Source organism: Leclercia sp. Colony189 (assembly GCF_009740165.1).
Taxonomy (GTDB): domain Bacteria; phylum Pseudomonadota; class Gammaproteobacteria; order Enterobacterales; family Enterobacteriaceae; genus Enterobacter.
Genome location: NZ_CP046557.1, coordinates 1263436 through 1321106, shown reverse-complemented (window position 1 = coordinate 1321106; position 57671 = coordinate 1263436). Strand labels below are relative to the sequence as shown.

Below are 57671 nucleotides of genomic sequence, written 5' to 3'. Positions count from 1 at the left end.
CCAATATGCCGGAGGCAAAAGCCAGCCGTAAATGCGACGCCGCCGAGACCGGCCTGTCGCTGACCGGTGCCGCGAAGCTAAATGAGGTGATGCCCGGCGCAGGCGGCAACTCCTGCCTCGAACGTTACGAATATGCCAAACACGGCGTCTGCTTTGGGTTCGATCCCGACGCCTATTTCGGCACCATGGTGCGCATGAACCAGGAAGTCAAAGCCAGCCCGCTGGGGCAGTTCCTCGCGGCCAACTACGGCAAAACCGTCACCCGCAGCGCCTTTGACGCCGCCGTCGCCAGAAGCTGGGGGCCGACAACGGTGAAAGCCGTCAAGCTCAGCTGCAGCGGTAATCCGGCCTATCTCACGGAAGTACAGCTTTCCCTCACCGCGGCCAGCATCAACGCCCCGCTGGCAACCTCCTCATTTGTGCCACAGCCGCATCCGGGCAACTGTGGCAAACAGTTTGTGATCGACAAAATCGGTTACTGAGATCTTACCCTTTTCGCGCGTCCGGGCGGACCAGGTCAAAGCGTTGATCCTCGCTAATGGCGAAGTACGCCGTCGGGCCACCGGCGCGCAGCACCGGCTGGGCTTTCGCCGTCTGATAGATTCCGTCCTGCAGCAGGTTTTCGTCAATGTGGACTCCCACCACTTCCCCCAGCACCAGCCAGGTATCGACCGGAGCGCCGCTGGCAGCGGTCAGCTGGATACACTGGGACAGGCGGCACTCGAAATTGACCGGGCTTTCGGCGACGCGCGGCACCTTCACCAGCTGGCTCTCCGCTTTAGTCAGCCCGGCACGTAAAAATTCATCCTCCCCGTGCGCGAGGCTGGCAGAGGTCTCATTCATGGCGCTGGCCAGCTCACGGGTGGTGAGATTCCAGACAAACTCCCCGGTCTCGACAATATTGCGAACGCTGTCCTTCCAGCCAGTGCTGGCAAAACCGATGATGGGCGGATGGTAATTAAAACAGTTGAAGAAGCTGTAGGGCGCCAGATTGGGGCGTCCTTCAGGATCGCACGAGGCAATCCAGCCAATCGGACGTGGGCCAACAATGGCGTTAAGTGGATCGTGCGGCAGGCCGTGTCCCTGGGAAGGTTGATAAAAGTACATAGCGCTCTCTGAACAGGTTTGGAATGTAAACCGGCAGGCACGGATTACGCTTCGCTCATCCCCCTGCCCCAAGAGGATCAGCGTAACGCAATCCGTATGAAATGAAGAATGAATATGTGTCGTTTATCGATGCTTATCAGCGGCGCTTACTTTGTAAGGGCGCATAAAAAGGATAATCCAAATCGACAAACGATCACGTTTTTCGTACAAAATTCATACTATCGAGGCAGATGACAGTCCGGAACTCAATCCACGCCATGAATGTGACAGCCATCACTTCAAACCCGGGCGCAGACTCAGTATTATCAGTCATCGTTAAACCCTCGCTACCGGATGGCGAGGGTTTTCTTTTGGCATCTTCTGCGGTTGTCGCAGCATTAACGACATGGAGTAAATAATGTCCAGACCCACCATTATCATTAACGAACTCGATGCTGAACGTATCGACCGCCTGCTGGAGCAACCGGCCTTTGCATCGCTACCCGTCGCAGATGCCCTGAACGCTGAACTGGATCGTGCCCAGATGTGTGCCCCGCAGGACATGCCGTCTGACGTGGTCACTATGAACAGCCAGGTGAAATTCCGCGATTTGACCACTGGCGAAGTGCGTACCCGCACGCTGGTCTACCCGGCGCAGATGACCGACAGCAGCACGCAACTGTCGGTCCTGGCACCGGTGGGGGCCGCGTTGATTGGCCTGCGTACCGGCGACACTATCCATTGGGAACTGCCAGGCGGTACCGCCACGCATCTGGAGGTGCTGGAACTGCTCTGGCAGCCTGAAGCAGCAGGCGAATACCTGCGCTAAGCCCATCTGAATAAGCGTTTACGCGCTTAACCCAGAGGATGCCCGGGCATCCTCTTTCCGGCCTTCCGCTATCAGATCACGCCGCCAGGCATAGGGTTGACCAGCCCCGTGACCCGCTCTTTTGCCACTTCCGCGCTTTGTGCACCAGGCACCAGAATAATTTTCCGGCACTCTTCCTGACGCTTATCAAAGATCTCATATCCGCGAGCCGCCTCTTCAAACGGCATATAATGGGTGACGATCTCTTCAGGCGTGAGCAGCCCCTGCTCGATCAGCGGCAACAGTTCACCCAGCCAGGCATGAACGTCAGTCTGCCCCATTTTAAAGGTGAGCCCTTTGTCAAAGGCATCGCCAAACAGGAAACCATGAATAAAGCCGGCATAGACGCCCGGCACGCTGACGATCCCACCGCGCCGTACAGCAGCAATACACTGCCGCAGGGCTTTACCGCTGCTGCCCTCGAGCTTGAGGTTGGTCAGCACCGTTTCCGTGGTGCTCCCTTTCGCCTCAAAACCTACCGCATCGATAACAGCATCCACCCCACGCTGACCCCGGGTCTGATCAATGATTTTTTCTGCGGCATCGTCGTCGCGATCAAAGTTAATCGGGATCGCGCCGTAACGATCCTGGGCGAAGCGCAGTCGGTAGTCGTGATGATCGACGATAAAAATCTGCTCGGCCCCGAGGTAACGTGCGCAGGCAACGGTCAGGAGGCCTACTGGCCCGGCGCCAAATACCGCGACGCTGCTGCCCTGAGTGATCTGGGCATTTTTGGCGGCCTGCCAGGCAGTGGGCAGGATGTCCGACATGAACAGGGCCTTATCATCTGACAGCAGCGGCGGCACCTTAAAGGGGCCGACGTTGCCTTTTGGCACGCGGACATATTCCGCCTGGCCGCCGGGCACACCACCGTAAAGATGGCTATAGCCAAAAAGCGCAGCCGGAGGTGGGATCTGTTTTTTATTCAGGGAGGCGCCGCGCCCGCTGTTGGTATTTTCACAGGCGGCATAATGTTGCAGGCGGCAGAAAAAGCAGTCGCCGCAGGCAATCACAAAGGGGATCACTACCCGATCGCCCTTAGCGAGATTTTTCACCTCTCGGCCGGTCTCCACCACTTCCCCCATAAACTCATGGCCGAAGATATCGCCATGTTCCACCTTCGGGATCTTCCCATGATAGAGATGCAGATCAGAACCGCAGATCGCGGTGGCGGTGATGCGCAGGATAATATCGTCAGCTTGCTCGATGGCCGGATCGGGTACCGTTTCAACCTTAACGTTATGTGGGCCATGATACGTCAATGCTTTCATTCGACCTCCGGATTCAGAGAAAAAATGCGGGTTTACCTTAAAAGGGTAGCCATCAGCGGGGATATACCGGGAAATTGCACGGCTTTGGGATTATTCCTGGCCTACAAGCGCGACGATATTAAAAAATGCCTGCCAGCTATCAGAATTTGCTTATATTTTGTGTTTGAATGGAATAAGCGTAAATAAACAGGGAGAAACGGGTATGTACCAGACGATTATTATGCCGGTGGATGTTTTTGAGATGGAATTGAGCGACAAGGCGATTCGCCACGCTGAATTCCTGGCGCAGCAGGATGGTATTATTCACTTACTGCATGTTTTACCGGGCTCGTCCACCTTCGGATTGCATCGCTTTGCCGCCGATATGCGCCGCTTTGAAGAGCATATCGAAAAAGAAGCACAAGCCCGGCTGCAGACCATGATCGGCCACTTCAGCATCGACTCCTCACGTCTCAGAACCCATGTCTGTTTTGGTCACGTGCGTGACGTCGTGAATGAGATGGCCAGCGAGCTGAAGGCCGATATTGTGGTGATCGGGTCGCGTAACCCGTCAATCTCCACCCATCTGCTGGGGTCGAACGCCTCCAGCGTCATCCGCCACGCCTTTGTGCCAGTGCTGGTCGTGAGATAAAAAAAGAGGCTACCCCAGGGTAGCCTCTTTACAGTGCAGGTGTTGTCTTACGTTCTTATGCTGTTTTGGTACGAATCAGATGATCAAAGGCGCTCAGTGACGCTTTCGCCCCTTCGCCGGTGGCGATGATGATCTGTTTGTACGGTACGGTGGTGCAGTCGCCCGCCGCAAATACGCCCTTCACGCTGGTCTCACACTTGGCGTCGATGATGATCTCGCCCATGCGGTTACGCTCAATGGCGCCTTCCAGCCAGGTGGTGTTCGGCAGCAGACCAATCTGCACAAAGATCCCCGAAAGCTGAACGCTGTGTACGTCGCCGCTCACGCGGTCGCGGTACTCAAGGCCGGTCACTTTACTGCCATCGCCTGTCACTTCGGTGGTCTGCGCGTTCAGGATGATGTCGACGTTGTTCAGGCTGCGCACTTTATCCTGCAGGACCTGATCGGCTTTCATCTCTGGCGCGAACTCCAGCAGCGTAACGTGCTCCACGATACCGGCGAGGTCGATGGCCGCTTCCACACCGGAGTTACCGCCACCAATTACCGCCACGCGTTTGCCTTTGAAGAGCGGGCCGTCGCAGTGCGGGCAGTAGGTTACCCCTTTGGTGCGATACTGTTCTTCGCCAGGCACGTTCATGTTGCGCCATTTGGCACCGGTAGCAATGATCACGCTGCGCGCTTTCAGCACGGCACCAGATGCCGTTTCAATCTGGTGGAAACCGCCTTCCTGCGCTGCCGGCACCAGTTTGCTGGCGCTCTGGCTGTCGATCACATCCACTTCATATTCGCTGACGTGCGCTTTCAGGGCGCCAGCCAGTTTCTGACCTTCGGTTTTAGGCACGGAGATATAGTTTTCAATATCCACCGTATCCAGTACCTGGCCGCCAAAGCGTTCGCCCATCAGACCGGTGCGAATACCTTTACGGGCAGAGTAAACCGCAGCCGCCGCACCCGCCGGGCCGGAACCGACAATCAGCACGTCATAGGCATCACGCTTGTTCAGCTCTTCTGCTGCACGTTTTTCCGCGCCGGTATCCACTTTAGCGACGATTTCAGCCAGCGTCATACGACCCTGACCGAACTCTTTACCGTTCACAAACACCGCCGGAACACCCATCACGTTACGATCGGTGATTTCGTTCTGGAACACCCCGCCGTCAATGGCGGTGTGTTTGATGCGCGGGTTCAGCACCGCCATCAGGTTCAGCGCCTGCACCACGTCCGGGCAGTTATGGCAGGAGAGCGAGTAGTAGGTTTCGAATTCAAAATCACCATCCAGGTCGCGGATCTGCTCAAGTAATGCCTGCGCTTCCTTCGACGGATGACCACCGGTCCACAGCAGGGCCAGTACCAGTGAGGTAAATTCATGTCCCAGCGGAGAACCGGCAAAGCGCGGCCCCTGGGTCGAACCTGGGTTGGTGATCAGGAAAGAGGGTTTACGCACCGCAAGGGTGTTGTCTTCCTTAAAAGTGACCTTTTCGGACAGGTCGGCGATCTCCGCCAGCAGTTCCTTGATTTCTGCCGATTTAGCGCTGTCATCCAGCGTGGCAATCAGCTCAACAGGTTTGGTCAGCTTCTCAAGGTAGGCTTTGAGCTGGGTTTTCATATTTGTGTCGAGCATTCTTTATCTCCTGCTTAAAAAACATCATCATGCAAGCGGCCTAATCCTGGCTGCCTGAGTGCAACTTGCATCATGGTGCTGGAATGAAATGGGCGCGGATGCGCCCATTGAATGCCGGGTGGCACTTCGTTTACCCGGCCTGCGTTTTGTAGGCCTGTGCAAGCGCAGCGCCGCCGGGCGTTGCAAACGAATCTCCAAAGTGGTTCGCGTCAGAGCAAGGCGGCTAGCCTGTGAGTCCCCGGGAGCTTACATAAGTAAGTGACCGGGGTGAGCAGGCGACGCCAACGCCGCTATGGCGCGAAATACGACGGAAATTTAGATTTTGCCAACCAGGTCCAGGGACGGAGCCAGAGTCGCGTCGCCTTCTTTCCATTTCGCCGGGCAAACTTCGCCTGGGTGAGAAGCAACGTACTGAGCCGCTTTCACTTTACGCAGCAGGTCAGATGCGTCACGGCCGATGCCTTCAGCTGTAACTTCTACCGCCTGGATGATGCCCTGCGGGTCAACGATGAAGGTACCACGGTCTGCCAGACCCTGATCTTCACGCATGTTGTCAAAGTTACGGGTCAGGGCGCCAGTTGGGTCGCCGATCATCGCATATTTGATTTTCGCGATGGTTTCAGAGCTGCTGTGCCATGCTTTGTGCGTGAAGTGGGTGTCAGTAGAGACAGAGTAGATATCTACGCCCAGCTTCTGGAACTCGCTGTAGTGGTCAGCAACGTCACCCAGTTCAGTCGGGCAGACGAAGGTGAAGTCAGCTGGATAGAAGAAGAAGACGCTCCAGCGACCTTCGGTATCTTTCTCGGTAACTTCGATGAATTCACCGTTTTTGAACGCCTGGTTTTTGAAAGGTTTGATTTTGGTATTAATTAAAGACATCTGTACTTCCTCCGTGTTTTCGTTGAGGTGTAAGGTACCGAACTTTGCCGATCCGGGCTAATGCGTTTGCATTATCAAATCAATCAGCGATACCTAACAACCTTTCACAAGAAACTGCGTGAACTAAAAAAGTAAAAAGGCCGCCTTGACGGCGGCCCTGATACCTGAGCTACCCGGGGGTAACATCAGTGCCAGCCGAAGCTGGCGATGTGTTGCGCTCTACATGACCTTTAGTCAGGCCGTGACAGCAAAGGGGATTACACCACCCCCTCAACGAAAGGGCAATTCGCTGACAGGGTAATAATACCTATGGCTGTGATAGGTTTTACCGAACCCGCGCTTTGCGAGTGATTTTATAGGGGATCATGGATAAGCCAGGCGCAGCGGCCACGCTGGCGCGCTGTTATACGAATAGCCAGAATGAATTACAGCAGGTGGCCAGCCTGGCGAATAAGGAACAGCTTAATAGGATGATGAGTAAGCCTTAATACCTGACTGGCAGCGTAATAGCAACGCTTTTGCCCGCCTTTTTATGGTGAAAATTACTATAATAATTGTTCGGCCTTTATTTAATTAATTTGCAGCCATGATATATTAAGTTGAAATTTAAATTATCTTAAGTTATCCGATCAAATGGATGATGAATGGCAAACTTACTTCTATAGTTATTATTTATATGATAATGCCATTCAGAGAGCTTACTCAGGACGAATCATGGCTAACCTTTACGATTTGAAAAAATTTGACCTTAATCTGTTGGTGATTTTTGAGTGCATTTACCAGCATCTCAGTATCAGCAAAGCAGCAGAAACGCTATTTATTACCCCCTCTGCGGTGAGCCAGTCACTGCAACGATTACGTAATCAGCTGAACGATCCGCTGTTTATCCGCTCCGGTAAAGGCATCTCCCCGACGACGGTGGGGGTCAATTTACATATGCATCTCGAACAAAATCTGAATAGTATCGAGCAGACGATCAATATCATGCATGGCTCGGCGCTGAAGAAGAACTTTGTTATCTACTGCCCGCAGGTCATGACGAGAGGCCCATTGATCGCGTCGATGAAACTGTTGATGCGTGAGCATAATTATGAAATTGAATACCACGACATGCTGCTGGCGGCCGACTCGGCGGAAGACCTGTTAGCCTACCGTAAAGCTGACCTGGTCTTCTCTTTCGCCCCGATAGCCAACCGGTCGATTGTCTGCACTCGCTACCTCGATTTACCCGTGGTGACGGTGTGTCGTCAGGATCACCCGCGCATCGGCTCGGTTGCCACTCAGGAAGAACTGAGTAAGAAAAAATACACTTTCTTTATGAGTGATGAACCGGGCGTTAAAGTCTTTCAGATGCAGGCAGAAAACTCGTTTCCGGACAGGAAAATCGCTTTCCGCTGTGACTCCTTTTTTTCACTGATTATGATGGTAGGTTCATCAAACTTACTCGGCTTTATGCCTGAGGCGGTATATGAACAGTATCGTGAGGCATTTAATCTGAAAAAAATTGAGGTCCCTTTTACCTTACCCACCCTGAATGTTTATATGCTGTATAACCGCACGGCATTAAATAGCAGCGTATTCTCTACTTTTGTCGAGCAAGTGAGTGCCGAGGGTTTTCAGTATGAGTAACAAGGTCTGATGGGAATTGAATCACACTGTTAATACTATTACAAAATAAATACGCAGAAATTATTTTATAATTCTGCGTATTAGAACCCACTGATTTATATTTATTTTATTATAATTTGTTCAGCTGTTCTGCCGCCGCCAGTAATGTCGTCTCCTGCTTGGCAAAACAGAGGCAAATAAGTTTATGCGGGAACGGGTCAGCACAGAATACCGACAGCGGGATCGCCGCCACCCCTACCTCTTTGGTTAACCATTGGCAAAAACTGACGTCATCCAGATCGGAGATTGCACTGTAGTCCGCCAGCAGGAAATAGGTCCCTTCGCAGGGCAGAATTTCCAGACGACTTTCACTCAACGCCCCGATAAAGCGATCCCGGCGGGCGCGATAAAAGTCCGGCAGCTCACGGTAGTGTTCCGGCTGGTGGCGCAGCATATCAGCAATTGCCAGCTGTGCCGGGGTATTGACCGCAAACGTCAGGAACTGATGCACCTTACGCAGTTCGGCGCTGATCGCCGCAGGCGCCACGCAGTACCCCACTTTCCAGCCGGTCATATGGAACGTTTTGCCAAAAGAGGAGACGGCAACGGCCCGCTCGCGCAGCTGCGGATGCGCAAGCACGCTGGCATGCCCCGCCTCTGCAAAGCAGATATGCTCGTACACTTCATCGCTCAGCACATAGATTTCGCGTTCCGCAATGGCCTGCCAGAGCACGGCAAAATCCGCCTGCCGCCATACCGTCGCAGAGGGATTGTGCGGCGTGTTCAAAATAACCAGCCGGGTTTTCTCACTGAGCAGCGCCGCGAAGGCCTGCCAGTCCGGGCGAAAGTGCGGCGGCTGGAGCGCCACGCGCTTTACCACCCCACCCGATAACGCAATCGCCGGGGCATAGCTGTCGTAGCTTGGGTCAAAGCAGATGACCTCGTCGCCGGTACGCACCAGGGCGGTGATTGCGGCGTAGAGGGCCTCAGTCGCCCCGGCGGTGACGGTGATGTCGCTATTAGCATCCGGTTGATAGCCATACAGTTCCGCGGTTTTATCGGCAATCGCTTCGCGCAGCGGTTGCGCCCCCGTCATCGGCGCATACTGGTTCGCACCGTTCGCCACATGCCAGGCCAGACGTTGCTGAAGGTAGTCCGGGCCATCGAAATCGGGAAAACCCTGCGACAGATTTATGGCGTTGTATTGCTGCGCCAGAGCGCTCATTTGCGTGAAGATCGTGGTGCCGAGAGCCGGAAGTTTGCTGTCTGGAATCAAGGGGTTATTACGCATGTCGACGGACCTGTATGTAATACATATGTTGCTGCCACTATAACACGATGTTAGTATTTGGCAATCAAGACGCTTAGACGTCTAAACCATAATGATATTCCTGCCGAAGAGGTAAGAAGGAAGATGACAGACGACCTGCGACTCACAGCCCTGGTGGATGCCTGCCACTGGATCGGCGCAAAGGGATGGGCACCCGCCACCGGGGGCAATATGTCCGTGCGGCAGGATGAGACCTGGTGCTGGCTCAGCGAATCCGGTAAAGACAAAGGCAGCCTGACGCCCGCGGATTTCCTGCAGGTTGAGATTGCCACCAACCGCGCCCCCTCCGGGCGTAAGCCTTCCGCAGAAACTGGCCTGCATACTCTGATTTATCGCCTCTTCCCGGAGGCCAACGCGGTGCTGCATGTGCATACGGTCAACGCCACGGTGCTCTCCCGACTGGTGAAAACGCCGGAGCTACGCCTCAGCGGCTTTGAGATGCAGAAATCACTCCGCGGCCAGACCAGCCACCTCGATACGGTGCCCATCGCCGTGTTTGATAACGACCAGGATATCGACGCCCTGGCCTCGCGAATCGCCCATTACGCCCGGGAGCGCCCGCTGAATTATGGTTTTCTTCTGCGCGGTCATGGCTTAACCTGCTGGGGACGCGACGTGGCCGAAGCCCGGCGTCACCTTGAAGGCCTCGAATTCCTGTTCGAGTGCGAGATGCGTTTACGACAACTGGAGAGAGTATGATTCGCGCGATTGTGACGGATATTGAAGGCACCACCAGCGATATTCGTTTTGTCCATAATGTCCTGTTCCCTTATGCGCGTGAGCGGCTGGCTGCGTTTGTTAATGCGCAGCAGTATGCGGAACCGGTCAACACCATTCTGGACAATCTGCGCGAAGAGATTGACCAGCCGCAGGCCAGCACCCGGGATCTGATTGACACCCTGTTCACCTTTATGGATGACGATCGCAAATCGACAGCGCTCAAAGCGTTGCAGGGGATCATCTGGCGGGAGGGTTACGTCAACGGCGACTTCACCGGCCATCTCTATCCGGACGTTCTGCCCTCTCTCGAAAAATGGAAAGCGCAGGGCATTGATCTCTATGTTTATTCCTCCGGCTCCGTGGCGGCGCAGAAACTGTTATTTGGCTACAGCGACGAAGGTGATATTACTCATCTGTTCAGCGGCTATTTTGATACCCACATAGGTGCCAAGCGCGAGGTAGCGTCTTATCAGAATATTGCGGCCCAGATTGGCGCAGCCCCCTCGCAGATCCTCTTCCTGTCGGATATTCATCAGGAGCTGGATGCCGCGGAACAGGCCGGTTTTCGCACCCTGCAACTGATTCGCGGCGATGAGGACGGGGCCAGCCATCACCATCAGGTGCATCAGTTTGACGACATCAATCCGGAGCAGATCCCTTCATGAGCGCATTGACCATTTATTCAGATAAAGAAGCCAGCCAGCCGGAGTGGCACAGCACCGACGCTGAGGCGATCCAGCAGCAGCTGAACGCCCGCGGCGTCCGCTTTGAGCGCTGGGAAGCCGACCGCGATCTGGGCCGCGATCCGTCGCCGGAGACGGTGATTAATGCCTACCAGCACGCCATCGATAAGCTGGTGGCGGAGAAGGGCTACCAGAGCTGGGATGTCATCAGCCTGCGCGCGGATAACCCGCAAAAAGAGGCCCTGCGGGCGAAGTTTCTCAATGAACACACCCACGGCGAAGATGAAGTGCGTTTCTTTGTTGAAGGCGCCGGGCTGTTCTGCCTGCACATTGGCGACCAGGTCTGTCAGGTGTTATGCGAGAAGAACGACCTGATCTCCGTTCCCGCCGGTACGCCGCACTGGTTTGATATGGGCTCTGAGCCGAACTTTACCGCGATCCGGATTTTCGATAACCCGGAAGGCTGGGTGGCGCAGTTTACCGGGGATGCGATTGCAGATAGCTATCCGAGATTGCCGTAGCACCATGCCCTGCCCGGCGGCGCTGCGCTTGCACGGACCTACAAATGGTTTGTAGGCCGGGTAAGCGTTAGCGCCACCCGGCATTATTCAGACCGCACCCTTGCCAAAAAATCCCTTCGCCACCTCTTCCGGCCGCACCACGCCCGTATCCAGCACCCACCCACTTATCAGTGACGCTGGCGTGACGTCGAACGCCGGGTTATAGACCTGTGCGTCAGTGGGCGCCCACTGCACCGCACCGAAGCTCCCCGCCACGCCGGTCACTTCCCGGGCATCGCGCTGTTCAATAGGGATCGCCTCACCGTTCGGGCAGTTCGGATCGAGCGTGGTTTGCGGGGCGGCCACATAGAAGGGAATACCGTGGAATTTCGCCAGTACCGCCAGGGAGTAGGTGCCGATTTTATTCGCCACATCGCCGTTAGCGGCAATGCGATCCGCCCCCACCCACACCGCGTCCACCTGGCCTTTGGCCATCAGGCTGGCGGCCATTGAATCGGTGATCAGACTATACGGCACGCCCAGCTCACCCAGCTCCCAGGCCGTCAGCCTGCCGCCCTGCAACAGCGGACGGGTCTCATCCACCCAGACGTTGCTGACCTTGCCCTGCTGATGGGCAAGGGCAATCACCCCCAGCGCGGTGCCCACACCGGCGGTCGCCAGGCCACCGGTATTGCAATGGGTGAGCAGGCGGCTGCCGGGCTTCACCAGCGCGCTGCCTGCATGGGCAATCGCGTCGCAGAGCTGCTTATCTTCGTCGATCAGGCGCAGCGCCTCTGCCACCAGCGCCGGGACAAAATCCTCCTGCCACAGCGCCTGTTTCATACGGTCGAGATTGTTCATCAGGTTGACCGCGGTCGGACGCGAGGCGCGCAGCGTCTCCAGCGCCACCGCCAGTTCATCCCGGCTATGGCCGTTTTCCGCCAGCAGCGCCAACAGCAGGCTGGCAGAAAGCCCAATCAGCGGCGCGCCCCGCACGCGCAGGGCGTGAATATGTCCCACCAGCGCCTCTACCGTTGTCGCATCCAGCCAGCGTTTCTCCTGCGGAAGCGCCTGTTGGTCGAGAATAAATAGCTGATTTTCCGTCACCCGCAGGCTGGTCGTCTGTAATCTCTGCATGTCGTTAATTCTCTGTTGCGTTGTTGTAGCACATTGTGTCAGGATAAAATTCAGATGTATAGACGTCTAAATGTCTTTATTACCGGAACAGATGAGGAACAGGCAATGTCGCAATACCATACCTTTACCGCTCAGGACGCCGTAGCGTATGCCCAACAGTTTGGCGGCCTCGACGATCCCGCCTCGCTGGTAGAGGCGCAGGAGGTAGGCGACGGTAACCTCAATCTGGTGTTTAAAATTTTCGATAACGCAGGCGTCAGCCGCATCATCGTAAAGCAGGCCCTGCCCTACGTGCGCTGCGTGGGGGAATCCTGGCCGCTGACGCTGGATCGCGCCCGCCTCGAAGCGCAAACTCTGGTGGAGCACTATCAGCACAGCCCGCAGCATACGGTCAAAATCCACCACTTCGACCCGGATCTGGCGGTGATGGTGATGGAAGATCTCTCCAGCCATAAGATCTGGCGCGGGGAGCTGATTAACAATGTGTTTTACCCCCAGGCAGCACGTCAGCTGGGGGAGTACCTCGCTCACGCCCTGTTCCACACCAGCGATTTTTACCTGCACCCGCATACCAAAAAAGCGCAGGTGGCGAAGTTCCTCAACCCGGCGATGTGCGAGATCACCGAAGATCTCTTTTTCAACGATCCGTACCAGATCCACGCGCGTAACAACTACCCGGCGGCGCTGGAAAGCGACGTGGCCGCCCTGCGCGACGACGCCCAGCTGAAAATTGCCGTCGCCGCCCTGAAACACCGCTTCTTCTCCCAGGCCGAAGCGCTGCTGCACGGCGACATTCACAGCGGCTCGATTTTTGTCGCCGAGGGCAGCCTGAAAGCCATTGACGCCGAGTTCGGTTATTTCGGCCCGATTGGGTTTGATATCGGCACCGCCATCGGCAACCTGCTGCTGAACTTCTGCGGCCTGCCGGGCCACCTTGGCATCCGGGATGCAGCGGCCGGGCGTGAACAGCGCCTGATCGATATCCAGGAACTCTGGAATACCTTCGCGGAACGTTTCCAGGCGCTGGCAACGGAGAAATCCCGCGATGCGGCGCTCAGCGTGCCGGGTTATGCCAGCGCGTTTCTGAAAAAGGTCTGGCACGACGCGATTGGCTTCTGCGGCACCGAGCTGATCCGCCGCAGCGTGGGCCTGTCACACGTGGCGGATATCGACACCATCCGTGATGACGAGATGCGCCACGAATGCCTGCGCCACGCCATTACGCTCGGTAAAGCGTTAATCGTCATTGCCGACCGTATCGACAGCGTGGATGAGCTGGTGGCGCGGGTGCGTCAGTACAGTTAGGTGCGGTCTGTTTGCCCGGTGGCGCTAACGCTTACCGGGCCTACGATTCGAATGTAGGCCCGGTAAGGCGATGCCGCCACCCGGCAAAAACTCAACCTAAATACTCAATTACCGACAGCCCGCCGTTGTAGTCGGTGCTGTAGATAATCCCCTGGGCATCGACAAACAGATCGCAGGACTGGATCACCTGCGGGCGGTTGGGTCGCGTATCCATCATTTTCTCCGGTGCGGCAGGCACCAGCGCGCCGGTTTCCACCGGACGGTAGGGATCGGAGATATCATAGGCGCGCACCCCGGCGTTCTGGTAGGTGGCAAAAATCAGCGTTGAGCTGACAAAGCTCCCGGGGCGGTTCTCATGTAAATTGTGCGGCCCGAAATGCGCCCCTTTCGCCACATAATCCCGCTCGTTTGGCTGCGGGAAGGTCGCGATGCTGACCGGGTTCGATGGCTCGCGAATATCAAACAGCCAGATCAGCTTCTCCCCATCCTCCTGATTGTCGAGCACCGCTTCATCCAGCACCACCAGCAGATCCCGGTCCGGCAGCGGCAGCGCGGTGTGGGTGCCGCCACCAAACGGCGGGCTCCAGTTGCGATGGCTGATCAATTTCGGCTGGCTGCGATCCTTTACATCCAGCAGGGTCAGGCCGCCGTCGCGCCAGCTGCCGTAGGCGGTATCCCCGGCGATGATGGCGTGATGCAGGGCGTAGCGTTTGCCTTCCGGCCAGTTGGGGGTCTCCCCTGCCGCCTGGTTCATCCCCGGCAGCCACCAGCGCCCCGCCACTTCGGGTTTGCGCGGGTCCGCCAGATCGATGGTCAGGAAAATGTAATCGGTAAAGCCGTCGATCAGCGCCGAGACGTAGGCCCAGCGCCCGCCCACGTACCAGATGCGGTGAATGCCGATGCCGCTTAGCGACAGGAAGCTGATTTCCCGCGGCTTATCCGGAGTGGAGATATCAAAGATGCGCAGCCCGGCGCTCCAGCCTTTGTCCTGCACGTCGCTGACCGTCTCCCCCACCTGGCGGGTGTAGTAGACCTTTTCGTCAGCAAAGCGGGCATCGGCAAACAGATCCCGGGCGTTGATCACCAGCAGCAGATCGTCATGGGCCTGCAGATGCACGTTCCAGGTGCCCGGCGGCGCAGGCACATAGCCCGCCGCCTTCGGGTTCTTTGGATCGCGCACGTCGACGATGGAAAAGCCCTGCGACACCATATGCCCAATATAGGCGAAGCCGCGATGCACCATCAGCTGCACGCCGTCCGGGCGTCCGCCCTGGTCGCTGTGGCCGATTAAGCGCATATTGCGGCTGTATTCGGGGGTGGGTAATGCGGTCACACAACCTCCTGTTGCCCGGTGGCGCTGCGCTTACCGGGCCTACTGTCCGTAGGCCGGGTAAGGCGCAGCCGCCACCCGGCAAAGTTTATTTAGCCTTCGCTTCCAGCGTCGCGAACCACGGGGCGATAAAATCGTCGGTCTGGCCCCAGCCTGGAATGATTTTGCCTAAAGAGGCCACGTTCACCGCACCCGGCTGGGCCGACAGCAGCGCCTGCGGAATAGCCGCGGCTTTAAAGTCATAGGTCGCAGGCGTCGCTTCTCCGGCAATTTTATTGGCGATCAGACGCACGTTCGTCGCGCCAATCAGCTTCGGATCGACCGCCACGCTCACCACCCACGGGCTGCCCGCTTCGCGCATCAGCTGCAGATCCTGGTTGGAGATATCGATGCTGTAGAGTTTGATCTCGGTGCGGCCATTCTCTTTCAGCGCTTTATAAGCGCCCTGGCTGAAGGCATCCCAGGTGCCCCAGATGGCGTCGATCTTGCCTTTCGGGTATTTCGCCAGCACCGCGCCCACCTTGTTGGCGGTGTCGCCCTGCACATCGGACGATACCGCCCCGATGGACTCCAGCTCTTTAATGCCCGGGTTCGCCTTCAGCAACGCCTGGTAAGCGGTCTGACGGCGCTCCATCGGCGGGAAGCCCGCCACCCATAGCTTGATGATGTTAGCCTTGCCGTTGAAATCCTTCACCAGTTGGCCGAACGAGAGGTTGGTCAGGGAGGCGTCATCCTGCTGGGTCACCGTCACGCCCGGGATCTCGCCGTTCACCGCAGTATCAAACACCGCCACCTTGATCCCGGCATCCACCGCCTTTTTCACCAGCGCGGTGGAGTACGGGTCACGCCCCTGAGAGAGAATAATCCCGTCATACTTCTGGCTGATGGCCTGGTTAACGAAGTCCTGGAATTTGGCATCGTCGCCGTTGCTTAAAAAGGTGCTGACCTTAAAGCCGAGCTTTTTCCCTTCCTGAATCGCCCCGGCCACAAACTGGGTGGTGTTGTCGTCGGAGCCGAGGTTGCGGATCACCGCGATGCGGATCTGCCCGTCATGGTTGGCAATCGCCGCCGGCACCGGCGCAGGGGTCGCCGCATAGCCCGGCAGTGAACTCAGTAATCCCAGCGTCAGCAAAGAGAGTGCAACTTTTTTCATTCTGTTATCCCGTTGTGTTGTTAGCGTTTTTGTACGTACGTCATCGCCAGTGCCACCGCAAGCACCAGCCCTTTTATAATGTCCATGGCGTAATAGGGTACCGAGAGCATCACCAGCCCGTTGGAGAGCACCCCGAGGATCACCGCCCCCACCAGGGTGCCCAGCGCGTTCGGTTTACCGGAGCCCGCCAGCGAAAAGCCGATCCACGCCGCCGCCACCGCATCCATCAGATAGCCGCCGCCGGCATTCACCTGCGAGGAGCCAATGCGCGAGGCGAGCAGAATCCCGCCCAGCCCCGCCAGCAGCGAGGCGATCACATAGGCCGCCACCTTGTAGCGGGTGGTGCGGATCCCGGATAAGCGCGCCGCCTCCGGGTTACCGCCAATGGCGTACATCCGGCGACCGTGGGTGGTGAGCGACAGCCCCAGCTGCGCCAGCAGCGTCACCGCCAGCATGATAATGACGATGGTTGGCACCTGCCCCAGCGCGCCAAACGTCGCCGGAATAGTCCCCTCCGCCATGTCGCCGCTCGGCAGGACCATGTTCTCGGTGATCGACCCGCCGTAGCTGTAGGTCATCGCCACCCCCTGGATCACAAACAGGCTGGCAAGAGTAGCGAGCATGTCGGGAATGCGCAGAATGACGATTAAAAAGGCGTTAAACAGCCCCACCAGGGTGCAGAGCGCCAGAGTGATGAGAATCGATTCGGTGGTGCCGAAGCCGTGCCAGACGAAGAGCGAGATCACCAGCGCATTCGCCAGTGACGCCGTCGAGCCCACCGAGAGGTCAAACCCGCCGATGGTCAGCGAGATGGAGACCCCGACGGCAATCACCGTCACGATGGCAATGGAGCGCAGAATGTTGATGATGTTGTTGGGGTCGAGGAAGTTCTCCGACGCCAGGCCGAAAATGGCCACCAGCGCGACCACCGTCAGCAACATGCCCCATTTATAGAGAAAATCGAAAATGTGCTGACGGCCAGACACCGCCTCGTTGACTGAAAGGGCCTTGCTCACGACGCCGTTCCTCCGGTTGAATAATAAAGTAATGTCTCTTCCCGGGCGCTTGCCCCGTCCACTTCCGCCACAATGCGCCCGTCCCACAGCACGCAGATGCGGTCACACAGCCCCACCAGTTCGGCGAACTCGCCCGAGGCGTAAATCACCCCTTTACCTTCCCGCGCCAGGCCGTCAATAAGCTGGAACAGATCGGTTTTGGCCTTCACGTCCACCCCTTTGGTGGGCTCGTCGAAGATCAGCACCTGGGCGTTACCGCGCAGCCACTTGCCAATCGCCACCTTTTGCTGGTTGCCGCCCGACAGACGGCGCAGTACCTGCCCTGGCCCGCGGGTGCGCACACCCACCCGGGCGATCACCTCTTCGGCCCAGCGCCACGCCTGGCGATGACCAAACAGGCTCCAGCGTGAAAAGGAGTTATCCGCTGACACAGCCAGGTTCATGCTCACCGGCTCATCGATAAAAATGCCCTCTTTACGCCGCTCCTCCGGCACCAGCGCCAGCCCGCGCAGCACGGAGTCTGCCGGGTCGCGCGGCGTCCACGGCTGCTGGTTCAGCTCGCCCTTCGCCACCTGGCTTTTGGTCGCGCCAAAGAGCGCCTTGCAGAGCTCGGTTTTTCCGGCCCCCGCCAGCCCGGCGATACCGAGAATCTCCCCCTTACGCAGATGCAGGGAGATATCCTTCAGCAGCCCTTCGTCGTGCAGCCCTTCCACCCGCAGCAGCGTTTCGGCGCTGTGCTTTGGTCGCGCAGGGGGGTAGATATCGGTCAGCGCATGGCCGAGCATCTTCTCGACAATCGCCTCCCCACTGAGATTCGCCATCGGGCCGGACTCAATCAGCTTGCCGTCGCGCAGCACCGTTAAGGTGTCGCAGATCGCCTTCAGCTCATGGATGCGGTGGGAGATAAAGACCACCCCGATCCCCTGCTGTTGCAGGCGGCGCACAACCGTGAACAGCCGCTCGCTTTCGTGGGCATCCAGCGGCGCGGTAGGTTCGTCGAGAATAAGAAAGCGGCAGTGATGGGAGAGCGCCCGCGCCAGCAGGATCTGCTGCTTTTCTGCCAGGGTGCAACTGTCGATGGAACGTCGCACGTCGAGGGAGACGTCGAGCTGCGCCAGCGCCTGCCGGGCCTGCTCCCGCATCGCGCCCCAGCGAAAGCGGTGTCCCGGCTGCGCCAGATGGTCGAGCATGATGTTTTCTGCGATGCTGAGGCCGGGGATCAGCGCCACGTCCACCTCCTGCTGCACCAGGTGGATACCCAGCTGTTTGGCCTCCACCGGCTCACGAATGATGACGGGCTGATTGTTGATGCTGATTTCGCCCGTATAGTGGGCGTGCGTCCCGCACAGCACCGCCATCAGCGTGGATTTCCCGGCGCCGTTCGCGCCCGTGAGCGCGTGCACCGATCCGCCCGTCAGGGTGAAATCCACCTGCGACAACGCCTGAAAGCCAGAAAAAGCCAGGCTGATGCCGCGCATCTCGAGGCGACTGGTTATCATCCGCTGCAATCCTGTATTAATCTTTTGATTTATAGAATTTTTCACAGCACTGGCTGGCTGGCAACGACGGAAAAAGCATAAGATAAAGCAAAATAGTATTAGCCATCCGGATGTCCAGACATAACATCAGGTTAGCGCTTCGCAAAAAGGAAACCCTCATGAGCAACACTGACATCCGCGTCGTTCCCGGCCCGGCAAACTACTACTCCCACCGCGGCGCTCTGGCTCGCCTGGACGATTTTTTTACCCCGGAGCAACTCTCCCGGGCGGTATGGATCTACGGTGAACGCGCCCTGGCCGGGGCCCGACCGTTCCTGCCGGACAGTTTTGACGCTGCCGGAGCAAAACGGCTGCTCTTTAAAGGCCACTGCAGCAAGCGCGATGTGAATCAGCTTGCAGAAGCCTCCGGCGCGGATCGCAGCGTGGTGATTGGCGTCGGCGGCGGCGCGCTGCTGGATACCGCTAAAGCAATGGCCCGCCGTCTGGGTCTGCCGCTGGTGGCTATTCCCACCATCGCGGCCACCTGCGCGGCATGGACCCCGCTGTCGGTGTGGTACAACGACGCCGGGCAGGCGCTCCATTTTGAGATCTTTGACGATGCCAACTATCTGGTGCTCGTCGAGCCCGAGATCGTCCTCAACGCCCCGGCAGAGTACCTGCTGGCGGGGATCGGCGACACGCTGGCGAAATGGTATGAAGCGGTGGTGCTGGCTCCAGAGCCCGAACACCTCCCGCTGACGGTGAGGCTCGGCATTAACGGGGCGCTGGCGATCCGCGACGTGCTGCTGGCGCACAGCGAGCAGGCGTTAGCGGACCAGACGCGGCGCGAGGTGACGCGTGAGTTTCATGACGTGGTGGATGCCATTATCGCCGGTGGCGGCATGGTCGGCGGGCTCGGGGAGCGCTACACCCGCGTGGCGGCAGCGCATGCGGTGCATAACGGCTTAACGGTGCTGCCGCAGACCGCGCCATTCCTCCACGGCACCAAGGTGGCATACGGGATCCTGGTGCAGAGCGCCCTGCTCGGCCAGGACGAGGTGCTGCGCGAGCTGGTCGCGGCCTACCAGCGCTTTAACCTGCCCACCACCTTGCGTGAGCTGGAGGTTGACATCCATAATCGCGAGGCGCTGGACCGGGTGATCGCCCACACCCTGCGCCCGGTAGAGTCGATCCACGCCCTGCCGATCGCCCTGACGCCGGAGGTGCTGCGCGCCGCATTTGAAAAAGTGGAAAACTTCAGCCACCCGGCGCATTGACGCCGGGAACTGGCCCTCTATACCTAATGATGATCATCACCACTCTCGTAACGAGGTCATCATGCAGATCGACTTAACAGGTAAAAAGGCGCTGGTAACCGGTGCCAGTCGTGGGTTAGGCCGTGCCATTGCGCTCTCCCTGGCACGCGCCGGCGCCGATGTCGTTATCACCTATGAGAAATCCGCCGATAAAGCCCAGGCCGTCGCGGATGAGATCCGCGCGCTGGGGCGGCGCGCCGAGGCGATCCAGGCGGACAGCGCCAGCGCTCAGGCGATTCAGGATGCCGTCACCCAGGCGGCGCGCAGCCTCGGCGGGCTGGATATCCTGGTGAACAATGCCGGGATTGCGCGCGGTGGTCCGCTGGAGACGATGACCCTCGCGGACATTGATGCCCTGATCAACGTCAATATTCGCGGGGTGGTGATCGCCATTCAGGAGGCGCTGGTTCACATGTCCGACGGCGGGCGCATCATCAACATCGGCAGTTGTCTGGCGAACCGCGTTGCCCAGCCCGGCATCGCCGTTTACTCCATGACCAAATCGGCGCTCAACTCCCTGACCCGCGGGCTGGCGCGCGATCTCGGCCCGCGCGGGATCACCGTCAACCTGGTTCACCCTGGCCCAACCAACAGTGACATGAACCCGGAAGATGGCGATCAGGCCGCCTCCCAGCGTCAGCTTATTGCCCTCGGGCACTATGGTCAGCCAGAGGATGTCGCCGCCGCGGTGACCTTCCTTGCCAGCCCCGCCGCCGGGCAGATCTCCGGCACCGGGCTGGATGTGGACGGCGGGCTGAACGCCTGACGCCTGCTCGCAGTTTGGATGTTAGCCTCTGTCGTCCGGCAGAGGCGTTTTCGACCCGCCTCGACAAACTCACTTTTGCCGCTTTTTCCGCTCTCCCCCTCGCCCTACAGTACCCCATAAGACATTCGGAATTTATCTAATAGTCTTATTATTTCCTTATATTTCGTGTGGGCGTATAGTGGAGGTACGGATGAAGATTGTCTGGTCAAAAACCGCGGAGAAACAGTTAGCGAAAATCGATCCCCGCTATCGCTGGCGCATTGCACGCAGGCTGGCGAGTCTGGATGACCACGCCGCTCCCGTGGCGGATATTAAAAAATTGTCCTCACCCGAAAACCACCATCGATTGCGGGTGGGTGATTACAGGGTCATCTACACCCTTGAGAATCAGCAAAGTGATACCTGTTATGTGGTATCCGTTAAGCGTCGAACAACAACCACCTATCTTCATGAGGAGCAGATGGAATATGACTGTGCAGTTGATTAAGGATGAAGAGGGAAAAACGCAATATGCCGTCATTCCGTACAGGGACTATCTTCGCATGCGCTTAGCCATGCTGGAGCAGGATGACGACGATGAAAGCGAATGGGAAGACATTCCTTACGAATCAGATATCTACGATAGTGTTGGCTTGCCGGGAGAGGTCTGCAACATAATGCATAGCGAAAATGTCAGCCTGCAGGCGGCCTGGCGCATCTACCGCGGCCTGTCCCAGCAGGAGGTGGCCGACAAGCTGGGCATCAGCCAGTCCGCCGTATCACAGCTGGAAGCCGTGGATTCCCGCCCGCAAAAACGCACCCGCGAAAAGCTGGCGGCCATTTATGGCTGTAAGCAGGAGCAGATCAGCCTCTACTTACCGAAAGAGGGTTAACAGCACTTCGCGCCGCCTTTACCGCCGTAGCGGGCATCCTGGCGATCGCGGAAAAACGCCTCGTAGGTCATCGGCGTCTGGTCAGGATGGTTGACGCGCATATGCTCGACATAGTTGTCGTAGTCCGGCACGCCGATCATCATTTTTGCGGCCTGCCCTAAATATTTACCGGCTTTTGACAGGGTATCGAACATCGCTCTTCTCTCACAAAAAAGGTAGGCCGGGTAAGCGCTAGCGCCACCCGGCACACAGGTTAATGCGCCCCTTTCGCCTGGGTCACAATCTCTTCATAGTTGGCCGGCATCGGCTCATACGGCGTCTCTTTCGCGGTAGGTTTGTCCTGTTTCAGGGCGGCCAGCGCGGTCTTCAGAGAATAGAGCGCCAGCACCACAACCACCACCATAAAGAAGATGGTCAGCCCGGCATCCAGACGGTTGTTAAAGACCAGCTGCGAGAGCTGGGACTCGGTATACTGCGCCGGGATCTTGCCGCTGTCGATCATCGCCTGGAACTTGTTGGCGATGGCCAGGAAGCCCACTTTGGCATCGCTGCTGAAGGCTTTCTGCCAGCCTGCGGTCAGGGTACAGATCAGCAGCCAGGCGGTTGGCACCAGGGCGACCCAGGCGTAACGCTGACGTTTCATCTTGAACAGCACCACCGCGCAGAGCATCAGCGCCATACCGGCCAGCATCTGGTTAGCGATACCGAACAGCGGCCACAGGGTGTTGATGCCGCCCAGCGGATCGACCACCCCCTGATGCAGGAAATAACCCCACGCCAGGACGCAGAGCGCCGTCGCCAGCAGGTTCGCAGGCAGCGATTCGGTGCGTTTGAGGCCGGGGGAGATCACCCCCAGCAGATCCTGCAGCATAAAGCGCGCCGCACGTGTCCCGGCATCCACCGCCGTCAGGATAAAGAGCGCTTCGAAGAGGATGGCGAAGTGATACCAGAACGACACATCCATCAGACCGCCCAGCGCGCCGTGCAGAATGTAGGCCATGCCCACCGCCAGGGTCGGCGCACCGCCCGCGCGGGAGATAATCGACTGCTCGCCCACCTCGTTGGCAATCTGAGAGAGAGTATCCGGGGTAATGCTAAAGCCCCAGCCGCTGACCACCTGGGCCGCAGAGGCCACCACGTCCGCCGTACCGGCAGGCGCCAGCACCGCAATCGGGCTGTTCATCGCAAAGTAGACGCCCGGATCGATAATGCAGGCGGAGACCAGCGCCATAATGGCAACGAAGGACTCCATCAGCATGCCGCCGTAGCCGATAAAGCAGGCCTGGTTTTCATTCGCCAGCATCTTCGGCGTGGTGCCGGAGGCGATCAGGGCATGGAAGCCAGAGACCGCGCCACAGGCGATGGTGATAAACAGGAACGGGAACATATTGCCGGACCAGACCGGACCTGTGCCATCAATAAACTTCGTCACCGCCGGCATGGTCAGGGTCGGGCGCATGATCAGAATGCCAATCGCCAGGCCAACAATGGTGCCGATTTTCAGGAAGGTGGAGAGGTAATCGCGCGGAGCCAGCAGCAGCCACACCGGCAGCACCGCCGCTACAAAGCCATAGCCCACCAGCATCCAGGTCAGCTGTACGCCGGTATAGTCAAAGTATGGCGCCCAGGTTGGGCTCTCGGCCACCCAGCCGCCGGAGATAATGGCGAAGACCAGGAAGACCAGGCCAATCACCGACACTTCGCCGATGCGCCCCGGGCGCAGGTAGCGGATGTAGATCCCCATAAAAATTGCCAGCGGAATGGTAAAGGCGACGGTATATGTCCCCCACGGGCTGTGGGTCAGGGCTTTCACCACGATCATCGCCAGCACCGCAAGGATGATCACCATGATCATAAAGCAGGCCACCAGCGCAATCACCCCGGCGGTCGGGCCCATCTCCTCTTTTACCAGCTCGCCGAGGGAACGCCCGTCGCGGCGGGTGGAGACGAACAGCACCATAAAGTCCTGCACTGCGCCTGCCAGCACCACCCCGGCGAGGATCCAGATCATCCCGGGCAGGTAGCCCATCTGCGCGGCCAGCACGGGCCCCACCAGCGGCCCGGCCCCGGCGATAGCGGCAAAGTGGTGACCGAACAGCACTTTTTTATCGGTTGGCACATAGTCCAGCCCGTCGTTATGGCGCACCGCTGGCGTCATGCGCGTCGGGTCAACCGAGAGGACGTTATGGGCAATAAACTTGCCGTAAAAACGGTAGGCAATCAGATAGATACAGACCGCTGCGACGACTATCCACAGCGCATTGATCTGTTCACCGCGGTTGAGGGCGATATAGCCCAGCGCAAAGGCACCCACCACGGAGAGCCCTGCCCATATGAGGTATTTCCCTGAGTTATTCATGATATGGTTTCCATCATCGCAGAAGTGAGATGTTACATTTTGTATCTATAACACTCGCTTAAGATTTAACAACTCAACCACACGTAAAAACAGACATCCAACCAGTCATTTACATAACATTGTTAAGCCGATCACTTTCACCCCGTCCCGCGGCGGAGGACCTTAATTAAAACAGGGCTCAGCGCTGAAATGCCACCCGGCAAACAGCCGCATCGAACCGTAGGCCGGGTAAGCGCAGCGCCACCCGGCACACAGCCGCACGCTCTACCCCAACACCATCGTACTCAACCGGCAGGTACAGCAGCGCCGTCCCTGCTCGTCAAACACCACAATCTCCCAGCTCTGGCTGGTGCGCCCGAGGTGCAGCGGCTGACACACCCCGCGCACCTTGCCCTGCGACACCGCCCGGTGATGGGTGGCGTTCAGTTCCGTGCCCACCACGCTCTGCCCGTCGCGGGTCATCAGGAAGCCAGCCATCGACCCCAGGGTCTCCGCCAGCGCCGCCGACGCGCCGCCGTGCAGTAAACCAAACGGCTGATGAGTGCGCGTATCCACCGGCATCTCGGCCTCCAGGGTGTCATCCTCCAGCCGGGTGTAGACGATCCCCAGATGCGCCACCATCGTATTCAGGCTGGTAGCGTTCAGCGCCTCCAGCGATAAATGACGTTTCCAGATCATCTAGGCCCCCAGCGTGGAGCCGCCGTCCACCACGATATCCTGCAACGTGATGTGGCTGGCGTGGTCGGAGGCGAGGAACAGCACGGTGCTGGCGATCTCCTCTGGGCGGGCGATTTTACCCAGCGGAATGCCGAGCTTGAACTGCTCGCCAAACCCGCGAATACGCTGCTGCTCGGCATCGTCGCTTTTCCACAGGGTGCGCTGCATGTCGGTATCGGTGGAGCCCGGCGAGACCAGGTTAGAGCGCACGCCGCTCCCCGCCAGCTCCAGGCCGACGGTGAGCGCCAGACTTTTCAGCGCCGCTTTCGAGGCGCCGTAAGCGCTCATGCCGATGCGTGGCGTATGGGCCGCGTCGGAGGCCACGGTGACAATCGCCCCACCCTGCTGACGACGGAACTGGCCCATCGTCTGCTGGAACAGGTTGAACGCTCCACCGACGTTGACCGCAAAGGTCTGCTGCCAGTCCGCCTGTGAGAGCTGGTCGGTGGCGCCCATGCGTAAAATACCGGCGGCATTCACCAGCACATCAAGCCGCTCGAGGCTCGCCAGCAGACGCCCGCAAACCGCGTTGACCTGCTGCGCATCCGCCACGTCCAGCACTTCGGTGGCAAAGGGATATTCCGCCTGCGGGAAGGCGACATCAAAGCCCGTCACCTCCGCGCCCGCCGCCGCAAACGCCCGGGCCGTGGCGTAACCGATGCCTTTTCCGGCCCCGGTCACCCAGACGGTTTTACCCGTGAAATCCAGCATCATTTCACCTCGCGGGAGAGCAGCGCCCACCAGGCATCAAGGGTAGGGTTTTTCGCCAACATCACAAAGTCGATATCGCCGTGCACTTTGCGCCAGCGTGCCGCCAGGGCCATCATCCGCACCGAATCCAGCCCGTAGTCGATCAGGTTTTCATCATCCATCGGCTCGTCGGACTCATCCAGCAGAGGCAGGATGAGCTCGCGCAGCGCCGCTTTGCTGGCTGGCAGCGAGGGCAGCAGCTCGTCGGTAGTCACCACGCGCCCGGAGCGACCGGCCACATAGTTGAGCGACATCAGGTGCTCGTCCCGGGTGAAGTCCGCCAGCGCATCGGCGACGAAGAACGGCTGAATGTCGCGCATAAAGGCGTCGGTGGCGGTGGTCATGCAGCCGATATGGGCGTACACGCCGGTGATGATGAGCTGATCGCGGCCGCTCTCTTTAAGCATCTGCTCCAGCGGCGAGCGGTGAAACGCGCTGTAGCGCCACTTCACCAGCACGGTGTCGGCTTCGTCCGGCGTCAGTTCAGCCACGATGCGCTGCTGCTCCGGCGAGCGGGTCAGGCCCGGCCCCCACATGTCGTTCAGCAGGGCGCGGTCCTCATCGCTCTGCTCTTTCGGCTGGGCGGTGTAGTAGACCGGGATCCCCTGCTGTTTGCAGTAGTCACGCAGCCGGGCGATGTTCGCCACCACCTGCGCCATCATCGGGCAGTTCTCGCCCCAGAAGTTGAGGAAATACTCCTGCATATCGTGGATCAGCAGCGCGGCGCGCGCGGGCTCCATCGTCCAGCTCACTTTATTGGTCGGCAGATCTGCCGCGCCCGGCAGCGCGTAACCGGTTAATTTTGGAATTGCCATCGTCTTGCTCCTCAGCCCCGGGCCCGTTCGACCAGCCACAGGCGTAATTGTTTTTTATCGACTTTCCCTACCGGCGTCAGCGGCAGTGCCTCCAGGCACTCGACGCGATCCGGCAGCTTAAATTCGGCGACGCCCTGCTCGCGCAGGAAGCGGCGCACCTCCACCGCTCGCAGGGGCTGTTTCACCACCAGATACGCGCAGCTCTTCTCGCCCAGCAGGCTGTCTTCCATGCTGACCAGCGCGGCGTGGATCACCGCCTCGTGGCGCAGGAGCAGGTTTTCCACCTCTTCGGCGGCAATTTTTTCACCGCCGCGGTTAATCTGATCTTTCTCACGCCCCTGCACGGTGATGTAGCCCTGCTCGTCAATGGCGATCAGATCCCCGGAGCAGTAAAAGCCGTTCTCATCGAAGGCGCTGGCGTTGTGCTCCGGGCTCTTGTAGTAGCCGCGGAAGGTGTACGGCCCGCGGGTCATCAGGCGCCCCACCTCGCCGCGCGGCAGCGGATTACCGTGCTCATCGGCCACCCACACTTCGTCATCCGGGCACATCGGGCGACCCTGGGTATTGATAATGCGCTCCGGCGTATCATCCAGCGCGGTGTAGTTCACCAGCCCTTCGGCCATGCCAAACACCTGCTGGAGCTGACAGCCGATCTCAGCCGGAATACGGGCGGCCAGGGTGGCGGAGAGTCGCGCCCCGCCCACCTGCAACAGTTGCAGGGATGCCAGCTGCGCATTGCCCGCCCCCTCGCTGATAGCCTGTAACCACAGGCTGACCGCAGGCGGCACCAGCGAGGTGACGGTGATCTGATGTTGTTCGATTAGCGGGAAGCAGAGCGTGGCGCTCGGATCGTTCGCCAGCACCACGCAGCCTCCGGCCATAAAGACCCCCAGCGAGCCGGGGGAACTCATCGCGAAGTTATGCGCCGCCGGGAGTGCGTTCAGGTAACGGGTATCCGCGGTAATGCCGCAGATCTCGTTGCTGCGACGAATGCTGTAGTAATAGTCGTTGTGGGTGCGCGGGATCAGCTTCGGCGTGCCGGTGCTGCCGCCGGAAAGCTGGAAGAACGCCACTTCGTCCGCCGGGGTCGGAGTGGCGATAAAATGTTCCGCCGGGCGGGCAATCGCTGCCTCCAGCCCGTCTCCACGCAGCAGCACCGTGCGCACGGAACGGTGCTGTTCCATAAAGGTGTTGAGGAAGTCGTCGCCAGCAAAGAGACCGTGAGCACGATCGGCAATCAGCAGCGCGGGTTCAATCTGGCTGGCGTAGGCGTTCAGCTCGCTGCGCTGATGGCTGAAGAGCGCATTAACCGGGGCCACGCCCACCTGCAACAGGGCGAAAAAGGTGATGTAGAACTCGGCGACGTTGCCCAGCTGCACCAGGGCGGTTTCACCCCGCTGAACGCCCTGCGCCTGCAACGCCGACGCCAGGTTATTGACGGACTGCTGGAACTGGCGGTACGTGATGCGGCGTTCGCCGTCGACTAACGCCCACGCGTCGCTGTCGCCGTGGCGGGTGAGAATGTCCGTCAGGGGCAGATCCTGCCAGTAACCTTTTTCACGATAGCGGCGGGCAAATTCGTCGGGCCAGCGGGTAAAGGGAAGGGTCATGATTAATCCTTAATGCAAACCAAAAACGTTGAGCATGGTGGTCAGCTTCACGCCGGTTTCACGCCATTCGGCCACCGGGGAAGAGGCCGGAACAATCCCGGCACCGGCAAACAGACGTACGCTGTTGGCCTGAATACGCGCGCAGCGGATGGTGACCACCCACTCGCCGTTGCCTTCGCTGTCGCACCAGCCGACGATGCCGCCGAACAGCTCGCGGTCGAACGGCTCCAGCTCGGCAATCAGCTCCTTCGCCGCCTGGTGCGGGAAGCCGCTCAATGCCGGGGTCGGGTGCAGCAGGCAGGCCAGGGTCAGGGCGTTCTCATCTTCACGCGCCTCGCCTTCCACCGGGGTCGCCAGATGCCACAGGGTCGGGGTGGTGATGAGCTGCGGCGAGGCGGGCATGGTCAGCCGATGGCTGCGCGGGGCCAGCACCGCCTTCATCGCCTGGGTGACCAGCTCATGTTCGTGGCGATCTTTTTCCGAGGCCAGCAGCTTGTTGCCCGCCTCGCGATCGAGCATGTCATCCGGCTGACGACGAGCCGAGCCTGCCAGCGGCAGGGAGCTGAAGTGCGCCCCCTCTTTACGCAGCAGCAGCTCCGGGCTGGCGCCGAGCAGCACCCCGCCATCCTCCAGTGGGACGTGGAAATTAAAGCTGGCCGGGTTCTGGGCGATCAGTTTTTCCAGCAGCGCGCTGCTGTCAATCTTCTCTGCCGTTGCAATGTCGATCAGGCGGGAGAGCACCACTTTATTAACCCGCGGAGTGGCGGTCAAAGCGGCGGCGCGGGCCACCATCTCTTCAAAGGCTAACTGGGCCGGGATCTCGGTGCGGGATTTGACCGTCAGCGGTGAGGTTCGGGCGGCATAGCGGGCAGACTGCTGACGCGCCGGGCGGGCAAATGATTGCCACAGCTCCGGGATAAACAGCGATGACGGCTGGCGGGTATCAAAGGGGATAGCCCCTACCATCACCGGGTTGCTGATGCCAGCGGCTTTAGCATTGGCAAAGGCCTGTTTCAGCTGCTGCTGGAATGGGCTTGCCGGATCGTCGCCGCCAACGGCGGGAGTGGAAAAACGGGCAAAGCAGCCAGAGGTGGTAAAACTGCGATAGGGCGACATAAAGAAGAAGCTCTCTTTTTGCAGCCGGGTCGCGGTGTGCTGAACATCCTCAGCCAGTGACGTATCCATATCATCCTCCTGAAATGATAAAAGCAGTAAGAATTATTATCATTTATATTTTCGCTGGCTAACCTAATCCCAGAGCGCAATGGTGTCAACAGCCCAGCGTGTAACTTATGCGACTATCGCTTGCATCCCTTCGGCTAATTCATGAAAATGAGAAGCATTAACTTCAACAAAAACAGGATGCCCCTTAGTGAAACTGCCCGCCTTTTGCCGTAACACCCTGCTTTTTATCAGCCTTTTATTTTCAGGATTAACCTCAGCCGTCGCCGCGGACTGGCCGCGTCAGGTGACGGACAGCCGCGGAACGCACACCCTTGAGAGCAAACCGACGCGGATTGTCTCCACCAGCGTGACCCTCACCGGCTCCCTGCTGGCCATTGACGCCCCGGTGGTTGCCAGCGGCGCCACCACCCCGAATAACCGGGTGGCAGACGATCAGGGCTTTTTGCGCCAGTGGGGTGATATCGCGAAAGAGCGTAAGCTGGCGCGGCTCTACATCGGCGAGCCGAGCGCAGAAGCGGTGGCCGCCCAGATGCCGGATTTGATCCTCATTAGCGCCACCGGGGGCGATTCCGCCGTCGCGCTCTACGATCAGCTCTCCGCCATCGCCCCGACGCTTATCATCAATTACGACGATAAAAGCTGGCAGGCGCTGCTGACCCAGCTGGGCACGATTACAGGCCAGGAGCAGCAGGCCGCAGCGCGGATTGCGGAGTTTGATAAGCAGCTCGCCCGGGTGAAGCAGCAGATGAAGCTGCCGCCGCAGCCGGTGAATGCCATCGTCTACACCGCTGCCGCCCACAGCGCCAACCTCTGGACCACCGAGTCGGCGCAGGGCAAGCTGCTGCAACAGCTCGGCTTCACCCTTGCCCCCCTGCCCGCCGGGCTGAATCCGTCCCAGAGCCAGGGCAAGCGCCACGACATTGTGCAGTTAGGGGGTGAAAACCTGGCCGCCGGTCTGAACGGCGAAGGGCTGTTCCTGTTTGCCGGGGATGGGAAGGATGTGGATGCGATCTACGCCAACCCGCTGCTGGCCCATCTGCCGGCGGTGCAAAACAAACGCGTCTGGGCGCTGGGGACGGAGACCTTCCGTCTGGATTATTTCAGCGCCACCCGGGTGCTGGAGCGGTTAGAGGCCTTGTTTAAATAGTCGTGCATGTTGATGCCCGGTGGCGCTGCGCTTACCGGGCCTACGGTTCGGGGGGGTGGGGGTGTTGTACCGTGCGGCCTGATGCCCGGTGGCGCTGCGCTTACCGGGCCTACGGTTCGTGCCGGTGTAGGTTTTGTAGGCCGGGTAAGGCGTAGCCGCCACCCGGCACATTCCACCGCGTTAAACCGTGGCAATCTCCTGCCGAAACCGACGTAGCTCCGCCAGCACCACCAGCAATATCGCCCCCACTATCGCCAGCACAAACCCGCTGCTGCTCGCCGCGGCTACCGGGGTCATGATCGCCCCCAGCCCGCCGAGAATGGCGGCACCAATCGCATCGCCGGTAACGTTTTGCGCCGTCCACAAGCCGTTGATCCGCCCGAGCATCGCCTCCGGGGTCTGGGTCTGGATCAGGGTGTACTGCAGCAGCGAACTCACCGCGCTCAGCCAGCCAAACAGCGCCAGGCAGATCACCCCCAGCGCCCAGACCGGCATCAGGCTGAAGAAGCCGATGGCGATAAACGAGGCCAGGGTCGCCAGCAGCATAATCAGCCCCGGACGGGCACTCTGCGCCAGATTGCCGCTGGTGAGGGCGCCAAAGGCTGCACCCAGCGGGATGGCAGCATAGAGCAGACCAATCTGTGACACGCTCATCTGCCACGTAATCGCCAGCGCCGGATAGAGCACCCGCACCGCGCTCGCCATCGTCAGCAGCCCGCCCAACAGGGCGATGCCACCGATCAGCGGATTGCTGAACAGAAAGCGGATCGCCGCCAGCAGCGACTTAAGCGGATGCTCGCGCGGCTGGGGCGGAGGCGGCAGCAGCGGCAGCCGCAGCAGGGTTAAGGTGGTGATAAAGGTGCCCGCCGCCGCCAGGCCGTAGTTCCAGGCCACGTTACCGGTGCCGAGCAGCAGGCCGCCGACCATCGGCGAGATCACCGATCCCAGACGCACGGTGAGCATGGTGATGGCCCCCGCCTGCATCAGGTTCTCACGCCCCACCAGCGCAGGTGTCGCCGCCAGCAGCGCCGTCACCCCTAATGATGCAAAAAAGCCATCCCACAGGCCGAGGGCATAGATGGCGATTAACGACGGCTCCGGCAGCAGCGCGTTCAGACAGAGACCGACAAAGCCCACCCCGCAGGTGCCCCGCGCCAGCAGAATCAGCTTCTTACGCTCGTAGCGATCCGCCAGCACCCCGCCCACCATCAGGCCGATAAACATCGCCCCGCCGGTGAGGGTAACGGAGAGCCCCACCAGCCAGCTGGAGTGGGTCATCATCTGGATTTGTACCGGGACGGCCACACCGAGCAGGCCAAGGGATAAAATAGAGATAAAACGGGCAATAAAAACAGCACGAAACGCCGGATGGGTCTTCAGCAAACTCAGATTGAGCAGCCAGGATTGTCGGGTCATTACAAAGCCTTAATGGTTTCTTTTGTACCAATTCCATGGCCGCACATGCTAACATAGCTAAATAAGATAGATAACGATAATTACTATCATTATCAAATCATGGACGTAGCTATGTCGTACTCCCTTTCCGCGTCACGGGCCGTTGCCGTGCCCGGCTTACTGTTACTGCTCACGCTGGCGATTGCCCTCAGCCTGTTGGTGGGCGCCAAACCGCTGCCCTTTTCGGTGGTGGTGGATGCCCTCTCCGCCACCTGTCAAACCGCCGACTGCACCATCGTGCGGGATGCCCGCCTGCCGCGCACCCTGGCCGGCCTGCTGGCCGGTGCTGCCCTCGGCCTCGCCGGGGCGTTGATGCAGACTCTGACCCGCAACCCGCTGGCCGACCCCGGTATTCTCGGCGTTAACGCCGGGGCGAGCTTCGCCATCGTGCTGGGCGCGGCGCTGTTTGGCTTCTCCTCTCCCGGCGAACAGCTGGTGATGGCGCTGTGCGGCGCCTTTGCCGCCTCCCTGCTGGTGGCCTTTACCGGCAGCCAGGGCGGCGGCCAGCTCAGCCCGGTGCGCCTGACGCTCGCGGGCGTGGCGCTCGGCGCGGTGCTGGAGGGGCTCTCCAACGGCATCGCTCTCCTCAACCCCGACGTTTACGACCAGCTGCGCTTCTGGCAGGCGGGCTCCCTGGATATCCGCACCCTGCAAACGTTGCAGGTGGTGAGCGTACCGGTGCTGATCGCCGCCGCCGTGGCGCTGCTGTTAAGCCGGGCGCTCAACAGCCTGAGCCTTGGCAGCGACACCGCTACCGCCCTCGGCAGCCGGGTGGCGCGCACCCAGCTGCTGGGATTACTGACCATCACCGTATTGTGCGGGAGCGCCACGGCGGTAGTGGGCCCCATCGCCTTTATCGGCCTGATGATGCCGCACATGGCCCGCTGGCTGGTGGGGGCCGATCACCGCTGGTCCTTGCCGGTGACCCTGCTTGCCACCCCTGCCCTGCTGCTGTTTGCCGATATCCTCGGTCGCCTTCTGGTACCGGGCGAGCTGCGGGTATCCGTGGTCAGCGCCTTTATCGGCGCGCCGGTGCTGATCTTCCTGGTGCGTCGCAAGCGCGGAGGTGGAGTGTGATGGCCCCTTCCCGTCGTTTAGTGTTCAGCTGCCTGCTGCTGGTGCTGGTGAGTCTCGCCGTGGCGATCGTCAGCCTGCAAAGCGGCGCGGTGACGCTTGATATGAGTCAGGTCTTTAACGCCCTCACCGGCAGCGCGCCGCGCAATATCACCATGGTGGTGACGGAATGGCGAATGCCAAGGGTGATGATGGCCCTGCTGGTCGGCGCGGCGCTGGGGATCAGCGGTGCTATTTTCCAGTCGCTGATGCGCAACCCGCTGGGCAGCCCGGACGTGATGGGCTTTAACACCGGCGCCTGGAGCGGCGTGCTGGTGGCGATGGTGCTGTTTGGCCAGCACCTGACGGCCATTACGCTTGCGGCCATGGCGGGGGGTATTCTCACTTCGCTGGTGGTCTGGGCGCTTGCCTGGCGCGACGGGATCGAGACCTTCCGCCTGATCATCATCGGCATCGGCATGCGCGCCATGCTGATGGCCTTTAATACCTGGCTGCTGCTACAGGCGTCGCTGGAGACCTCGCTCTCTGCCGGGCTGTGGTTCGCCGGGTCGCTTAACGGCCTGACGTGGGCCAAAACCCTGCCCGCCGCCCCGCTGATCCTGCTGATGTTTGTCTGCGCCCTGTTGCTGGTGAAGCGCATGCGGCTGCTGGAGATGGGCGATGACAGCGCCTGTGCGCTGGGGGTGAGCGTCGAGCGTTCGCGCCTGATGCTGATGCTGGTGGCGGTGGTGTTAACCGCCGCGGCCACCGCCATCGCCGGGCCGATCTCCTTTATTGCGCTGGTGGCGCCGCACATTGCCTGCCGCCTGAGCGGCACCGCCCGCTGGGGATTAACCCAGTCGGCGCTGTGCGGATCGCTTTTGCTGCTGGCGGCAGATCTCTGCGCCCAACGGCTGTTTATGCCCTATCAACTTCCGGTGGGGGTGGTGACCGTCAGCCTGGGCGGCATCTACCTCATCGTCTTGCTTGTTCAGGAGTCCCGCAAGAAATGAGTGCCAATCTGACCCGCTTGCGCGGCGACAATCTGACCCTTGGCTACGGTAAGAAAATCGTGGCCGAGGATCTGCAGGTGGCGATCCCCGACGGCCACTTTACCGCCATTATCGGCCCCAACGGCTGCGGGAAATCGACGCTCTTACGTACCCTGAGCCGTCTGATGACGCCGCTGCACGGCAGCGTTTATCTCGATGGGGAGCAGATCCAGCGCTTCGCCAGCAAAGAGGTGGCGCGCCGGGTCGGGTTGCTGGCGCAAAACGCCACTACGCCGGGGGATATTACCGTCCAGGAGCTGGTGGCGCGCGGGCGCTATCCGCACCAGCCGCTGTTTACCCGCTGGCGTAAAGAGGATGAGGCGGCGGTAACCAAAGCGATGCAGGCCACCGGTATTACCGACCTGGCGGCGCAGAGCGTGGATACCCTCTCCGGCGGGCAGCGCCAGCGGGCGTGGATTGCGATGGTGCTGGCCCAGGAGACGTCGATCATGCTGCTGGATGAGCCGACCACCTGGCTGGATATCAGCCATCAGATCGATCTGCTGGAGCTGCTGAGCGACCTCAACCGCACCCAGGGCTTTACCCTGGCGGCGGTGCTGCACGATCTGAACCAGGCGTGCCGCTATGCCACCCATCTGATTGCCCTGCGCGACGGCAAGATTGTGGCGGAGGGGGCACCGAAAGCGATCGTCACCCCGGATCTGATCGAGCGGATCTACGGGATGCGCTGCATGATCATCGACGACCCGGTGGCGGGCACGCCGCTGGTGGTGCCGCTGGGACGGCGGTAAAAAAACGCCGGGTGGCGGCTACGCCTTACCCGGCCTACAAAACCACTGCGGTCTGAAACTGTGCCTCAATGCCGGGTGGCGGCAACGCCTTACCCGGCCTAAAAAACCCTTATGGCACGAACCGTAGGCCCGGCAAGCGCAGCGCCGCCGGGCATTGTGGCTACCCCAATATTTCCTTCAACACCGGACCGATGTGCTCAAACGCCTGCGGGGAGATGATCTCCACGTGGGCGCAATCCTGATGGTAGACCTCTAACTCCCCTACCCACGGCGCCCAGGCCTTGTGCGGATCCATCGTTCGCGTGCGTTCCGCAACAAACAGCGTCGCTTTGCCGTCAAAGGTTGAGCTGTGCGCCGTGGTCAGTAGGCGCACCGCATCGGCGTAGTTACCCTCGATGGCGCTAAACAGCTCCCCGGATGCCTGCCCCTGCTGGGCGGCGAGGAACGCCTGTCGCTCACGTTCAATCTCCGCTAAGACCTCAGGATCCAGGCCGTTGGCCTCTTTTTCGGACCAGTTTTGCGTCTCCGGCGGCCAGGTGTCGAGCAGGCCGAGGAACGCCACCTCTTCTCCCTGCGCGCGCAGGCGGGCGGCGATCCCCTGGGCCAGGGTGCCACCCAGCGAATAGCCAAACAGGTAATAAGGCCCGCGCGGCTGTTGAGCGCGGAGCGTCGCCAGATGGTGCTCGATCACCTCGTCCAGGGTCGCGCCGTTTTGCATCGGCCCCGGGCGCGGCGACTGAATGCAAATGATCGACCAGCGCGGGCTCAGGTAGCGGGCCAGGACGCTGAACTGCCAGGCAAAACCGGAGGCCGGATGGAAGCAGAACAGCGTCGGGCCGTGGCTTTCGCGCAGAGGCAATATCGTCTCGTAGCCCAGACGCTGAGCCTGCTCGTCGCTGATGTCGGATGCCAGTAGCGCACTCAGCTTGCCCACCGTCGGGGCCACCATCACCTGGCCGGGGGTTACCTGACGGGCAAAGTGGCGGCTGAGGCTGGCGGCAAGGCGCATCGCCAGCAGCGAGTGGCCGCCGAGGGCAAAGAAATCCGCCTCGATATCGTTAACCTCACACCCCAGCAGGGCGGAAAACGCCGCGGCAATGGTCCATTCGGCGTCGGTTTGTGGCGGGCGCCCCTGGGCTTTAACCGTCAGTTCCGGCAGCGGCAGCGCCTTACGATCCAGCTTGCCGTTGGCGCTCAGCGGCAGGTCACTGAGTTGCAGTAACACTACCGGCACCATGTGCGGCGGCAGTTGGGCTTTCAGCGCCGTTAAAAGCGCATCGCGATCCAGCGGCAGGCCGGATTCCGAAACCACGTAGCCCACCAGTTGCCGGGCATCGCCGCCGGTATCTGCCGCCTGGTTGATGACGCAGGCGTGGGTCACCGCCTGGGCCACGTCCGGCAGGGTCAGCATCGCCCGGTCGATTTCACCCAGCTCGATGCGCTGGCCGCGAATTTTCAGCTGATCGTCGCTGCGGCCCAGATACTCCACCGCGCCGTTATCCAGCCAGCGGGCCACGTCCCCGGTGCGGTACATGCGCTCGCCGGGGGCAAAGGGAGCGGCGATAAAGCGGCTGGCGGTCAGATCCGGGCGGCCCAGGTAGCCCTGCGCCAGCTGAATGCCGGTGAGGTACAGATCCCCCGCCACGCCGAACGGCACCGGGCGCATCATCCCATCCAGAATGCGCAGGCCGGTATTCCACACCGGGAAGCCAATCGGCACGCTGTTACCTTCTACTGCCGCCAGCTCCGGGCCATACGCCGGATACCAGCTGACATCCACCGCCGCTTCGGTGGGGCCATAAAGGTTATGCAGCGGCACCTGGGTAAGCTGCTCCCACTCCCGGCACAGGGCGGTGGGCAGAGCTTCGCCGCTACAGAACACCTGCTTCAGGCTGGCGCAGCAGGCAACATTTTCCGGGGTCAGCGACGCGACAAAGGCCGCCAGCATCGACGGCACAAAGTGGGTGGTGGTGACGCCATATTTCCCGAAGAATTCCTGCATCGCCAGCGGATCGCGGTGCGCCTCCGGCTCGGCCATCACCAGCTTCGCCCCGGCGATAAACGGCCACCAGAACTCCCATACCGAGACGTCAAAGCTGCACGGCGTTTTTTGCGCCACCACATCCGCGGCGGTGAGCGGGTAGTGGTTTTGCATCCACAGCAGGCGGTTGACGATGGCGGTCTGGCCGACCATCACCCCTTTCGGTCGTCCTGTTGAGCCGGAGGTAAAGATGATATAGGCGGTCTGTTCCGGCCTGCTCAGGTGCAGAGGTCTGGCATCGGCCGCAGACAATAGTATGTTGTAACTAAAAGTCGCCACCGGCAGATGGTCAAAGCGCGGGCGCTGGTCGTCGGTAGTGATCAGCAGCGAGGGTTGCGCATCCTCGATCATCATCTGCAGGCGATCGTCGGGATAGCCGGTGTCCAGCGGCAGCCACGCGGCCCCCACTTCGACAATGGCATGCAGGGCCAGGGTCAGGAACACCGAGCGCGGGAGCGCCACCGCCACGCTGTCGCCGGGCTTCACCCCGCGCTCGCGCAGCAGGTTCGCCAGGGCCACCACCTGCTCGCGCATCTGGCGGTAGGTCAACTCGTATTGCGCATCGGCCAGCGCCGGGGCGTCCGGGGTTTTCGCCGCCTGCTCCGCCACCAGCCCGCTCAGGGTGGTGCGCGGCAGCGGAACCGCGGTCTGGTTTATCTTTTCCAGCTGCTGATATTCAGCGTCAGAGACCGTTTCGGCCTCGCCGCAGCGCAGGTCGCTGTTGGCGGCAAACTGCGCCAGCAGCTCATGCAGGCGCTCGACGTGGCGCACCAGGGTGGCCTCGTCGTAACGCTGTTTGTTGGCGAGGATCTCAATGCTCAGCCCGCCCTGCTCGTCCGGGAAGAGCGCCATCTCCAGATCGTTGACCGGGCCGGTGGCGAGGGTATGGGTCACCGCCTGCACGCCATCGATATCCAGCTGGTAATCAAAGACCTTGACGTTAAACACCGGGCCAAACAGCGCCTCGTCGCTGGCGGCACGCCCGCTGTCGCGGACAATCTGCTCGGCGTCGTAACGCTGGTGACGGCGCATCTTTTTCATCTGCCCGGCCAGGCGCTGGGCCAGCTCGGGCAGCGTCTCCTGCGGGTTGATGTTCACCGCCAGGGGCAGCACGTTCAGCACCGGGCCGGTGGCGGTCAGCGCCGCGGAGCCCATCCGGCGCATAAAGATAAACCCGGCGGCGTAGCTCATCCGTCCGGTCAGGCGGGCGAGCCAGAGGGCCACCAGCGCCAGGGCAAGGTCGGTGCGCTGGCTCTGGCTCTTATTCGCCAGCTGGCTGAAGGCCTGGCGATCGGCGGTCAGCTTCAGGCGCAAAATATCGGTTGTGGCGGCGCGCCCCGGCAGCGGCGCGCTGGAGAGGGACACCGGCGGCGGCAGCTGCTTACGCTGCTCCGCCCAGAAGGCGCCGTCGCGGGCGTATGCGTCGCTCTGCTGGTAGCGCTGATACTCCTCCACCACCTCCGCAAAGGGGGTAAACGGCGATTCCGGCGTGGCTTCCCCCTTAGACCAGGCGCGGTAAATGGCGGCGATCTGCCGGGTAATGGCGGGGAAACTGAAGCCATCCACCACTAAATGGTGATAGCGCTGATACCAGTACCAGCGGTTATCTGCCACCTGGAGCAGGAGGTGGAAGGCCAGCGGCTGGCCGCTGTCGACGCGAAGGTTCTGATTGAGGTCGGCCTGCAGGGTTGCCAACGCGGCGGCATGCGGGTCGGCGTGATGGCGCAGGTCGATAATCTGCGGTTCCGGCAGGGTAGCACTCTCATCCACCCACTGCCCGATCTCGCCGTTATCCTCGGTAAACCGCATGCGCAGGGTATCGGCCTGCATCATGCCCGCCACCACCGCTTTCGCCAGCAATGGCGCATCCACCGGGCCGGTCAGCTCGACGTAGTGGGCCACGCTCCAGGCGTTGGGCAGGTCGGAGAGCTGTTCCGCCATCCAGATCCCCGGCTGGGCCGCCACGAGAGGATGTTTAACGCTCATGGAGTCACCTGTGCAAAATGGGCCGGGATCAGGGTTTGCCAGTGGGCCGCCAGCCACTGCTGACAGGCTTCCTGCGACTGCGCCTCACACACCACGTGCCAGCCGTCGGGCAAGGCGCACTGCTGCGGCCAGAGGCTGTACTGATTTTGGGCGTTTTGCACAATGGTGAACAGACCCTGCGGATCGTCGAAGGGGTTACTGAATTCCATACCAGACTCCATTATTAAATAAGCGGCTGCCAGAGAGTCATCAGCCCCTGCGTCAGCCCTCCCCGCCAGCAAAGTGCATCATGTCCGCCGTCCACCGGACGCCAGATAACCGGCTGCTGCGTGTGCTGTAGCTCGGCATACAGCGCCTGACAGGCGCGAAAAATCAGTGGCTCACGTCGCCCCGCCTCAAGGACGATGCGCAGGCTCTGGGCCGACAGCTGTTGGTTTTTAAGCTGTTCGATAATGATGCCGTCGTGCTTGCCGCCGCGATGCGGCCACCAGAACGACCCCGACTGGCTGAGCACGCAGCCAAAGCGTTGGGGCCAGTGCAGCCCGGCATAGAGCGCCGAGAGGCCGCCAAAGCTCTGCCCGGCGACCACGGTGCGATCGGCGCGGTCGCTGAACGGCGCCAGCGCCTGCACCTGCGGCAGTAGCTCCTCCTGAACGGCGAGCCAGAAATCGGGATTACAGGGGAGCTCGCGGCTGCGATGGTCGGTGTCGATGACGTCGATCAGCACGTAGACCGCAGGCGGCAACTGACCATCGAGGGTGAGCGCCGTCAGCGCGGGCCAGACCGGCATGCTCTCGGCCCAGAACTGCCCGTCGAGCAGCACCGCCAGCGGACGTTCGTTTGGGGATGCTTCGCCGGTGGGAAAGATCCATACCCGGCGGGTGTTGCCGAGCCTTGCGCTCTGCCAGGTGATGCACTGCGCAGGTTGATACGGGGTATCCGGCCGATCCCAGCCAGGCTGTAGCGGCGCCTCGGGCATTTCGAGAGCCGAGACCGGATGGCCGCGTCCGCCGCGCCAGTGCTGCGGGTTGCGCGGATCGGCGATAGCCTTTGGCAGCAGCCTGCGCCAGCCTTCGCGCAGGGCCATGCGGTCCGGCGGGTCGGAGGCAAACACCGCATCCGCAAAGTCGTCGTCGCGTTCAGAGGGGATAAAACAGTAGCTGCCGCGCCAGTGGGGGCTGAACTCGCCCTGCCACTGCCAGACGTCGGTGCCATTAATCCGCTCCAGCGTCTGGGGGCGGGCGTTATGGTGATGATCGGTCACGCCGGTGATATAGAGCCACACCTTTTTTAGCGGCGAGGTCTGCTCCGTGCCCTGCGGGTCGCGCCAGCAGAACGTCACCCGATAATGATCCCCCTCCCGCACCCGGTCGGGTCCCTGTTTCGACTGCCACCAGGCATCACTTCCCGTTTCCAGCGTCGTCACCGATTTAACCCCATGATTTGTTCTGAATTGTTGATTAAAGATAAACAATATCGATAATATTATTGATAACTATTTGCATTTGCAATAGCGTATGGGCGCGCTGTGGGAAGCGCGAACAGTTAATAACCATGCTCTGCGCTGCGTACTGACTCAAGATCGAGGGGTTTTCGCAGACTGCGGGCGATCTCCTTCCGCCGCCTCACCCATTCGGGACGGAGCCATGAGGCATGCGGCATCGAAAAGCAGGACATACAATGAATAATAAGCTTCACTCGCTGACCTTACTGGTCAATCTGGGAATTTACGGTGTGGCACTGCCTGCGATGGCAGCCGAAACCGCCGGGCACGAAGATACCATGGTGATTACCGCCGCCGAGCAGAACCTGCAGGCGCCGGGCGTCTCCACCATTACCGCGGATGAGATCCGTAAAAACCCGTCGGCGCGCGATGTGTCGGAGATCATCCGCACCATGCCGGGCGTTAACCTGACCGGTAACTCCACCAGCGGCCAGCGCGGCAACAACCGCCAGATTGATATCCGCGGCATGGGCCCGGAAAACACCCTGATCCTGATTGACGGTAAGCCGGTGACCAGCCGCAACTCCATCCGTCTGGGCTGGCGCGGCGAGCGTGACACCCGCGGCGACACCGGCTGGGTGCCGCCAGAGATGATCGAGCGTATCGAAGTGATCCGAGGCCCGGCGGCGGCGCGTTACGGTAACGGCGCGGCGGGCGGCGTGGTGAACATCATCACCAAAAAGGTCAGCAACGAGTGGCATGGCTCCTGGAACACCTACCTGAATGCCCCTGAGCACAACGAAGAAGGCTCCACCAAACGCACCAACTTTAGCCTGAGCGGCCCGCTGAGCGACGCGTTCAGCTTCCGTCTGTATGGCAACCTGGATAAAACCCAGGCCGACGCCTGGGATATCAACCAGGGCCATCAGTCTGAACGTACCGGCGCCTATGCCGACACGCTGCCCGCCGGACGTGAAGGCGTGGAGAATAAAGACGTGAACGGCGTGCTGCGCTGGGAGTTTGCCCCGATGCAGGCCCTGCAGTTCGAAGCGGGCTATAGCCGCCAGAACAACCTCTATGCCGGGGATACCCAGAACACCAACAACGACAACAGCAGCAACGGGCTGGTGAAGAAAAATTATGGCAAAGAGACCAACCGGATCTATCGCCAGAACTTCGCCCTGACCTGGACCGGCGGCTGGGATAATGGCATCACCACCAATAACTGGGCGCAGTACGAGCACACCCGCAACTCCCGTCTCGGCGAGGGGCTGGCGGGCGGTCTGGAGGGGCTGTTCAACAGCGATAAGTTCACCGACACCGACCTCTCCGACGTGATGCTGCACAGTGAGATCAACCTGCCGATCGACTTTATCGTCAACCAGAACCTGACCCTGGGCGCCGAGTGGGATCAGCAGCGGATGAAGGATATGTCCTCCAACGGCCAGGCCCTGCAGGGCGGCGCCATTGCGGGAATGAGCGATAATCGCAGTCCCTACTCCGACGCGGAAATCTTCTCCCTGTTCGCTGAAAACAACATGGAGCTGACCGACACCACCATGCTGACCCCGGCGCTGCGCTTCGACCATCACTCCATTGTCGGCAACAACTGGAGCCCGTCCCTGAACCTCTCCCAGGGGCTGGGGGATGATTTCACCCTGAAGATGGGCATCGCCCGCGCCTATAAAGCGCCAAGCCTCTACCAGACCAACCCGAACTACCTGCTCTACAGCAAGGGCCAGGGCTGCTATGCCAGTGCCGACGGCGTGGGCTGCTACATGCTGGGTAACGAAGATCTGAAAGCGGAAACCAGCATCAACAAAGAGATTGGCCTGGAGTGGAAACGCGACGGCTGGCTGGCGGGCGTGACCTGGTTCCGCAACGACTACCGCGACAAGATTGAAGCGGGCTATGCGCCGATCGGCCAGACCTCTGCCGGGAGAACCCGCACCGATATTTATCAGTGGGAAAACGTGCCGAAGGCGGTAGTTGAAGGGCTGGAAGGCACCCTGAACGTGCCGGTCAGCGACGCCATCAACTGGACCAACAACATTACCTATATGCTGCAAAGCAAGAACAAGGAGACCGGCGATCGTCTGTCGATCATCCCGGAGTACACGCTGAACTCCACCCTGAGCTGGCAGGTGCAGCAGGATGTGTCGTTGCAGTCGACCTTCACCTGGTACGGCAAGCAGCAGCCGAAGAAGTACAACTACAAAGGCCAGCCGGCGACCGGATCCGAGCTGGACGAAGTGAGCCCGTACAGCATCGTCGGCCTGAGCGCGACCTGGGATGTGACCAAATATGTGAGCCTCACCGGGGGCGTGGATAACGTCTTTGATAAACGCCAGTGGCGTGCGGGGAATGCCCAGACGACGGGGAATGCGACGACAGGGGCGTATATGTATGGTGCGGGGGCGTATACCTATAATGAGCCGGGGCGGACCTGGTTTATGAGTGTGAATACGCGGTTCTGATGGTTAGGTTGGGTGGGATCGCGTGGGGGGAATATGCGGCGGCGGTGGGGGTTCCGTTCACTTTGCGTTTCTTGCTTCTCTGTTAACAGCGTCACCCGTGAACGTGTCAAGGGGGCTATCGCCGCCCCCTTAACAATCCCGGCTCCCGGCAAGAAAATCGCCGCTTCGCGGTGCCCTCAGCTTATTCCCTCCGGCTATCGGGTCGGGGGCGATCCTACATCCCTGTAGGTCGCCCCCTCTCGGCGCATCCCTGCGCCTCGCCCCGGCCTGCGGTCAACGCTTCGGCGATTTTCAGCCGGACCAGGGAGCCGCTGTAAGCCCGTTGTTTTTTTTAATTTCTTCATCGCTGGTTTTTATTTTTTTGGTTTTGTAGGCCGGGTAAGGCGAAGCCGCCACCCGGCATTGTTGCGCCGGGCGGCACTGCGTTTGCCCGGCCTACAAACTCAGTCGATCAACACATCAAACGCCACCCGCCCATCCGGCGTTTGCAGCCAGCGTGGGGCGTTGAGCGTGTCGGCGTAAAAACTTACCAGGTCATACAGCAGTCCTTCCATCACGCGCGCCATCTCCGGCGGCAGGACATTGCTGATTAAAAGCTGCGTGACGGTCTGGCAATAGATGCCCAGCTGATCGCTTTCCGGCTCGAATGCGGGCAGACGGGAAGGCAGATCGTTAAGGGTGAAATGTTCCACCAGGTGCGCCGGGATGGGCTCGTTGAGCGTGGGCTGTAACAGCGCGAGACAGGCACAAAGACGGGCGCACAGCGCCAGTTTTTCGGCGGGTTCGTCGGTTTCCAGCAGGGTACAGGCAAAACGCTCGCAGTGGTTCGCCAGTACAGTGAAATCCGTGTTATGTGAGAACGGTACGGTAAACAATGCCTGAGCAGGGGTTGGGGTAGTAGCCATAGTGGCAGCCTCCGATAAAGTGTTTTAAACCCACCGTCAGAGGTTCCAATCTCATGGCGGTGGACTGAGCGAGGTTGGAACTACCGGCTTTATCGGATACCGGCGCATCTTACGATGCCCCCGCCAGCCCACCATTGAAGTGCAGCAGAGCGTACGACATAAGGCCTCTTATGTCATCGATAAAGTCAGTCAGGGTTCCAATCCCGACGCCTGATTTTGCAGGCGCAACAGGAAGATATCGCGAGGGTATTAAGGAGACAACCATCAAAAACCCATCCCGGAAGCCGCCTCGCAAAAAATCAAAGCAACAATGAAACCCATTGATAATAAATGATTCACAGCGATGCCCGTGTCCGGCTGAAAATCGCCGAAGCGTTGACCGCAGGCCGGGGCGAGGCCCAGGGATGCGCCGAGAGGGGGCGACCTACAGGGATGTAGGATCGCCCCCGACCCGATAGCCGAAGGGAATAAGCTGAGGGCACCGCGAAGCGGCGATTTTCGTTGCCGGGAGCCGGGGTTGCCAGGGGGGAGGCGGCGAGCCCCCCTGGCACGTTCACCGGTGACGCGGTTTACAGAGAAGCAAGGAACGTATGGTGAACGGAACCCCCTCCACCGCCACATGTTCCACCACCCAGGCACCCCTGCCCCGCCCGGCGGCGCTACGCTTGCACGGGCCTACAAAACACAAAACCTGCACCAGCAAAATCACAGCACTGAAGAATCGTAAAAAGAATAAATGACTCACAGCGACGCCCGTGTCCGGCTGAAAATCGCCGAAGCGTTTCCCGCAGGCCGGGGCGAGGCGCAGGGACGCGCCGAGAGGGGGCGACCTACAGGGATGTAGGATCGCCCCCGACCCGAAAGCCGGAGGGAATAAGCTGAGGGCACCGCAACGCGGCGATTTTCGTTGCCGGGAGCCGGGGTTGCCAGGGGGGAGGCGGCGAGCCCCCCTGGCACGTTCACCGGTGACGCGGTTTACAGAGAAGCAAGGAACGTATGGTGAACGGAACCCCCTCCACCGCCACATGTTCCACCACCCAGGCACCCCTGCCCACGCCCGGCGGCGCTACGCTTGCACGGGCCTACAAAACACAAAACCTGCACCAGCAAAATCACAGCACTGAAGAATCGTAAAAAGAATAAATGACTCACAGCGACGCCCGTGTCCGGCTGAAAATCGCTGAAGCGTTGACCGCAGGCCGGGGCGAGGCGCAGGGATGCGCCGAGAGGGGGCGACCTACAGGGATGTAGGATCGCCCCCGACCCGAAAGCCGAAGGGAATAAGCTGAGGGCACCGCAACGCGGCGATTTTCGTTGCCGGGAGCCGGGGTTGCCAGGGGGGAGGCGGCGAGCCCCCCTGGCACGTTCACGGGTGATGCGGTTTACAGAGAAGCAAGGAACGTATGGTGAACGGAACCCCCTCCACCGCCACATGTTCCACCACCCAGGCACCCCTGCCCACGCCCGGCGGCGCTACGCTTGCACGGGCCTACAAAACACAAAACCTGCACCAGCAAAATCACAGCACTGAAGAATCGTAAAAAGAATAAATGACTCACAGCGACGCCCGTGTCCGGCTGAAAATCGCCGAAGCGTTTCCCGCAGGCCGGGGCGAGGCGCAGGGACGCGCCGAGAGGGGGCGACCTACAGGGATGTAGGATCGCCCCCGACCCGAAAGCCGGAGGGAATAAGCTGAGGGCACCGCAACGCGGCGATTTTCGTTGCCGGGAGCCGGGGTTGCCAGGGGGGAGGCGGCGAGCCCCCCTGGCACGTTCACCGGTGACGCGGTTTACAGAGAAGCAAGGAACGTATGGTGAACGGAACCCCCTCCACCGCCACATGTTCCACCACCCAGGCACCCCTGCCCCGCCCGGCGGCGCTACGCTTGCACGGGCCTACAAAACACAAAACCTGCACCAGCAAAATCACAGCACTGAAGAATCGTAAAAAGAATAAATGACTCACAGCGATGCCCGTGTCCGGCTGAAAATCGCCGAAGCGTTGACCGCAGGCCGGGGTGAGACGCAGGGACGCGCCGAGAGGGGGCGACCTACAGGGATGTAGGATCGCCCCCGACCCGATAGCCGAAGGGAATAAGCTGAGGGCACCGCGAAGCGGCGATTTTCGTTGCCGGGAGCCGGGGTTGCCAGGGGGGAGGCGGCGAGCCCCCCTGGCACGTTCACGGGTGACGCGGTTTACAGAGAAGCAGCGAACGCAAGGTGAACGGAACCCCCTCCACCGCCACATGTTCCACCACCCAGGCACCCCTGCCCACGCCCGGCGGCGCTACGCTTGCACGGGCCTACAACAGCCCCCTCACCCTACCGCCAGTTCCCGCAAGTGCTTCTTCAGCTTATGATACTCATCAATCACATACTGTTCCGCAGCCTGCTGGTCAGCAATCGGCTCCACGCGCACGGCGCAATACTTATACTCCGGCGTTTTGGTAATCGGGCTCAGGTTCTCCGTCACCAGCTCATTACAAGCCCCAATCCACCACTGGTAGGTCATATAGACCGCCCCTTTGTTCGGACGATCGCTCACCTGCGCGCGGGTGATGACTTTGCCTTTACGCGACGTCACCCACACCAGCGCTTCATCCTCAATACCCAGACGCGCGGCGTCCGCCGTATTGATCTGCGCATAGCCCGGTTCATCGGCCAGCGCCGCCAGCGCCGCACAGTTCCCGGTCATCGAGCGGCACGAGTAGTGCCCCACTTCACGCACGGTTGAGAGCACCAGCGGATACTCCTCCGTCAGCTTGTCGATCGGCGCGACCCAGTCGCAGGTATAGAGCTGCCCCAGCCCGTTCGGGGTGGAGAATTCCTTCTCGAACAGGTAATCGGTCCCCTGATCGGCCTCGGACTCGTCCCGGCACGGCCACTGGATATAGCCCAGCTCGCCCATCTTCTCGTAGGTGGCGCCATAGAAATCCGGACACAGATGACGCAGCTCATCCCAGATCTCCTGGGTGTTGTTGTAGTGCATCGGGTAGCCCATCCGCGTGGCAATTTCGCTGATGATCTGCCAGTCCGTTTTCAGGTCCCACTTCGGCTCAACCGCTTTAAAGAAGCGCTGGAAACCGCGGTCGGCGGCGGTGTAGACCCCTTCGTGCTCCCCCCAGGAGGTGGACGGCAGGATCACATCCGCGGCGGCGGCGGTCTTGGTCATAAAGATATCCTGCACAATGACCAGTTCCAGCCCCTCAAACGCCTTACGCACCGCAGAGAGCTCGGCGTCGGTCTGGAGCGGATCTTCCCCCATGATGTACGCCGCGCGCACTTCCCCATGGGCCACCCGGTGAGGCAGTTCGCTGATGCGATACCCGGTATGGGCCGGCAGTGAATCCACGCCCCAGGCTTTGGCAAACTTGGCCCGGTTTTCCGGGTTATTGATGTACTGATAGCCCGGATAGGTATCCGGCAGCGCACCCATATCACACGCGCCCTGCACGTTGTTCTGCCCGCGCACCGGGTTCACCCCTGCATACGGTTTGCCGAGGTTGCCGGTCAGCAGCGCCAGGCTGGTGAGCGACCGCACGGTTTCCACGCCCTGGTAGAACTGGGTCACGCCCATGCCCCAGAGGATCGCCGCATTTTCAGCCGCCGCGTACATCCGCGCCGCCTGGCGGATCTCCGCCGCGCTGACCCCGGTGATCGCCTCGACCGATTCCGGCGTATAGCCTTCGACGATCTTGCGATACTCTTCGAAGCCCTCGGTACGCGCCGCCACAAAGGCGCGGTCGTAGAGTTCTTCTTCAATAATCACATGCCCCATCGCGTTGAGCAGCGCGATGTTGGAGCCGTTTTTCAGGGCCAGGTGCATATCGGCGATGCGCGCGGTTTCGATTTTGCGCGGATCGCAGACGATAATCTTCGCCCCGTTGCGTTTGGCCTTGATCACGCGGTTCGCCACGATAGGGTGCGAATCCGCCGGGTTGTAGCCAAAAATAAAGACCATGTCCGCTTTTTCAATGCCGACAATGGAGTTGCTCATTGCGCCGTTACCGACCGACTGGTGCAGACCTGCAACCGATGGGCCGTGTCAGACGCGCGCGCAGCAGTCGACGTTGTTGGTGCCGACTGCCGCGCGGGCAAATTTTTGCATAATGTAGTTGGTTTCATTCCCGGTACCGCGGGATGAACCGGTAGTCATGATCGCGTCCGGGCCGTGCGCAGCCTTAATGGCGCTGAGCTTGCTGGCAACGTAGTCCAGCGCTTCGTCCCAGGAGACGGCTTCCAGCTTGCCGCCGCGCTGGCGACGGATCATTGGCGACTTCAGGCGCGGGGTGAGAATTTTGGTGTCGTTGATAAAATCCCAGCCGTAATACCCCTTCAGGCAGAGATCGCCCTGGTTGGTTTTACCCTGTGCTGCTTCAGCCTTGACGACTTTGCCGTTATTGACCACCAGGTTGATTTTGCAACCCGATGCGCAATAGGGGCAAACCGTGACGACTTTCTTCATCGGTGTTACTCCGTTGGTAATATGTCCCCAGCGGCATGCATTAACTATGCCAGCCTGAAAACTAAAATTAACTTATTGAAAATAAGAGGGATAAATGGCGGGAAGGGGTCCGTTCGTCAAAAGTGTCGTGACGAACGGACAGCGATGACGTTAGCGTACAACCAGGGCGTCGTAGCCTTTAAAGCGGTAGTTGATTAACGAGATAACCCAGCAGGCGACAAACAGCCCGACCACGATAAACCCGGCGTTACCGAGGTTATCGTTCAGCGCCGCGACGCCGTTCCACAGGCCACCTTCCAGGCCCAGCTTATCTGCCAGCAGGCCCAGCGCTTCCAGCCCGCCGATAAACAGCGCCACCACTACCGAGGTGCCGGTGATGGTCATGTTGTAGTAGAGCTTGCGCTGCGGCTTGTTAAAGGCCCAGCCGTATGCGCCCACCATAATCAGGTTATCGAGGGTGTCGATCAGCGCCATGCCGCTGGTGAACAGCAGCGGGAAGACCATGATCGCCCACACCGACATGCCGCTGGAGGCACCCGCCGCGGAGATCCCCAGCACCCCGATCTCGGTGGCGGTATCAAACCCGAGGCCAAACAGGAAGCCCACCAGATACATGTGCCAGCTGCGGGTGACCAGGCGAAACGCCGAGCGGAACAGCCAGTTCATCACCCCGCCGCGGGCAAACGACACCGTTTCCGGCACGCTTTCGCCGCGCTTCATTTTGTTAAAGCTGCCCCAGACGTCGCGCAGAATAACCAGGTTGACCAGCGCCATCGCCAGCAGGAAAAAGGCGGAGACCGCCGTGCCGATGGTGCCCCCGGTTTCGTGGAACCATGCCATATTGCGGCTGAACGCCGTGGCGGTGGCGGCGATGGCAATGGAGGCCAGCACCACAATCGTCGAATGCCCCAGCGAGAACCAGGCCCCCACGCCGCAGGGACGCTTGCCCTGCTGCATCATCTTGCGGGTGACGTTATCGATGGCGGCAATGTGGTCGGCATCCACCGCGTGGCGCAGGCCATAGCACCAGGCCAGCAGGCTGGCCGCCAGCAGCGACGGTGTGGCGTGAAAGAGGTAGAACGCCAGACCCCAGGCGAGAATATTGGTTGCGATTAACGCCAGCATCAGCGCCAGGGCTTTAGGATGGTTATTGAAATATTTCATGTACATAGTCAGATCCAGATTCAAAGAAAAGTCGCGGCGGCAATCACTGCCTGCCCAAAAGCCACCGCCCCGTCACCGGCGGGAAGCCGCCCGGGAAACTGCACGGTAAAATCGTTCAGCCAGAACTGCAGACGCTCTCGCAGCAGGCGGTTGTGCAGCACCCCGCCGCTGCAGACAACGGTGGAGAGCGCCCGCCGCCGGGCATGTTCGCCCGCAAGGGTCGCCAGCCCCTGGGCCAGCGCGTCGTGAAAGGCCCACGCCCGGGCGTTGTCCGGCGCCTGCCAGCCCAGCCACTGGCGCCAGAAGGTGACCATATCCAGCTCGCCGTCGCGCACCGGCATCGTGACCGGGTGGCACTGCGGCGCGGCGCTCAGGGCCAGGGCTTCCAGCCGACAGGCGGCCTCCCCTTCGTAGCTGATCTGTTCCGGGGCGCAGTTGAGCGCCGCAGCCACGGCGTCAAACAGCCGCCCGGCGGAGGAGGCCAGCGGCGCATTCACCCCGCGTTCAATCGCCCGGGCCAGCGGCTGCCAGGGTTTGTTCAGAAGGCGGGCGGCCTGGGGCAGCGTCCGCCACTCGGGGACAAACGCCTGCCACTGGGCCAGCAGGTTGCGCCAGGGCTGGCGCGCCGCCAGATCGCCGCCGGGCAGCGCCACCGCCGGTAGCCCACCCAACTTTTCGCAGGTGCGGTAGTTCACCCGCAGGCACTCCCCACCCCACAGCGCGCCGTTTTCCCCCTGGCCGATACCGTCCAGCACCAGGGCGATGAGATCCCCGCCGTCCCGCGGCCAGCCGTGTTCCGCCATGCACGCCGCGGCGTGGGCGTGATGATGCAGCACCTGATGCTGCGGATAGGGCATCTGCTGGCCGAGCTGCGTGGCGCGGTAGCCGGGATGGGCGTCGGTCACCACCCGCTCAGGGATAAACTGCCAGATGTCCTGAATGGTGGTCAGGGCCTGCTGCCACTGACGTTCGGCATCGTCATCATGCAGATCCCCCAGATGCTGGCTCAGCACCGCCTGGCCGCCGCGCACCAGGCAGAAGGTATTTTTACGATCCGCCCCCAGGCAGAGCAGCGACGGCGCCTTTTCAAAACCGGGCGGCAGGGGCAGCGCATCCGGCACAAAGCCTCTGGCGCGGCGCAGCATTTCCCCGCTGGCGCGCATCACCGAGTCGTCCATACGCTGGACGATATCGCGGTTATGCAGCAGCCAGCCGTCGGCGATCCCGGCGAGATCGCGCAGCGCCTGCGGGTTGGTCAGCGCGGGCGGGCAGCCGTTCAGGTTGCCGGAGGTCATCACCAGGGGGCGATCGAGATCCTGCATCAGCAGGTGCTGGAGTGGATTGGCGGCCAGCATCACCCCCACCTCGTTAAGCCCGGGGGCGATGGCCTCGCAGAACAGAGTGTGTTTTGCCACCAGCACCACCGGCGCGGCCGGGGAGCGCAGCAGCGCCTGCACGTCGTCAGGCAGCCACGCGGCGAGACGCGCGGGGATCATCACCGCCAGCGGCTTGGTCGGGCGGCGTTTACGTTCCCGCAGCCGGTTTACCGCCGCAACGTTTTGCGCATCACAGGCCAGATGGAACCCCCCCAGCCCTTTTACCGCCACGATCCCGCCCTGTTTCAGCATCAATACGGCGGCCTTCAGGGCGGCTTCCCGCTCCTCTCGCGCCTCGCCGCACACCCAGCTGACCTGCGGCCCGCAGTCCGGACAGGCCACCGGCTGGGCGTGAAAGCGCCGGTCCGCCGGGTTGCGGTACTCCGCCTCGCAGGCCGGACAGAGCGCAAACCCCGCCATGGTGGTGGCCGGGCGGTCGTAGGGCATCGCCCGGATAATGGTGAAGCGCGGCCCGCAGTGGGTGCAGTTGATAAACGGGTAGCGGTAGCGGCGCTCGCGCGGGTCGTTCATCTCCGCCAGACAGGCCGGACAGGTGGCGGCATCCGGCACCACCTGGGTGGTCATCTGGCTGTGGGCGCTGGCACGAATGGTAAAATCCATCGGGGTCTGCGCCCAGCGCCAGGGCTGCTCCTGGATATCGTCGATACGCGCCAGCGGCGGGCAGCCGACGGCAAGCTGGCGGATAAAGGCCTGCGCCCCACCGACGAGACGCACCTCCACCCCTGCCCCGTCGTTGCAGACGTCGCCCCTGAGCCCCAGCTGCTGGGCCACCTGCCAGACCCAGGGGCGGAACCCGACGCCCTGGACTTTGCCGCGAATGCGCACCCGCGTGCCGTTTGTACTCATTTAACTCTCCACCGCCTCACGCAGGCGTGTTTTCATGTCGCGATAGGTGGTCTGGGCGTAGCGTTCCGCCCAGGGCTGATCGGCGATGGCGTCGATTTTGACGGCGCAGTATTTGGTTTCCGGCGTTTTCGAGACCGGGTCGAGGTTGTCCTGGGTCAGCTCGTTACAGGCGCCGATCCACCACTGATAGGTCATGTACACCGCCCCCTGATTGATGCGCTCGTTGACGTCCGCCCGGCTGATCACCTTCCCGCGGCGGGAGCTGACCCACACCAGCTGGCGATCCTGAACGCCCAGTTTTGCCGCATCCTGCGGGTTCATCTGCACGAAGCCCGGCTCATCCGCCAGGGCCTGCAGCGCGGCGCAGTTGCCGGTCATGGAGCGGCAGGAGTAGTGCCCCACCTCGCGAACGGTGCAGAGCACCAGCGGGTATTCATCGTCTGGCACTTCCGCCGGCTTGCGCCACGGAGCGGCAAAAAGCTGGCCTTTGCCGTTCGGGGTGTCGAAGCGGTTATCCGCATAGAGCCACGGCGTGCCGGGATGGTCGAGGGTCGGGCAAGGCCACTGGACGTGCCCCATCTCACCCATTTTTTCCCAGGTAACGCCGTAGAAGAGCGGGCAGAGCTCGCGCATCTCGTCCCAGATCTGCTGGTTGTCGCGATAGTGCATCGGGTAGCCCATCTCTGTGGCGATGAGGCTGATGATCTCCCAGTCACGCTTGACGTTGCCTTTTGGCTCAACGGCTTTTTCAAAGCGCTGGAAGCCGCGGTCGGCGCAGGTAAAGACCCCGCCATGCTCGCCCCAGGAGGTGGCGGGCAGCAGCACGTCCGCCGCCTCGGCGGTTTTGGTCATGAAGATGTCCTGCACCACCACAAAATCGAGGGCCGCAAAGCCTTTGCGCACCAGGCCCAGGTCCGCCTCGGTCTGGAGCGGATCTTCCCCCATGATGTAGTACGCTTTGACCTTACCCTCCAGGGCGAGGTGCGGCACCTCGGTGATGCGCACCCCCACCTGGTCATCCATCCGCGCAGGATCAACGCCCCACGCCCGGGCGAACTTCTCCCGCACCTGCGGGTCGGTCACATCCTGATAGCCGGGGAACTGGTTGGGTATGACACCCATGTCGCAGGCCCCCTGGACGTTGTTCTGACCGCGCACCGGGCCGACGCCGCAGTGTTCGCGCCCGAGGTTGCCGGTGAGCAGCGCCAGCGTCGAGAGCCCTTTCACCACGTCCACCGCCTGCCCGAACTGGGTGACGCCCATCCCCCACATCACGGTGGCGGACGGCGCGGCGGCGTAGATGCGCATCGCATCCCGGATCTGCCGGGCGCTGACGCCGGTAATGCCTTCGACGTTTTCCGGGGCGTACTCGCGCACCGTCTCGCGCAGCCTCTCCAGCCCGTCGGTGTAGCGCGCCACGTAGTCGCTGTTGTAGAGGTTCTCCTCCAGCAGCGTATAAATGAAGGCATTCACCAGCGCCATATTGCAGCCGTTGTTGATCTGCAGATGGCGGTCGGCGATGCGCGCGGTCTCGATTTTGCGCGGATCGCAGACGATCACCTTCGCGCCGTGCTGTTTCGCCTTGATCACCCGCCGGGCGACGATCGGGTGCGAGTCAGCGCAGTTGTAGCCGAAGATCAGCAGACATTTTGAGTGCTCGATATCGCTGATGGAGTTGCTCATCGCCCCGTTGCCGAGCGTCTCCTGCAGCCCGGCCACGCTCGGGCCGTGACACACCCGGGCGCAGCAGTCGACGTTGTTGGTGTTGAGCACCCCGCGGGCAAACTTCTGCATCACGTAGTTGGTTTCGTTCCCCGTTCCGCGCGACGAGCCGGTGGTCATGATGGCCCGCGGGCCATACTTCGCCTTGATCTCTCCCAGCCGCTTCGCGGTGTAGCGAATGGCCTCCTCCCAGGAGACCGGCACAAACTTGCCGCCCTTCTGGTAGCGGATCATCGGCTGCGTGAGGCGCGGCGTCAGGATGCGGGTGTCGTTGAGAAAGTCCCAGCCGTAGTACCCCTTCAGGCACAACTGGTTCTGGTTGGTCACCCCCTCTGCCGCTTCGGCACGGACGATTTTGTTGTTCTCAACGACGAGTTTTAATTTGCAGCCCGCACCGCAGTAAGGGCAAACGCTGGTGATTTTTTTCATCAGTAACAGACCTGCTAAAAGTGAAAAGAGAAAATGCTTACAGCATCATGGAAGAGACAGTGTCCAGCGCCGCCCGACGGCGTTTCTCCTGGCTCAGCTGCTCAAGTTTTTGCCTGTCGATGCAGACAATGGCGTTGGTCGGACAGGCCTGCACGCAGGCCGGACCGTCCGGCTGGAGGTAGCAGAGGTCGCACTTGTTGGCTTCGGCCTTCTCCGACATCACGTTCAGCCCGCTACCGATGCTGCGCACAACCGGACGCAGGACCACTTCCATCGCGCCGTACGGGCAGGCGACCACGCAGGTTTTGCAGCCGATGCAGCGCTCCTGGTGGACGTGAACAAAATCGTTATCGCGAGCGATCGCCCTGTTCGGACAGACGGTGGCGCAGGGCGCGTCCTCGCACTGGCGGCACATGGTGGCGGTGGAGACGTTGACGCCTTTGATGACGTGAATGCGTGGCAGGAAGTTCTGCGGGGTCAGCGAGGCGCAGTCCTGGGTGTCGTGGTGCGACACCACGCAGGCCACTTCACAGGTACGACAGCCGATGCATTTGCTGGCATCGGCAATGATAAAGCGATTCATCCTTTAACTCCGGCTAGGTAATAAGCGGGATGGGGTATGCATAAATCGCGCCAGAAATTATGATGTTGAATTTAAAGGGGTTTAGTGTGGGATGTTGATGTCATCGTCAGAAGTGACGATGACAGAATTGCACTTTTACTTAGAATGATGAACTCGCTCATGCACAGCATCGATCATTCCATGAGTCACGGTAGATAATATTCCCATCTGTATATTTCCAAGTGATCGCCTCGTAACGTAACTCCAGCGTTTCAAGATGAGTACTACTCATTCCATTCGGAGCCAGATAGGGTGCAACAGTTGTAAATTTCACATTCTCCAGAATGATATTAAAATATTCAGCCTCAATACCTGAATCAACGATTCTGTACATCTTAATTGTGGCTTTCTTCATCGTTCTTCCTTCACATACTGCCCGATAAAGAAGAGGCGTGGTCCGGTCGAACTCTTTTACTATAGTGACGGGGCGATGGACACGCGTCCCGGTAAGCTTTCCCAGATTCGGATCCACCGGAATGGTGACACCGTGGGAGAACGACTTAAGCTCAATTGAGCCTAACCGTAGCGGCATAATACAGCCACCTACAACTGGAGAGCCATTTTCATCTTCAAGCCATAAATGGGCGGGTGTAGACATATAACGTCCTTATTATTTCAAAAATTTAAATTGAGCTTTACCACTTAATGAAAATCAGAACAACTAAAAAAAACACTGGTATAGGCCATAAAGGACCGTTTGGAAAAAAATGTATCAGCACCAATGCGAACAATATTGTTAAAATGGACGGGCCATAGTCGGCAAGTAAAGACCTAAACATCCGCCTGAATATCCTGTATATAATATTCATCATTATCTAATCATCTTAGTGATGAGCTCGGCTATGTCGCTATCCGATGTTGAATGAGAGAATGCTCCGGCTCGTTCAAATAATGGTTCTACCAGGAAATACATCATTTCAAGCTCCCGTGAGTACAACGCTGCGTAATAGGCTGGAGAGACATATTTCAGACGTTGCGCACTGTCAGCCGCTCTCTGAATAACTCCATATATACCCGCAACGGCAACAACCCCTCCGGCCTTGCGGCCGACCAAAGCACTCATTTCAAGCCTCAGGTTCATTCCAATAGCGACGCAGTAAGCGACCGCTAACGCGAACCCTGCGTTGGTAAAAGAACTTGCAGCTATATAAACATTTGCCGCCATTAACTTATTCTTGATGTTCTCTAACTGTTCTGACGTTTTGTACTGAAATATCTGCTCAAAATAAATACGAAGCATTTCATAAGCAATATTATTATTCTGAAAGAGGTGAACAACGCCATTTTTAAAACGAATATCTTCACTCTTTTGGTTTCTACATACATCCTGATAATCATCAGTAAAACAGGATGTGTAATAAAGGGCTCGTTTAGCACCGGCGCCTATAGTTTCTATCTGCCTTGAAACCACTTCTCTAACGCCTGTTAGTGCACGATCGAGCTTTAACGCAAGAATATTGTTTGCTTGTAAATAGCTAATAACGTCATTGTTATAATTCATAGCCGCCCTGGCAATTTAGCTTAAGTCAACCCAGCGAGTATAAGAGGTAAAATTTAATGAGTAAATAAGCAAACTACATTTTGCATCTAATAAGTTCATATGAGAACTTTTAAACGTTCTGGGTAATAGTTATGGCATTTATAGGAGCTGTCATCGACATAAGTAACGACGTCAGTTTTGATGTTTTCGCTGTAGGTGTTGAAGGGGCGGGAAATACCATTTTCATGAGAAGCAACTGCATTCGTATCGTAGACCGGGCAAGCGTAGCGCCCCCGGCATGGTTTTCTGGAAGGCGCCTCGCAACCTCTGAAGTAACCTTATGTAATTCATGGTTAACGCTTTTATTCCTGTTATCGGGCTCGTAAAGTGGTTGCGTTGCGGCACATCCGCAACCGGGCGTAGGAACCCGTTAGCATGTATCGACATTCACTATGTCGTGGCAGCGTTTATCCCGTTACAATCACGGTGGCGCTGGCGGAGCAGCCGAAAGGCTGGCCGTTTTCTATGTGCGCGGTATTCCTACCTCCGTCAGCGCTGCCTCCCTCGAGCGTAGGAACTCATAGGGTGGCTAATTTAAATAGCATGTAGAGGATGTCGTTATGACTACTATCCCAACCCTGACTTACCCGCAATCTGATGAACAGCTTATTCCCCCTTCCCTGACTATGCCGCTTTCTGCTGCTGCGGATCTCTTTGAGGTCGCCGATCGCTGCGCCGCGCTGGTGAGCGTATTGATCGAAACGGATGACAGTGCATCCCGCACTGCGCTCTATGAAGGTCTGCTGCGCGCCCTGCAACAGCTGCGTGAACGCTGTGATGCTGCACTCCCACCGCACCTAATAGCGCAGCTGATCCAGGGGGAAACACTTACCTCCTGTATGCCGGACTGCTGGCAGGAAACCGCGCCCCAGGTGGATTATGCGCTGGCTTTGGTGCAGGCAATTCTGGGTGGAACGTTGCCCGCAAGTGTCGAGAAAGAACTGGCGGGGCTGCTGCACGATCTGGTCTGGCTGCTTAATGAGTTTGTGAAGGAGCCGTATATAACGGTGCATTGAGTTCAAGTGATAGTCGGTGAATGAGATCTGATTTCAGGTTTTATAAGGGGCTGTGACAGGCCCCTGAATGTGTTTGAGGGTGAGGTTGGTGTTGGGGTTTGTGATGGTCGATTTTATAAGCTAGCAACATAGGCGGTTGCATATGAGAAACAATGAATGTCTGCTAAGAGCGAAAAGCGGACGCCCGCATAGCGTAAACAGGCGTCCGATATTTTGAAGTGGGTAGATTAATTAACCCGCTTCCCCGTTTTGTCAATGACCGTCTCGCCATCCTCTTTGATAAACGCTCCTTTCTGGCCTTCCGGTAGAATATCCAGCACTATTTCTGAAGGGCGGCAAAGACGAGTGCCAAGCGGCGTAACGACAATCGGCCGATTAATCAGGATCGGATGTTGAAGCATGAAATCAATCAACTGCTCATCACTAAATTTCTCTTCATCAAGACCCAAGTGTTCATAAGGCTCAACATTCTTACGCAGCAATGCACGCACCGTAATTCCCATATCTGAAATAAGTTTAATAAGCTCATCGCGGGTCGGGGGCGTATCAAGATAATAAATTATCGTCGGTTCGTTGCCGCTGTTACGGATCATCTCCAGCGTGTTGCGTGAAGTGCCACAGGCCGGGTTGTGATAGATGGTAATGTTGCTCATATCAGTATCTCATTACAAAGTGACAGAGAGCCGCCACGCCAGCGCGGCCAGAGTGACAAACAGCACCGGCACAGTCATGACAATGCCGGTACGGAAATAATATCCCCAGGTGATCGTCATATTTTTCTGGGCAAGCACATGCAGCCACAGCAGGGTTGCCAGACTGCCAATCGGGGTGATTTTCGGGCCTAAATCGCAGCCAATCACATTGGCATAAATCATTGCCTCTTTCACTACGCCAGTCGCCGTACTCCCGTCAATCGACAGCGCACCAATCAGCACCGTCGGCATATTATTCATCACTGATGAGAGAAATGCCGTCAGGAAGCCGGTGCCGAACGTCGCTGCCCATAACCCCTTGTCTGCCAGCAGATTCAGCACGCCAGACAGGTACTCCGTGAGCCCTGCATTGCGCAGGCCATAGACCACGAGATACATGCCCAGCGAGAAAATAACGATCTGCCATGGCGCACCGCGCAGGACTTTCCCGGTGTTGATGG

The 57671-nt window shown here is 59.9% G+C and carries 49 protein-coding genes (2 of these 49 only partly in view); 18 read left to right on the top strand and 31 right to left on the bottom strand.

Going from position 1 to position 57671, the window contains the following annotated elements; all coding sequences use genetic code 11:
* Window positions 1-482: the 3' portion of a ribonuclease I gene (gene rna / locus GNG29_RS06185; RefSeq protein WP_156654088.1), read on the top strand. Its footprint begins 328 nt before the window's first position; only the last 482 of its 810 coding nucleotides appear in the window; its start codon lies off the left edge, out of view; it ends in the stop codon at window positions 480-482.
* A 4-nt stretch (window positions 483-486) separates the two neighbouring features.
* Here the strand turns inward: rna and GNG29_RS06180 are convergent, their stop codons facing one another.
* On the bottom strand, window positions 487-1107 hold the full coding sequence (locus GNG29_RS06180) for a flavin reductase family protein (protein WP_156654087.1): 621 nt from the start codon (window positions 1105-1107) through the stop codon (window positions 487-489).
* A 397-nt stretch (window positions 1108-1504) separates the two neighbouring features.
* On the opposite strand from GNG29_RS06180, the gene rnk reads away from it, so the two are divergent.
* Complete coding sequence (rnk, locus tag GNG29_RS06175; protein WP_103178653.1) at window positions 1505-1915, top strand: nucleoside diphosphate kinase regulator; 411 nt, start codon at window positions 1505-1507, stop codon at window positions 1913-1915.
* A 71-nt stretch (window positions 1916-1986) separates the two neighbouring features.
* On the opposite strand, the gene GNG29_RS06170 is transcribed toward rnk, so the two are convergent.
* Window positions 1987-3225 (bottom strand): zinc-dependent alcohol dehydrogenase, encoded by a 1239-nt coding sequence (locus tag GNG29_RS06170; RefSeq protein WP_156654086.1) that lies wholly within the window; start codon window positions 3223-3225, stop codon window positions 1987-1989.
* A 202-nt stretch (window positions 3226-3427) separates the two neighbouring features.
* On the opposite strand from GNG29_RS06170, the gene uspG reads away from it, so the two are divergent.
* On the top strand, window positions 3428-3856 hold the full coding sequence (gene uspG, locus GNG29_RS06165) for a universal stress protein UspG (RefSeq protein WP_103178651.1): 429 nt from the start codon (window positions 3428-3430) through the stop codon (window positions 3854-3856).
* A 55-nt stretch (window positions 3857-3911) separates the two neighbouring features.
* On the opposite strand, the gene ahpF is transcribed toward uspG, so the two are convergent.
* Window positions 3912-5477, bottom strand: a complete 1566-nt coding sequence (gene ahpF / locus GNG29_RS06160) for an alkyl hydroperoxide reductase subunit F (RefSeq protein WP_103178650.1) — start codon at window positions 5475-5477, stop codon at window positions 3912-3914.
* Between the two features lie 315 nt (window positions 5478-5792).
* A complete protein-coding gene (ahpC, locus tag GNG29_RS06155) occupies window positions 5793-6356 on the bottom strand; it encodes an alkyl hydroperoxide reductase subunit C (protein ID WP_103178649.1) in 564 nt (187 codons plus the stop codon).
* A 714-nt stretch (window positions 6357-7070) separates the two neighbouring features.
* Here ahpC and citR point away from each other — a divergent pair.
* Complete coding sequence (citR, locus tag GNG29_RS06150; RefSeq protein WP_156655440.1) at window positions 7071-7985, top strand: DNA-binding transcriptional repressor CitR; 915 nt, start codon at window positions 7071-7073, stop codon at window positions 7983-7985.
* Between the two features lie 109 nt (window positions 7986-8094).
* On the opposite strand, the gene GNG29_RS06145 is transcribed toward citR, so the two are convergent.
* Window positions 8095-9255: a pyridoxal phosphate-dependent aminotransferase gene (locus GNG29_RS06145; protein ID WP_156654085.1), complete on the bottom strand. Its 1161-nt coding sequence runs from the start codon at window positions 9253-9255 to the stop codon at window positions 8095-8097.
* Window positions 9256-9378: 123 nt separating this feature from the next.
* Here GNG29_RS06145 and GNG29_RS06140 point away from each other — a divergent pair, with 123 nt between their 5' ends.
* From GNG29_RS06140 to GNG29_RS06130, 3 genes are read left to right on the top strand one after another with little or no spacing between them, the layout of a single operon-like run.
* Window positions 9379-9993, top strand: a complete 615-nt coding sequence (locus tag GNG29_RS06140; protein WP_156654084.1) for a methylthioribulose 1-phosphate dehydratase — start codon at window positions 9379-9381, stop codon at window positions 9991-9993.
* Entirely contained in the window at window positions 9990-10679 is a 690-nt protein-coding gene (mtnC, locus tag GNG29_RS06135; protein WP_156654083.1) for an acireductone synthase, read from the top strand. Before GNG29_RS06140 ends, mtnC begins: the two co-directional genes overlap by 4 nt.
* Window positions 10676-11218 (top strand): acireductone dioxygenase, encoded by a 543-nt coding sequence (locus tag GNG29_RS06130; RefSeq protein WP_156654082.1) that lies wholly within the window; start codon window positions 10676-10678, stop codon window positions 11216-11218. The genes mtnC and GNG29_RS06130 overlap by 4 nt, the downstream gene beginning before the upstream one ends.
* An 87-nt stretch (window positions 11219-11305) precedes the next feature.
* Here GNG29_RS06130 and mtnA read toward each other — a convergent pair whose 3' ends face one another.
* Entirely contained in the window at window positions 11306-12334 is a 1029-nt protein-coding gene (mtnA, locus tag GNG29_RS06125; RefSeq protein ID WP_103178643.1) for an S-methyl-5-thioribose-1-phosphate isomerase, read from the bottom strand.
* A gap of 105 nt (window positions 12335-12439) precedes the next feature.
* On the opposite strand from mtnA, the gene mtnK reads away from it, so the two are divergent.
* Complete coding sequence (gene mtnK / locus GNG29_RS06120) at window positions 12440-13639, top strand: S-methyl-5-thioribose kinase (protein WP_156654081.1); 1200 nt, start codon at window positions 12440-12442, stop codon at window positions 13637-13639.
* Window positions 13640-13730: 91 nt separating this feature from the next.
* On the opposite strand, the gene GNG29_RS06115 is transcribed toward mtnK, so the two are convergent.
* The 4 genes from GNG29_RS06115 to GNG29_RS06100 all read right to left on the bottom strand — a co-directional run bounded on the left by GNG29_RS06115 (window position 13731) and on the right by GNG29_RS06100 (window position 18637).
* On the bottom strand, window positions 13731-14972 hold the full coding sequence (locus GNG29_RS06115; protein WP_103178641.1) for an LVIVD repeat-containing protein: 1242 nt from the start codon (window positions 14970-14972) through the stop codon (window positions 13731-13733).
* A gap of 85 nt (window positions 14973-15057) precedes the next feature.
* A complete protein-coding gene (locus GNG29_RS06110; protein ID WP_156654080.1) occupies window positions 15058-16122 on the bottom strand; it encodes a sugar ABC transporter substrate-binding protein in 1065 nt (354 codons plus the stop codon).
* A 20-nt stretch (window positions 16123-16142) separates the two neighbouring features.
* A complete protein-coding gene (locus GNG29_RS06105; RefSeq protein ID WP_156654079.1) occupies window positions 16143-17138 on the bottom strand; it encodes an ABC transporter permease in 996 nt (331 codons plus the stop codon).
* Window positions 17135-18637 (bottom strand): sugar ABC transporter ATP-binding protein, encoded by a 1503-nt coding sequence (locus GNG29_RS06100; RefSeq protein ID WP_103178638.1) that lies wholly within the window; start codon window positions 18635-18637, stop codon window positions 17135-17137. Before GNG29_RS06100 ends, GNG29_RS06105 begins: the two co-directional genes overlap by 4 nt.
* Window positions 18638-18795: 158 nt before the next feature.
* Between GNG29_RS06100 and GNG29_RS06095 the strand changes: the two genes are divergently transcribed.
* From GNG29_RS06095 to GNG29_RS06080, 4 genes are all read left to right on the top strand, one after another.
* Complete coding sequence (locus GNG29_RS06095) at window positions 18796-19893, top strand: oxidoreductase (protein ID WP_156654078.1); 1098 nt, start codon at window positions 18796-18798, stop codon at window positions 19891-19893.
* 61 nt (window positions 19894-19954) lie between these two features.
* A complete protein-coding gene (locus GNG29_RS06090) occupies window positions 19955-20698 on the top strand; it encodes an SDR family NAD(P)-dependent oxidoreductase (RefSeq protein ID WP_103178636.1) in 744 nt (247 codons plus the stop codon).
* Between the two features lie 190 nt (window positions 20699-20888).
* A complete protein-coding gene (locus GNG29_RS06085) occupies window positions 20889-21185 on the top strand; it encodes a type II toxin-antitoxin system RelE/ParE family toxin (RefSeq protein ID WP_103178635.1) in 297 nt (98 codons plus the stop codon).
* Entirely contained in the window at window positions 21166-21570 is a 405-nt protein-coding gene (locus GNG29_RS06080) for a helix-turn-helix domain-containing protein (protein WP_103178634.1), read from the top strand. Before GNG29_RS06085 ends, GNG29_RS06080 begins: the two co-directional genes overlap by 20 nt.
* Here GNG29_RS06080 and GNG29_RS06075 read toward each other — a convergent pair.
* The 7 genes from GNG29_RS06075 to entC all read right to left on the bottom strand — a co-directional run bounded on the left by GNG29_RS06075 (window position 21567) and on the right by entC (window position 29006).
* A complete protein-coding gene (locus GNG29_RS06075) occupies window positions 21567-21764 on the bottom strand; it encodes a YbdD/YjiX family protein (RefSeq protein WP_014169079.1) in 198 nt (65 codons plus the stop codon). The genes GNG29_RS06080 and GNG29_RS06075 overlap by 4 nt on opposite strands.
* 59 nt (window positions 21765-21823) lie before the next feature.
* Complete coding sequence (gene cstA, locus GNG29_RS06070; RefSeq protein WP_156654077.1) at window positions 21824-23929, bottom strand: pyruvate/proton symporter CstA; 2106 nt, start codon at window positions 23927-23929, stop codon at window positions 21824-21826.
* A 264-nt stretch (window positions 23930-24193) separates the two neighbouring features.
* On the bottom strand, window positions 24194-24607 hold the full coding sequence (gene entH, locus GNG29_RS06065; RefSeq protein ID WP_156654076.1) for a proofreading thioesterase EntH: 414 nt from the start codon (window positions 24605-24607) through the stop codon (window positions 24194-24196).
* On the bottom strand, window positions 24608-25360 hold the full coding sequence (gene entA / locus GNG29_RS06060; RefSeq protein ID WP_197431833.1) for a 2,3-dihydro-2,3-dihydroxybenzoate dehydrogenase EntA: 753 nt from the start codon (window positions 25358-25360) through the stop codon (window positions 24608-24610).
* Window positions 25357-26211, bottom strand: a complete 855-nt coding sequence (locus GNG29_RS06055) for an isochorismatase (protein ID WP_103178631.1) — start codon at window positions 26209-26211, stop codon at window positions 25357-25359. The genes entA and GNG29_RS06055 overlap by 4 nt, the downstream gene beginning before the upstream one ends.
* A gap of 11 nt (window positions 26212-26222) precedes the next feature.
* Window positions 26223-27821 carry a (2,3-dihydroxybenzoyl)adenylate synthase EntE gene (gene entE / locus GNG29_RS06050; protein ID WP_103178630.1) on the bottom strand — a complete coding sequence of 533 codons (1599 nt, stop codon included), beginning with the start codon at window positions 27819-27821 and terminating at the stop codon, window positions 26223-26225.
* Window positions 27822-27830: 9 nt separating this feature from the next.
* A complete protein-coding gene (gene entC, locus GNG29_RS06045; RefSeq protein WP_156654075.1) occupies window positions 27831-29006 on the bottom strand; it encodes an isochorismate synthase EntC in 1176 nt (391 codons plus the stop codon).
* A 187-nt stretch (window positions 29007-29193) separates the two neighbouring features.
* Here entC and fepB point away from each other — a divergent pair, with 187 nt between their 5' ends.
* Window positions 29194-30153, top strand: a complete 960-nt coding sequence (gene fepB / locus GNG29_RS06040; protein WP_156654074.1) for a Fe2+-enterobactin ABC transporter substrate-binding protein — start codon at window positions 29194-29196, stop codon at window positions 30151-30153.
* Between the two features lie 180 nt (window positions 30154-30333).
* On the opposite strand, the gene entS is transcribed toward fepB, so the two are convergent.
* On the bottom strand, window positions 30334-31569 hold the full coding sequence (gene entS, locus GNG29_RS06035) for an enterobactin transporter EntS (protein ID WP_156654073.1): 1236 nt from the start codon (window positions 31567-31569) through the stop codon (window positions 30334-30336).
* A gap of 111 nt (window positions 31570-31680) precedes the next feature.
* Between entS and fepD the strand changes: the two genes are divergently transcribed.
* Genes fepD through fepC form a run of 3 tightly spaced genes read left to right on the top strand, consistent with a single transcriptional unit; the run spans window position 31681 to window position 34465 of the window.
* Window positions 31681-32685, top strand: coding sequence for a Fe(3+)-siderophore ABC transporter permease (gene fepD, locus GNG29_RS06030; protein ID WP_156654072.1), 1005 nt, complete (start codon window positions 31681-31683; stop codon window positions 32683-32685).
* The gene (fepG, locus tag GNG29_RS06025; RefSeq protein ID WP_156654071.1) at window positions 32685-33674 is read left to right on the top strand and encodes an iron-enterobactin ABC transporter permease; all 990 of its coding nucleotides are present in this window, start codon (window positions 32685-32687) and stop codon (window positions 33672-33674) included. The genes fepD and fepG overlap by 1 nt, the downstream gene beginning before the upstream one ends.
* Window positions 33671-34465 (top strand): iron-enterobactin ABC transporter ATP-binding protein, encoded by a 795-nt coding sequence (fepC, locus tag GNG29_RS06020; RefSeq protein WP_103178623.1) that lies wholly within the window; start codon window positions 33671-33673, stop codon window positions 34463-34465. Before fepG ends, fepC begins: the two co-directional genes overlap by 4 nt.
* A gap of 160 nt (window positions 34466-34625) precedes the next feature.
* On the opposite strand, the gene entF is transcribed toward fepC, so the two are convergent.
* The 3 genes from entF to fes are packed head-to-tail and all read right to left on the bottom strand — an operon-like array spanning window position 34626 to window position 39918.
* Window positions 34626-38492: an enterobactin non-ribosomal peptide synthetase EntF gene (entF, locus tag GNG29_RS06015; RefSeq protein ID WP_156654070.1), complete on the bottom strand. Its 3867-nt coding sequence runs from the start codon at window positions 38490-38492 to the stop codon at window positions 34626-34628.
* The gene (locus GNG29_RS06010; RefSeq protein ID WP_103178621.1) at window positions 38489-38701 is read right to left on the bottom strand and encodes an MbtH family NRPS accessory protein; all 213 of its coding nucleotides are present in this window, start codon (window positions 38699-38701) and stop codon (window positions 38489-38491) included. Before GNG29_RS06010 ends, entF begins: the two co-directional genes overlap by 4 nt.
* Window positions 38702-38715: 14 nt before the next feature.
* Window positions 38716-39918, bottom strand: a complete 1203-nt coding sequence (gene fes, locus GNG29_RS06005) for an enterochelin esterase (RefSeq protein ID WP_156654069.1) — start codon at window positions 39916-39918, stop codon at window positions 38716-38718.
* Between the two features lie 254 nt (window positions 39919-40172).
* Between fes and GNG29_RS06000 the strand changes: the two genes are divergently transcribed.
* Entirely contained in the window at window positions 40173-42413 is a 2241-nt protein-coding gene (locus tag GNG29_RS06000; RefSeq protein ID WP_103178619.1) for a TonB-dependent siderophore receptor, read from the top strand.
* Window positions 42414-42856: 443 nt separating this feature from the next.
* On the opposite strand, the gene GNG29_RS05995 is transcribed toward GNG29_RS06000, so the two are convergent.
* The 8 genes from GNG29_RS05995 to GNG29_RS05960 all read right to left on the bottom strand — a co-directional run bounded on the left by GNG29_RS05995 (window position 42857) and on the right by GNG29_RS05960 (window position 55463).
* Window positions 42857-43318: a hypothetical protein gene (locus GNG29_RS05995; RefSeq protein WP_156654068.1), complete on the bottom strand. Its 462-nt coding sequence runs from the start codon at window positions 43316-43318 to the stop codon at window positions 42857-42859.
* A gap of 2316 nt (window positions 43319-45634) precedes the next feature.
* The gene (fdhF, locus tag GNG29_RS05990; protein WP_156654067.1) at window positions 45635-47782 is read right to left on the bottom strand and encodes a formate dehydrogenase subunit alpha; all 2148 of its coding nucleotides are present in this window, start codon (window positions 47780-47782) and stop codon (window positions 45635-45637) included.
* A gap of 150 nt (window positions 47783-47932) precedes the next feature.
* The gene (locus tag GNG29_RS05985; protein ID WP_409201135.1) at window positions 47933-48946 is read right to left on the bottom strand and encodes a HoxN/HupN/NixA family nickel/cobalt transporter; all 1014 of its coding nucleotides are present in this window, start codon (window positions 48944-48946) and stop codon (window positions 47933-47935) included.
* A gap of 20 nt (window positions 48947-48966) precedes the next feature.
* On the bottom strand, window positions 48967-51189 hold the full coding sequence (gene hypF, locus GNG29_RS05980) for a carbamoyltransferase HypF (protein WP_156654065.1): 2223 nt from the start codon (window positions 51187-51189) through the stop codon (window positions 48967-48969).
* On the bottom strand, window positions 51190-53340 hold the full coding sequence (gene fdhF / locus GNG29_RS05975) for a formate dehydrogenase subunit alpha (protein WP_156654064.1): 2151 nt from the start codon (window positions 53338-53340) through the stop codon (window positions 51190-51192).
* Window positions 53341-53377: 37 nt separating this feature from the next.
* Window positions 53378-53923 carry an electron transport protein HydN gene (hydN, locus tag GNG29_RS05970; RefSeq protein ID WP_156654063.1) on the bottom strand — a complete coding sequence of 182 codons (546 nt, stop codon included), beginning with the start codon at window positions 53921-53923 and terminating at the stop codon, window positions 53378-53380.
* 157 nt (window positions 53924-54080) lie between these two features.
* The gene (locus GNG29_RS05965) at window positions 54081-54560 is read right to left on the bottom strand and encodes a type VI secretion system tube protein TssD (protein WP_103178611.1); all 480 of its coding nucleotides are present in this window, start codon (window positions 54558-54560) and stop codon (window positions 54081-54083) included.
* A 213-nt stretch (window positions 54561-54773) separates the two neighbouring features.
* Window positions 54774-55463, bottom strand: a complete 690-nt coding sequence (locus GNG29_RS05960; protein WP_156654062.1) for a hypothetical protein — start codon at window positions 55461-55463, stop codon at window positions 54774-54776.
* 599 nt (window positions 55464-56062) lie between these two features.
* Here GNG29_RS05960 and GNG29_RS05950 point away from each other — a divergent pair.
* Entirely contained in the window at window positions 56063-56518 is a 456-nt protein-coding gene (locus GNG29_RS05950; RefSeq protein ID WP_156654061.1) for a hypothetical protein, read from the top strand.
* Window positions 56519-56745: 227 nt separating this feature from the next.
* Here GNG29_RS05950 and arsC read toward each other — a convergent pair whose 3' ends face one another.
* Window positions 56746-57171, bottom strand: coding sequence for a glutaredoxin-dependent arsenate reductase (gene arsC, locus GNG29_RS05945; RefSeq protein WP_156654060.1), 426 nt, complete (start codon window positions 57169-57171; stop codon window positions 56746-56748).
* Between the two features lie 12 nt (window positions 57172-57183).
* Window positions 57184-57671, bottom strand: partial view of an arsenic transporter gene (locus GNG29_RS05940; protein WP_156654059.1) — the 3' portion only. 802 nt of this gene lie beyond the right edge of the window; 488 of the gene's 1290 nt are visible here — the last part of the coding sequence; the start codon falls outside the window, past its right edge; the stop codon is at window positions 57184-57186.

Excerpts from the sequence above, each read along its gene's own strand:
- GNG29_RS06180 (WP_156654087.1), bottom strand. The coding sequence starts at position 1,107 with ATGTACTTTTATCAACCTTCCCAGGGACACGGCCTGCCGCACGATCCA.
- rnk (WP_103178653.1), top strand. The coding sequence starts at position 1,505 with ATGTCCAGACCCACCATTATCATTAACGAACTCGATGCTGAACGTATC.
- GNG29_RS06170 (WP_156654086.1), bottom strand. The coding sequence starts at position 3,225 with ATGAAAGCATTGACGTATCATGGCCCACATAACGTTAAGGTTGAAACG.
- uspG (WP_103178651.1), top strand. The coding sequence starts at position 3,428 with ATGTACCAGACGATTATTATGCCGGTGGATGTTTTTGAGATGGAATTG.
- ahpF (WP_103178650.1), bottom strand. The coding sequence starts at position 5,477 with ATGCTCGACACAAATATGAAAACCCAGCTCAAAGCCTACCTTGAGAAG.
- ahpC (WP_103178649.1), bottom strand. The coding sequence starts at position 6,356 with ATGTCTTTAATTAATACCAAAATCAAACCTTTCAAAAACCAGGCGTTC.
- citR (WP_156655440.1), top strand. The coding sequence starts at position 7,071 with ATGGCTAACCTTTACGATTTGAAAAAATTTGACCTTAATCTGTTGGTG.
- GNG29_RS06145 (WP_156654085.1), bottom strand. The coding sequence starts at position 9,255 with ATGCGTAATAACCCCTTGATTCCAGACAGCAAACTTCCGGCTCTCGGC.
- GNG29_RS06140 (WP_156654084.1), top strand. The coding sequence starts at position 9,379 with ATGACAGACGACCTGCGACTCACAGCCCTGGTGGATGCCTGCCACTGG.
- mtnC (WP_156654083.1), top strand. The coding sequence starts at position 9,990 with ATGATTCGCGCGATTGTGACGGATATTGAAGGCACCACCAGCGATATT.
- GNG29_RS06130 (WP_156654082.1), top strand. The coding sequence starts at position 10,676 with ATGAGCGCATTGACCATTTATTCAGATAAAGAAGCCAGCCAGCCGGAG.
- mtnA (WP_103178643.1), bottom strand. The coding sequence starts at position 12,334 with ATGCAGAGATTACAGACGACCAGCCTGCGGGTGACGGAAAATCAGCTA.
- mtnK (WP_156654081.1), top strand. The coding sequence starts at position 12,440 with ATGTCGCAATACCATACCTTTACCGCTCAGGACGCCGTAGCGTATGCC.
- GNG29_RS06110 (WP_156654080.1), bottom strand. The coding sequence starts at position 16,122 with ATGAAAAAAGTTGCACTCTCTTTGCTGACGCTGGGATTACTGAGTTCA.
- GNG29_RS06100 (WP_103178638.1), bottom strand. The coding sequence starts at position 18,637 with ATGATAACCAGTCGCCTCGAGATGCGCGGCATCAGCCTGGCTTTTTCT.
- GNG29_RS06095 (WP_156654078.1), top strand. The coding sequence starts at position 18,796 with ATGAGCAACACTGACATCCGCGTCGTTCCCGGCCCGGCAAACTACTAC.
- GNG29_RS06090 (WP_103178636.1), top strand. The coding sequence starts at position 19,955 with ATGCAGATCGACTTAACAGGTAAAAAGGCGCTGGTAACCGGTGCCAGT.
- GNG29_RS06085 (WP_103178635.1), top strand. The coding sequence starts at position 20,889 with ATGAAGATTGTCTGGTCAAAAACCGCGGAGAAACAGTTAGCGAAAATC.
- GNG29_RS06080 (WP_103178634.1), top strand. The coding sequence starts at position 21,166 with ATGACTGTGCAGTTGATTAAGGATGAAGAGGGAAAAACGCAATATGCC.
- GNG29_RS06075 (WP_014169079.1), bottom strand. The coding sequence starts at position 21,764 with ATGTTCGATACCCTGTCAAAAGCCGGTAAATATTTAGGGCAGGCCGCA.
- cstA (WP_156654077.1), bottom strand. The coding sequence starts at position 23,929 with ATGAATAACTCAGGGAAATACCTCATATGGGCAGGGCTCTCCGTGGTG.
- entH (WP_156654076.1), bottom strand. The coding sequence starts at position 24,607 with ATGATCTGGAAACGTCATTTATCGCTGGAGGCGCTGAACGCTACCAGC.
- entA (WP_197431833.1), bottom strand. The coding sequence starts at position 25,360 with ATGATGCTGGATTTCACGGGTAAAACCGTCTGGGTGACCGGGGCCGGA.
- GNG29_RS06055 (WP_103178631.1), bottom strand. The coding sequence starts at position 26,211 with ATGGCAATTCCAAAATTAACCGGTTACGCGCTGCCGGGCGCGGCAGAT.
- entE (WP_103178630.1), bottom strand. The coding sequence starts at position 27,821 with ATGACCCTTCCCTTTACCCGCTGGCCCGACGAATTTGCCCGCCGCTAT.
- entC (WP_156654075.1), bottom strand. The coding sequence starts at position 29,006 with ATGGATACGTCACTGGCTGAGGATGTTCAGCACACCGCGACCCGGCTG.
- entS (WP_156654073.1), bottom strand. The coding sequence starts at position 31,569 with ATGACCCGACAATCCTGGCTGCTCAATCTGAGTTTGCTGAAGACCCAT.
- fepD (WP_156654072.1), top strand. The coding sequence starts at position 31,681 with ATGTCGTACTCCCTTTCCGCGTCACGGGCCGTTGCCGTGCCCGGCTTA.
- fepG (WP_156654071.1), top strand. The coding sequence starts at position 32,685 with ATGGCCCCTTCCCGTCGTTTAGTGTTCAGCTGCCTGCTGCTGGTGCTG.
- fepC (WP_103178623.1), top strand. The coding sequence starts at position 33,671 with ATGAGTGCCAATCTGACCCGCTTGCGCGGCGACAATCTGACCCTTGGC.
- entF (WP_156654070.1), bottom strand. The coding sequence starts at position 38,492 with ATGAGCGTTAAACATCCTCTCGTGGCGGCCCAGCCGGGGATCTGGATG.
- GNG29_RS06010 (WP_103178621.1), bottom strand. The coding sequence starts at position 38,701 with ATGGAATTCAGTAACCCCTTCGACGATCCGCAGGGTCTGTTCACCATT.
- GNG29_RS06000 (WP_103178619.1), top strand. The coding sequence starts at position 40,173 with ATGAATAATAAGCTTCACTCGCTGACCTTACTGGTCAATCTGGGAATT.
- GNG29_RS05995 (WP_156654068.1), bottom strand. The coding sequence starts at position 43,318 with ATGGCTACTACCCCAACCCCTGCTCAGGCATTGTTTACCGTACCGTTC.
- GNG29_RS05985 (WP_409201135.1), bottom strand. The coding sequence starts at position 48,946 with ATGAAATATTTCAATAACCATCCTAAAGCCCTGGCGCTGATGCTGGCG.
- hypF (WP_156654065.1), bottom strand. The coding sequence starts at position 51,189 with ATGAGTACAAACGGCACGCGGGTGCGCATTCGCGGCAAAGTCCAGGGC.
- fdhF (WP_156654064.1), bottom strand. The coding sequence starts at position 53,340 with ATGAAAAAAATCACCAGCGTTTGCCCTTACTGCGGTGCGGGCTGCAAA.
- hydN (WP_156654063.1), bottom strand. The coding sequence starts at position 53,923 with ATGAATCGCTTTATCATTGCCGATGCCAGCAAATGCATCGGCTGTCGT.
- GNG29_RS05965 (WP_103178611.1), bottom strand. The coding sequence starts at position 54,560 with ATGTCTACACCCGCCCATTTATGGCTTGAAGATGAAAATGGCTCTCCA.
- GNG29_RS05960 (WP_156654062.1), bottom strand. The coding sequence starts at position 55,463 with ATGAATTATAACAATGACGTTATTAGCTATTTACAAGCAAACAATATT.
- GNG29_RS05950 (WP_156654061.1), top strand. The coding sequence starts at position 56,063 with ATGACTACTATCCCAACCCTGACTTACCCGCAATCTGATGAACAGCTT.
- arsC (WP_156654060.1), bottom strand. The coding sequence starts at position 57,171 with ATGAGCAACATTACCATCTATCACAACCCGGCCTGTGGCACTTCACGC.